The organism is Stappia indica (assembly GCF_020177335.1).
GTDB lineage: Bacteria > Pseudomonadota > Alphaproteobacteria > Rhizobiales > Stappiaceae > Stappia > Stappia indica_B.
The window spans coordinates 57672-113432 of the sequence record NZ_JAIVMG010000011.1; the positions used below are offsets into that span (position 1 = coordinate 57672).

Consider the following 55761-nt stretch of genomic DNA (forward strand, 5'->3'; position numbering starts at 1 on the left):
CCCGATGTCCGGAGGGCGCAGAGGTGGCTTTTGCGCAACGCGCCAAAGGGCGGTGGCAACAGTCACCGCCTTTTCGCGTTGGCACTGATTGCCGATATTTGAACAGGAACAGGCACTGCCGCGCTTTGGCGCCGGACAGCCTCCGGGATGGTCCCGAACCTGAGCCATAAACCGATCCGGCCCGCTTCGGCCATTGATGAAGACGACGAAGACCATGAGCATGCGCGACAGTGACACACAGACGGCCCCCGCTCCCGGGTCCGCCCGCCCGTCCGAGGCCCCTGTGGCGGCAGAAAAGCCGTCGCTGATCGGCCTGGACCGGGAGGAGCTTGCCGAAGCACTTGTCGCCATCGGCGTGCCCGACCGGCAGATCCGGATGCGGGTGGCCCAGCTCTGGCACTGGTTCTACGTGCGCGGCGTGTCCGATTTCGCCGATATGACCAATGTGTCGAAGGATCTTCGGGCGCTGCTTGCCGAGCATTACACCATTGCCCGGCCGGAAATCGTCTCTGAACAGATCTCCAACGACGGCACCCGCAAGTGGCTGTTCCGCTTTCCCCCGCGCGGTGCCGGCCGGCCGGTGGAAATCGAAACCGTCTACATTCCGGAGGAAGGACGCGGCACCCTCTGCGTCTCCTCCCAGGTCGGCTGCACCCTCACCTGTACCTTCTGCCACACCGGCACCCAGCGCCTGGTGCGCAACCTGACGGCGGAGGAAATCCTCTCCCAGGTGCTGATCGCCCGGGATCGGCTCGGCGATTTTCCGAAGGGCGAGACGCCGGCCAATGCCGCCGTGCCGTCCGAGGGCCGGCTCGTCACCAATATCGTGATGATGGGCATGGGCGAGCCGCTCTACAATTTCGACAATGTGAAGAAGGCGCTGTTGATCGCCTCCGATGGCGACGGGCTGTCCCTGTCGAAGCGGCGGATCACCCTGTCGACCTCCGGCGTGGTGCCGATGATCGAGCGCACCGGCGCTGAAATCGGCTGCATGCTGGCGATCTCGCTGCATGCGGTGCGTGACGAGCTGCGCGATGAACTGGTGCCGATCAACAAGAAGTGGAACATCGCGGAACTGCTCGAGGCCTGCCGCAACTATCCGGGGCTGAACAACGCCCGCCGCATCACCTTCGAATACGTGATGCTGAAGGGGGTGAACGACAGCCTCGCCGATGCGCGCGAGTTGGTGCGCCTGTTGAAGGGCATCCCGGCGAAGATCAACCTGATCCCGTTCAACCCCTGGCCCGGCTCGGCCTATGAATGCTCCGACTGGGAGCAGATCGAAACCTTCGCCGATGTGGTCAATCGGGCGGGCTATGCCTCGCCGATCCGCACCCCGCGCGGCCGCGACATCTTCGCCGCCTGCGGTCAGCTCAAGTCGGAATCCGAACGCATGCGCGCCAAGGAACGGGCCGCGCTCGAAGCTGTGACGCCGGCCGCTTCATGATTGATGGCGGCGGCTTCGTCCTTCAGGTGATCCGCATCGTCGTCGGCTTCATCTGTGCCATGCTGGCGGCCGGCCTGTTCCTGGCCTTCGGCTTCGTGCAGGCGGTGGATCTTGAGGGCGATCCGGTGGCCGCTGGCGCGGCGTTCGGCTCCGGTCTCATCGGTGCCAGCGTCATTGGCGGCTTTGCCTTCCTGCCCGCATGTCTCGCCATCTTGCTGTCGGAGGCGCTGCGGCTGCGCGGCGTGATCTTCCATCTGGCCGCCGGCGGGGCGATCGGCTTCGGTCTGTGGATGCTGGGGGATGCAGCGCCGGCGGATCCGGCACGGGCTGCCATGGGCGGCTTGCCGCCCGGCTCGACGGTGGCCGCTTCCGCGGGGTTCCTTGCCGGCTTCGTGTACTGGCTGATCGCCGGGCGCTGTGCCGGCCGCTGGCGGCTGGTGGGCAATCTGTCCCGCGAACCTGGTTCAGATGGCGATCCCGGCCAGAGCTGACCCGGTTTTCCGATTTTTTCAGATTACGGTGCGGCGCTGTCCGTCTCCGGATGCAGCGCCTTGCGGGCGGCGGCGAGATGTTCGTCGCGCACATGGGCGCGCACCAGCGCCAGCACGCCGAGCAGGATGCTGGCATCGTCGCCGAAGCCGATGCCGACCAGCATGTCGGGCACCGCATCAAACGGCATGACGAAATAGGCAAGAGCGGCGAAGATCGCCCCGCGCACCCGTGACGGGGTGGCCGGATCGAGGGCGCAGTAATAGGCCGCCAGCACGTCTTCCATGAACGGGATCTGCCGCATGGCCTTGCGGGCAACGGTGAAGATCCGCTCGGAAACGCGGGCCTTCTGCTCTTCCTCGGGGCCGAGGAATTCGGCATCGAAGCCGAGATCGTCGAAGCGGGATGTCATGCGGAAGCCTCCTCCCCCCTTTGCGTAAGCCTGCTCTGGCGCCCAAATCTGGCGCCGGCTGCTGCCCTTCATGTGGGGCGGTGCCGTGCCGATTTCAAAGCTTTCAGGGGAAGAGAGCCCTCCCGGCGCCAGCCGAAGCTCGCGCCGGAAGGTGTTTCGGGGTTGATCGCGATCAGTGCCGGAAGTGGCGCATGCCGGTGAAGACCATGGCAAGGCCGGCCTCGTCGGCGGCCTTGATCACCTCATCGTCACGCATGGAGCCGCCCGGCTGGATCACCGCCGTGGCGCCCGCCTCGACGGCGGCCATCAGGCCATCGGCGAAGGGGAAGAAGGCATCGGAGGCAACCACCGAGCCGCGGGTGAGCGGTGTGGTCGCGCCGGCCGCCTCAGCGGCATCCTCGGCCTTGCGCGCGGCGATGCGGGCGCTGTCGACCCGGCTCATCTGGCCGGCGCCGACGCCCACCGTGGTGCCGTCCTTGACGTAGACGATGGCGTTCGACTTGACGTGCTTGGCAACGCGGAAGGCAAATTTCAGATCGGCCAGTTCCTGCGCGCTCGGCGCTCGCTTGGTCACCACCTTCAGATCCAGATCGTCGACGACACCGGAATCGCGTCCCTGCACCAGGAGGCCGCCGGCCACGGTCTTGACCGCCAGGCCCGGCGCGCGCGGATCGGCGAGACCGCCGGTCAGCAGCAGCCGCAGGTTCTTCTTGCGGGCGACGATGTCGATCGCGTCCTGGCTGGCGTCGGGAGCGATGATCACCTCGGTGAAGATCTTGACGATCTCTTCCGCCGCTTCCGCGTCCAGCGGAGCGTTGAGGGCGACGATGCCACCGAAGGCGGACACCGGATCGCAGGCCAGCGCCTTTTCATAGGCGGCCTTCAACGTCTCCCCTTCGGCAACGCCGCACGGGTTGGCGTGCTTGATGATCGCCACCGCGCGGGTGCGGGCGGGATCGAACTCGCTGACCAGCTCGAAGGCGGCATCGGTGTCGTTGATGTTGTTGTAGGACAGCGCCTTGCCCTGGATCTGCCGGGCGGTGGCGACGCCGAAGCGGTGCTCGCCGGTCTTGTAGAAGGCCGCCTGCTGGTGCGGGTTCTCGCCGTAGCGCATCACCTCGGCCAGGGTGCCGCCGATGGCCCGGTGCGCCGGTGCGGTCTCGCCGATTTCGCCGGCAAACCAGTTGGACACGGCGGCGTCATAGGCGGCGGTGCGGGCAAAGGCCTTCTGTGCCAGCTGCTTGCGCAGGGACAGCGGCACCTGGCCGTCATTTTCGCCAAGCGCGGCAATCACCGCATCATAGTCGGCCGGATCGCTGACCATGGTCACATAGGCGTGGTTCTTGGCGGCGGCGCGGGTCATCGCCGGCCCGCCGATGTCGATGTTCTCGATGCCGGTGGCATAGTCGGCGCCGCCGGCCACGGTTTCCTCGAACGGGTAGAGATTGACGCAGACGAGGTCGATGCCCTCGATGCCATGGGTCTCCATGGCCGCGCGGTGGTCCGCATCGTCGCGGATCGCCAGAAGCCCGCCATGCACATTGGGGTGCAGCGTCTTGACCCGGCCATCCATGATTTCGGGAAAGCCGGTCACGTCAGAAATGTCGGTGACCTCAAGGCCCGCCTCGGCCAGCGCCGCCCGGGTTCCTCCGGTCGAGATCAGCGCCACGCCACGGGCGGCCAGCGCGGCGGCGAAGGCGACAAGGCCGGTCTTGTCGGAAACCGACAGGAGCGCGCGCTTGACGGGGACAAGATCGGGAACGGGAATGCGTTTTGACGCCACGGCCATCGCAATATCCTTCGAGCTGGTGAGGAACGGGAGTTCGCCCGCGCCCTAGCACGAATGGCGGCGTACCGGAAGGCGGCAGCGGCGGAAATCGGCGCTGGCGGCTGCGGACCGCGCCCCGTGACGAGGCTTGCGGGCCGCATGTGATGGCCTCACGCCGTCAGGCGTCGTCAGAGATCGAGTTCCTCCGCGTTCGGGCTGCTGACCCGTTTGCGGCTGGTCTTGGCGTTGACGGTGCGGCGGAGCTGCCAGCTCACCTCGTCGCGCAGCGAAACCCGGCCATGCAGCACGATCTGGGCAGTGCGGCGATGGCCGTAGGTGTCGGACAGATAGATCGATTCCTCGACCGTCATTTCACAGCCCGGGGCCACGAACTCCCAGGCCTCGCCGTCGGCGGCGACCAGGAGAACGGCGGTGCCGGCGCGGATCGAGCTGGCCTTGACCGATGGGTGCAGGTGAAAGCGGATGGCGTAGCGGTCGCGGGGGCCGAGCTTGCCGGTCTTGCGGAACCGGTCGATGCCGTCGAGCACGGTCCCGTCGGAGGCCAGCGTCAGGTCGCGTTCGTGAATGATGCGGTGGCTGTCCTGATAGCCGTTGTGGCTGGCGACGACCCGGGTGCCGGCGGTGTCCTCTTCCCGCTCGACCGGCACCTGGGTCGGTCCGGCGACGATCGGCGCGCCGAGCCAGCCGCGATAGCGCTCCTCGGCGATGAAATGGGCCGAGGAGGTGTCGTCGATGACGGCGGTCGAATGGGCGGCGGTGGAGCGGGAGACCGCGCGCCAGACGCCGCGGTCGCTGTGGGTGACGCCGCAGTTGACGATGATGCGGTTGCGCCGGGACGACAGCTCGAACGACAGACAGCCGGCATGGGCGTTCTGGCTGAGGGCCGCCGGCGGCGGCGGGCCGACGTCGATCAGCACCACCGTGTCGTTGTGGGCGAGCCGCTGGTAGCCGGAATGGGGCGCATTGCCCGGCGGGGCGCCGCGGGCATCGTCATAGGCGAGGATGGTGGCGACCAGATCGGCCGGCGTCGAGCCCATGCCGTTGAAATGGGCGAAGGTGCCGTCGCCATGGCGGAAGAACCGCACCATCGGCATCATCCGGTCGATGGCCTGCATCACCGCTTGCGAGGACGGCATGCCCTGCATGGTCAGCGCCTGGCGGATCGGCAGGAGGTCGACAAGAATATCGAGCAGCGCCGCCGGGTTGCGGGTGATGTGGCCGCCATCCGCCAGGATCTGCCGCGCCAGCTCCTGGTCGAGCCGGCGCAGGCTCTGGCGCACGTAGCGCCCCTGCCCGGACAGGGACACGGTGGCGGCGGCCACCGCGATCGCCGCGCTGAGACGGGGCAGCCCGTCCGGAACCTCGTTCAGCGTGCGGCGCAGATAGCGCACCTGCCGGGCGAGCGAGCGCAGGAAGCGGCGGTAGAAATCGTGGTCGCAGCCTTCCAGGATCAGCGGCGATTGCGACAGCCAGGCCATCACCCGGCGCGACACCACCTGCTCTTCCCAGCCGGTTTCATGCCAGTAGCCGCAATAGCGGATCCAGTCCTCGACCAGTGCGCGGGCGTTCTGGCGGGCGACGATGGTGTCGGCGGCCTTGAGGTGGCGCAGCCAGCCGAAGCCGTGCAGCGCCCGTTCCCAGTCGGCGGACGGCGGGATCACCTCGAAGGGCGACTGGCCGTTGGCCTCGACGAGCTGTCCGGCGAACAGGAAGCGTCCGGCATAGATATCGGCGGCATTGGTGCCATCGGCGGTGCGCAGGTCCTGCGGGGCGATGAGCAGGCGCGCGGGCGCGCCCGTGAAGGGGCTCCAGCGAAACAGCGGCCCCCCATGGACCCATCGCAGTACCGATTGCCAGGCTGTATGCGCAAGAAGATGCCATACCCGAGCCCGCTCGGTCACCGAGCCAAGCGTCATCGCCGCCAATTACCCTCCGATAGCTTGAATCCGTGCCGGCACCCCACCGCGATCCGCGTTGTGTCCTGGGTCGACTTTCGGGGATTAACGTTAGCGTTTCGTTACGATTGGCGGGCGGATCTGCCCGGAGATGCCTGTCCGTCCACCGAAAACGCCGGTTACAGGCGCTTCAGACGGGCGGCGAAGAAGCCGTCGAGGCCCCCAAGCCGCTCAGGTTCGCCCGGAATTGAGCATGGCAGCAGGCAGGGCAGCGTGCGCAGGTCCCCGGCCTCGGTGATGGCGCCGGGAATGCCGATCTCGTCTTCGGTGACCGGCAGGCGGGCAAAGCCGGGATTGGCGGCAAGAAACGCGGCGATCTGCGCCTCCCCTTCTTCCGGCTGCACGGAGCAGGTGCAATAGACGAGGGTGCCGCCCGGCACCAGCCAGCCGCTCACCCGCTGGAGCAGCTCCGCCTGGATCTGCACCAGGACGGCAATATCCTCCGGGCGCTTGCTCCAGGCGACATCCGGATGGCGGCGAATGGTGCCGGTGGCCGAACAGGGCGCGTCGAGCAGGATCGCGTCGAACGGGGTCTCCGGCTCGAAGTTGCGCAGATCGCCGACCCGGACTTCGGCGACAAGGGACAGCCGGTCGAGATTGGCGCGCAGCCGCGCGAGCCGGCGGGAGGAGATATCGACGGCGGTGACAGTGGCCCCGGCGGCGGCGAGCTGGGCGGTCTTGCCGCCGGGGGCCGCACACAGGTCGGCAACCCGCTTGCCGGCGACCTCGCCCAGCAGCCGGGCGGGCAGCGCGGCGGCGGCGTCCTGCACCCACCAGGCCCCCTCCTCGAACCCGTCAAGCCGGTCGACCCGGCCCGCATGATCGGCAAGGCGGATGCTGTTGCCGGCAATCCGCCGGCCGCCGAGCCGTGTCGCCCAGCCGTCCGGGTCGCTCTTCACGGTCAGGTCGAGATTGGGGGTGTGGAGATGCATGGCGGCGGTCTGCAGCGCCCGCTCTGCGCCATAGGCCTTCTGCCAGGCGGCAAAGAGCCAGACCGGTGTGTTGCGCCAGGGCTCGTTGAAGCGTGTGCGCAGGTCCTCGGCGTCGCGCGCCATCCGGCGCAGCACCGCATTCACGAGCCCCTTGTAGGTCCGCGCCTTGCGGTCTTGATCCGCCAGCGTCACGGCGAGGGAGACGGCGGCGTGATCGGCCACCTCCATGAACAGGATCTGCGCGGCGGCGATATGCAGGATATCCATCGCCGCGCCGCTCTTGTCCGGGATCGGCCGGTCGAGCAGATGGTCGAGGATGGCGCCGATCTGGCCGCGATGGCGCAAGGCGGTGCCGAGCAGCGCGCGCAGCAGGCTTCGATCCTGGGCGTCGAGATCGCGCACCCCCGGATGGCCGTGCTCGGCATCCAGCTCCTCGTCGAGCGGGCGCTGGGCGCGCAGCACCCGGCCGAGAATGTCGACGGCAGCCTTGCGCGCGGCCAGCCCTGCGAGCGGCTCGACCCTGGCCCGCGGACGGTCCGGGCGCGCGTCTTTCTTCGGGGGGCGTTTCGGCGGATGGGGCGAGCGGGCCACGGTCGTTATATCCTTGTTCTGCGACGGTGCGAGGGACCGGATATGCCCCTCAGCGTCCTGCAGGACAAGCGAAAATGCCATCGCCCTTGCGTTGGCGGGCTATCCTTCTCCGGCGTTCTTAGCCCCATGGTCCACGTTTGGAGGGGCCGCGCGATGGCGGATGACGGTCGGAGCGCTCGCGCCGGCCCCAGGGGCCGGGCGGGTCGGTGCGCGGCGCCCGGTCCTCATGCAGGCCCGTACCGGCGAACCCGCCAGCGGTAGCCGGCGCCATGGAGCCGGCCAGCTCGCGCAGGGCAGCGATGCGGTTTTCGGTGTTCGGGTGGGTGGAGAACAGGTTGTCCATGCGCTGGCCCGACAGCGGGTTGATGATGAACATATGCGCGGTCGCCGGGTTGCGCTCGGCATCCTCGTTGGGGATTTGCGCCGCGCCGCCGGCGATCTTGGCGAGCGCGGAGGCGAGCCACATGGGATTGCCGCAGATTTCCGCGCCCATGCGGTCGGCGGCGTACTCCCGGGTGCGGCTGATCGCCATTTGCACCAGCATGGCGGCGAGCGGCGCGACGATCATCGCCAGCAGCACGCCGATGAAGCCGAGCGGATTGTTGTTGTCGCGGTTGCCGCCGAAGAAGAAGGCGAAATTGGCCAGCATGGAGATCGCACCGGCGAGGGTCGCGGTGATCGTCATGATCAGGGTGTCGTGGTTCTTTACATGGGCCAGCTCATGGGCCATCACGGCGGCCACCTCCTCGGCGCTGAGGGTGTCGAGCAGGCCGGTGGTCGCCGCGACGGCGGCGTTTTGCGGATTGCGGCCCGTGGCAAACGCATTCGGTTGCGGATTGTCGATCAGATAGACCTTGGGCATCGGCAGGCCGGCATTGGCGGCGAGCTGGCGCACCATGTGGAACAGCTCCGGCGCCTGATGCTCGTGCGCCTCGATGGCATGGTGCATGCGCAGCACCATCTTGTCGGAGTTCCAGTAGCTGAAGACATTCATCGCGGCGGCGATCAGGAAGGCGATCACCATGCCGCTCTGGCCGCCGATCAGGAAGCCGATCCCCATGAAGAGTGCGGTCATGGCCGCGAGAAGCAACGCGGTGCGGAAATAGCTCATGTCGGTCGCGATCCTGTCCGGTTCGATCCTGGTATGGCGCGGCGCGCGCAAGCGCCGCCCCCACACGTTTGCCCCGCGGCATTTGGTCCCCGGCATCCGGTCAGGGGGCTTCGCCAGCGCGGGCGTTGGTCTTATATGTTGGCGGGATGTGCCCGCTATGCAAGATGGAAGCGGTGCGACGCGCGGCAAATGGAGAGCGGCAGTGACGAGCGACACGGACATTTCCCCTCTGAGCGAGGATCAGGCAACCCCCACGGTACGCCGGCTGGAGGATCTGCCGCCGGCGGCGCAGCGGGCGCTGGCGGAGGCCGAGGCCCGGCGGGCGGAGATCGATGCAAGGCAACAGGCGATGGCCCGGGAAATCGACGGGCGCGGCGGGCTCGATCCGGCCCGCTACGATGACTGGGAAATCAAGGGCATCGCCTGCGATTTCTAGGAGGGACTGCGGTGGGCGACGGGGGCGACACCGGTCGCGATCCTGGCAAATGTCCGATGGTTAATGAGGGATTTACCAACCGGCGATAGGCTTGCGACAGATATTCTGGACGATCCGGGCCAAGGCCTTCGGATCTAGGGAGAATTTTGGTTCGCATGTCCGATACCGCCACCATCGCCCCGCGTTCCCCTGCCTCCGCTCTGCCCTCGGACAACCCGTTCCAGCGGCTGGCTGCAGTGCTGGAGGGCATCGCCCCCGGCGCCGATCCGATCGTGATGACGATCGGCGAGCCGCGCCATCCGATCCCCGGCTTCACCGGTGAGGTGCTGCAGGCGCATCTGGCCGAATTCAGCCGCTATCCGGCGATCACCGGAACCGAGGATTTCCGGGCCGCGGCCGGCGCCTGGCTCGATGCCCGCTACCGGCTCGGCGGCGCGCTGCCCGCGTCAATGGGGGTGGTGGCGCTCAACGGCTCGCGCGAGGGGCTGACCTTCGCCGCGCTGGGCGCGCGCGACTATTTCGCCAAGACCGACGAACGGCAGGCGGTGCTGATGCCGAACCCGTTCTACCAGACCTATGCGGCGGCGGCGCATGTGGCCGGCGCGGAGGCGGTCTATCTGGATGCGGGCCCGCAGACCGGCTTCCTGCCCGATCTCGACCAGCTCGATCCGGCTCTGCTGGACCGCACCGTTGCGTTCTTCCTCGCCTCCCCCGCCAACCCGCAAGGGGCGGCGGTGGATCTTGAGATGTGGTGCAAGCTGATCGAGCTGGCCCGCAGGCACCGGTTCCTGCTGATCGCCGATGAATGCTACTCGGAGATCTACCGCGACACGCCGCCGCCCGGTGTGCTGGAAGCGGCCCTTGCCCTGGGCGAGGGCTTTGCCAATGTGCTGTCCATCAATTCGCTGTCGAAGCGCTCGAACCTTGCCGGGCTGCGCTGTGGCATCGCCGCCGGCGATCCGGCGTTCCTGGCCGCCTGGACCCGGTTCCGGGGTCTGTGCGCGCCGCAGGTGTCGATGCCGTTGCAGGCGGTGGCCGCCGCCGCCTATCGGGATGAGGCGCATGTTGAGGAAAACCGCCGGCTCTACAACGAGAAATTTGCCATTGCCGAGCGCGAGCTGGCGCCGCTGTTCGGCCCGGTGACCCCGGCCGGCGGGTTCTTCCTGTGGCTCGATGTGTCCCGCTGGGGCGGCGGCGTCGCGGTCAGCCGGCGCCTGTGGGCCGAGGCCGGGGTGAAGGTGCTGCCCGGCGCCTTCCTGTCGATGGACCGGCCCGGCGGCAATCCGGGTGAGGCCTATATCCGGCTGGCGCTGGTCGATGACGCGGCGACGGTCGAGGCGGGCCTTGCCTGTGTTCTCGCGGTGTTGGGAGACTAAGCCATGCGACGCGCCACCACCATGCGCAGCGGACGGGCCGCGGCCCTGGGGCTCGATGATACGGAAGCGCCGTTCAAGCGGTTCCTGAAGCGCAATCTGATCGGCGCCAGCGGGCTGGGCCTGATCGCCCTGTGCGCGGCGCTGGCGGCGGCGCTGGCCACCTGGTCGGCGACCGACCCGAGCTTCAGCCATGCCACCTCGGCGCCGGTGCGCAACGCGCTGGGCCTGCCGGGGGCGGTGGTCGCCGATATCCTGATGCAGGCGATCGGCCTGTCGGTCGCGGTGTTCCTGGTGCCGGTGGTGCTGTGGGGCTGGCGGCTCCTGTCGGCCAAGGCGACGCGGATCGCGCTGCGCCGGCTGGTGGCCTGGATCGCCGGGACGCTGCTTGGCGCCGGGGCGCTGGCCGCCCTGCCGGTGCCCTCCTCCTGGCCGTTGCCGACCGGCCTTGGTGGCTTTCTCGGCGATTTCGTCTACAAGCTGCCGGAAATGGTCACCGGTGAGCTGACCGAAGGCATGGCGATGATCGTTGGCGGGCTCGGGTTGGGCGTGCCGGCGGTGATCCTGCTTTTGCGTGCCGCCGGCTGGCTTGGGGCCGATCCGGAGCCGGTGTTCGAACCCCTGCCCGAACCCTCGCGCCATGCCCGTTCCGTCGGTGCGGTGCCTGACTATGGTGATGACGAGGACGAGGACGAGCGCGACAGCCGCTGGGCCGCCGCCGCCGGGGCCTTGGCCCATTGGGGCTTGCTGGCGCGGGCGACCCTGCGCCGGCGTCTGCGCCGGCCGGCCCGCGCGGCGGAGCCGGTTTATGAGGACGACGATTATCCGGACACTTCGGATCCGGCGGAAGACTACGACCCGCGCATGGAGCGGGAGTTCGCCGAGGATGACTATCCGGGGGGCGCCGAGGAAGACCATGACGCGCCGGAGGAAGAGCATCGGAGCGGCGGCCGGGTCCGGTTCGGCACCTTGCGGCGACGGCTAGCCGAACGGCTGATGCCGAAGGAGGATGATGGTCTCGATGACTATTATCCCGACGACGAGCGGGATGAGCCCGGGGAGCGGCGTGGGCCGCGTGTGGTCACCTCGGGCGGAACCATCGATGATCTGCCCGATCTTGACGATGAGGGGCCGCTGGCCGACTTCGGCACATCGCTGCCCAGAAGCATTGCCGGGCCTGCGAGCCGGGCGGAGACGCCGAACCGGGTGGTGCCGCCGGCGGCCCGGCCCAAGCCGGGCAAGCGGGTGGCGGTCGAGGCGCAGCCCTCGTTCCTGCGGCCGGCGGAAAGCTATGAACTGCCGCCGCTGCGGCTTCTGGCGGAGCCCAAGGGCGGTGGCCGGCAGACCGCGATCAACACCGATGCGCTGGAACAGAACGCCCGGATCCTGGAAGGGGTGCTGGAGGATTTCGGCGTGCGCGGTGAAATCATCGAGGTGCGGCCCGGTCCGGTCGTCACCCTTTACGAGCTGGAACCTGCGCCGGGCATCAAGTCGAGCCGGGTGATTGGTCTGGCCGATGACATCGCCCGCTCCATGAGCGCGATTTCCGCCCGTGTGGCGGTGATCCCGGGCAAGAACGCCATCGGCATCGAGCTGCCGAACCAGCGGCGCGAGACGGTGTACTTGCGCGAATTGCTGGCGGCGAGCGACTACGAGAAGTCGAAGGCCAAGCTGGCGCTGACCCTCGGCAAGACCATCGGCGGTGAGCCGGTGATCGCCGATCTGGCCCGGATGCCGCATCTGCTCGTTGCCGGCACCACCGGTTCGGGCAAGTCGGTGGCGATCAACACCATGATCATGTCGCTGCTCTACCGGCTGGAGCCGGAACAGTGCAAGCTGATCATGATCGACCCGAAGATGCTGGAACTGTCGATTTACGATGGCATTCCCCACCTGCTGACACCGGTCGTCACCGACCCGAAAAAGGCGGTGGTGGCGCTCAAATGGACCGTCCGCGAGATGGAAGAGCGCTACAAGAAGATGTCGAAGATGGGCGTTCGCAACATCGACGGCTACAACACCCGGGTCACCCAGGCGTTGGAAAAGGGCGAGGTGTTCACCCGCACGGTGCAGACCGGTTTCGACCGGGAGACCGGCGAGCCGATCTTCGAGGATGAGGAACTGCCACTGGAAAAGATGCCCTATATCGTCGTTATCGTCGACGAGATGGCCGACCTGATGATGGTCGCCGGCAAGGACATCGAAGGGGCGATCCAGCGGCTGGCGCAGATGGCCCGCGCCGCCGGCATCCACATCATCATGGCGACCCAGCGCCCGTCCGTCGATGTCATCACCGGCACGATCAAGGCGAACTTCCCGACCCGGATTTCCTTCCAGGTGACCTCGAAGATCGACAGCCGCACGATCCTCGGCGAACAGGGCGCGGAGCAGCTGCTGGGCCAGGGCGACATGCTCTATATGGCCGGCGGTGGCCGGATCCAGCGCGTGCACGGCCCGTTCGTCTCCGACGACGAGGTCGAGCAGATCGTCACCCATCTGAAGCGGCAGGGCACGCCGCAGTATCTGGAGGCGGTGACCGAGGAGGACGAGGTCTCCGACAGCCCCTATGACCAGTCCGGCGGCGGTGGCGGCGATGACGGCAACGACCTCTACGACAAGGCGGTGGCGATCGTCCTGCGCGACAAGAAGGCCTCGACCTCCTATGTCCAGCGCCGGCTGTCGATCGGCTATAACCGCGCCGCCTCGATCATCGAGCGGATGGAGCAGGAAGGGCTCGTGAGTGCGGCCAATCACGCCGGCAAGCGGGAAATCCTGGTCAAGAACGGGGTCGAGGACGACTTTTGATGTCAGCCTGGCCGCAACTTCGCCACAGGCTCTTGCTAGAGGTCCGTAGCCTGAAGCTGGTGCGGGGCATGGAGCCGCGGCCCTCCCCGCCCGCCCGCCGGATCACCGGTCAGCCGGTTCGGCACTGACAGGACGGGCTTTCGCCGCAGTCCCGTGCCATCTCTCCGCCGGTTTCCCGGATCAGGCTTGCAACTGGCGCGCCGTTTCCGAAACTGGCATTCTCATTGGGCCGCGCCCTATCGACGGAGTTTTCCGCATGACACTCGCCCGCCGTTCGTTTCTTCGCAAGGCCGCCGTTCTGGCGGCAGGTGCCGCACTCCTGGCGGTTGCTGGTCTGGCTCCGGCCATGGCCGCGTCGCTGTCGTCGGAGCAGAAGCGCTCGCTTGCCGAGGTCAACGCCTATTTCAACTCGCTGAAGACCATGCATGGCGACTTCATCCAGTTCGGCCCGAATGGCGAACGGGCGGAAGGCAAGTTCTACATGGCCCGGCCGGGGCGGATCCGCTTCTATTACAATCCGCCGTCGAAGGTGGATATCGTCGCCGATGGCAAGTCGGTGTCGGTGAAGGACCGGAAGATGGCGACCCAGGATATCTGGCCGCTGTCGGAAACCCCCTTGCGCTTCCTCCTGGCGGACAAGATCAACCTGGAGAAGGACGCGCAGGTCTCCGGCGTCTCGGTGGAACCGGATCTGGTCACCGTGGTGCTGGCCGATGACAGCACCTTCGGCTCGGGCAAGCTGACGCTGATCTTCGATGCGGAGACCATCGCCCTGAAGCAATGGACGGTGACCGACGCGCAAGGCTATGACACCTCGGTGGCGATCTACAACACCAAGGTCAACGGCCCGACCAATCCGAAGCTGTTCAAGATCGACTATAACGCCAACCTGATGCAGCGGCGCGGCAAATAACGACGCGAACGCGACAGAAATGCGTGAAATTGTCGTCGATTCCGCCGAAATTGTCAGCGACCTGACCGCGCCGGCGCCCTCCCCCCGGGGCTTGCGCCCGCCGCTTTGGGTGGCCATTCTGGAGCGGCTGTGCACGGCCCATGGCGCGGTGCTGACCGTCGAGCCGGACTATGGCTATGCCGGCTCTATCACCGGCGCCGATGGCCGGCGGCGCATGTTCAAGGGCACCAGTTTCGACATCAACGGCGCCGGCGCGGCCGCTCTTGCCAAGGACAAGGATTATGCCGCCCGCTTTCTGGCGGCGGCTGGTCTTGCCGTGCCGCGCGGGCTCTTGGTTCATGCCCCGCGCCGGGCCGCCGCGCTTCGTCTGAAGAACCCGCAGGTGGCGGCGAGGCTGGCCGGCGTGCCGCAGGCTTGCGCCTTCGCGGCGGCCAGCGGTTATCCGCTGTTCGTCAAGCCGAACGAAGGCTCGGAAGGCGACGGGGTGGTGAAGGTCGGCGAGGAGCGTGCGCTTTGTGCCGCGCTCGACGATCTCTTCCAGATCCATGACCGGGTGCTGGTGCAAAAGGCGGTGGCGGGCGAGGATTTCCGCCTTGTGGTGCTCGATGGTGAGGTTCTGGCCGCGTTCCATCGCACCCCCTTCACCGTCACAGGCGATGGCATCCGCTCGCTGCGGGCGCTGGCGGGCGCGGCGGTGACAGGCTTTGCCGAGGGCGGTCATGGGGCGCGGATTGCACCCGAGGATCCCCGGATTTCCGCCCATCTTGCAGCAAACAACCTTCAACTCGACATGGTGCCGGGCGCCGGAGAGCGGATCGCGCTTCTGCCCAATGCCAATCTGTCCACCGGCGGCGGCGCGGTGGAGGTGACGGAAGCGCTGGCGCCGGGGATTGCCGAGACGGCGGTGCGGGCAGCCGCGGCACTGGGCCTGCGCTTTGCCGGCGTCGATCTCCTGGTGGAGGGATCGTCAGCGGTGGTGCTGGAGGTGAATGCGGCGCCGGGCCTCTCCTATGCGCATCGGCTTGGCGGCGCGGCGGCGGAAACCGTGGAGCGGATCTATGCCCGGCTGCTGCAGGCGATCCTCGCCGGGTGAGCGCGACGTGAGCTCTTGGCCGAACGGCCGGGATTTTTCTCAATGATTTCAATGAAAAAGGCCGGCGGAGTGATCCGCCGGCCTTTTCCTGTTTCGATGGGCGCCGGCGGGAGGAGATCCCGCCGGGTCCGGATCAGTTGGAGACGAGGTTGCGCAGCACGTAGTGCAGGATGCCGCCGGAGCGGACGTATTCCAGCTCGTCCTCGGTGTCGATGCGGCACAGCACCTCGATCACCTTGGTGGTGCCATCGGCATAGGTCACTTCCACATCGACCATCTGGCGCGGCTTCAACTCGGTGACACCCTTGATGGTCACCTTCTCGGTGCCGGTGATGCCGTGGCTCTGCCAGCTCTCGCCGTCCTTGAAGGTGAACGGCAGAACGCCCATGCCGACCAGGTTGGAGCGGTGGATACGCTCGAAGGACTGGGCGATCACGGCGCGTACGCCGAGAAGCCGGGTGCCCTTCGCCGCCCAGTCGCGGGACGAGCCGGTGCCGTATTCCTTGCCGGCGAAGATGACGAGCGGGGTGCCGTCGGCCTTGTAGTCCATGGCCGCGTCGTAGATCCACTTCTGCTCGCCGTCCTTGAGGGTCACGCCGCCCTCGACGCCCGGAACCATCTGGTTCTTGATGCGGATGTTGGCGAAGGTGCCGCGCATCATGACTTCATGGTTGCCGCGGCGCGAACCGTAGGAGTTGAAGTCCTTCTTCGCGACCTGATGCTCCTGCAGGTAGGTGCCTGCCGGGGCGTCGGCCTTGATCGAGCCGGCGGGCGAGATGTGGTCGGTGGTGATGCTGTCGAGGAACAGCCCCAGCACCGCCGCGCTCTCGATATCCTCGAGCGGCTTCGGCTCCATGGTCATGCCCTCGAAGTAGGGCGGGTTCTGGACGTAGGTCGAGCCGGCCGGCCAGCCGTAGGTCATGCCGCCTTCGACCTTGATCGCCTGCCAGTGCTTGTCGCCCTTGAAGACGTCGGAATAGCGCTCGCGGAACATTTCCTCGGTGATCGACGAACGGATGAGATCGGTGATCTCCTCGTTGGTCGGCCAGATGTCCTTGAGATAGACCGGGTTGCCGTCCTGGTCCTCACCGAGCGGGTCGGTGGCGACGTTGACGTGCATGGAGCCGGCGATGGCGTAGGCGACGACCAGCGGCGGCGAGGCGAGGTAGTTCGCCCGCACGTCCGGATTGACGCGGCCTTCGAAGTTGCGGTTGCCCGAAAGCACCGAACAGGCGACCAGATCGTTGTCGTTGATCGTCTTGGAAATCTCCGGATCGAGCGGACCGGAGTTGCCGATACAGGTGGTGCAGCCATAGCCGGTCAGGTTGAAGCCGAGCGCGTCGAGATCGGCCTGAACGCCAGCCTTTTCCAGATAGTCGGTGACCACCTGCGAGCCCGGCGCGAGCGAGGTCTTCACCCACGGCTTGACCTTGAGGCCCTTCTTCAGTGCGTTGCGGGCGACGAGGCCGGCGCCGATCAGCACGCTCGGGTTCGAGGTGTTGGTGCAGGAGGTGATGGCCGCGATCACCACGTCGCCATCGGCCAGACCATGCTCCTTGCCATTGACGTCATAGCGCTGATGCGGTGCGTCGAGGACGCCGGTCGCGCCTTCGTTGATGTAGCGGGATTCGCCATTGGAGGTGGGAAGTGCGGAGGTGTCCTTGGCGCCGCCCTTGATCTCGGTCAGGGCGTCGGCGAATTTCGCCGCTGCTTCGGTCAGGGCAACGCGGTCCTGCGGGCGCTTCGGGCCGGCGATCGAGGGAACGACGGTGGAGATGTCGAGTTCCAGCGTGTCGGTGAAGACCGGCTCTTCGGTCCCTTCGCGGTACATGCCCTGTGCCTTGGCATAGGCTTCGACCAGCGCGATGCGGTCGCTGTCGCGGCCGGTGGAGCGCAGGTACTGCATGGTGTCGCCATCGACCGGGAAGAAGCCGCAGGTCGCGCCGTATTCCGGTGCCATGTTGGCGATCGTCGCGGCGTCTTCGAGCGACAGGTTGTCGAGGCCCGGGCCGTAGAATTCGACGAACTTGCCGACCACGCCCTTCTGGCGCAGCATCTCGACGACGCGCAGCACCAGGTCGGTGGCGGTGATACCCTCGTTGAGCTTGCCGGTCAGCTTGAAGCCGACGACCTCGGGGATCAGCATGGAGATCGGCTGGCCGAGCATGGCCGCTTCCGCCTCGATGCCGCCGACGCCCCAGCCGAGAACGGCCATGCCGTTGACCATGGTGGTGTGGCTGTCCGTGCCGACCAGCGTGTCCGGATAGGCCACCGTCTCGCCGTCCTCGTCCTTGGTCCAGACGGTCTGGGCGAGATACTCCAGGTTGACCTGGTGACAGATGCCGGTGCCCGGGGGAACCGCGCGGAAGTTGTCAAAGGCGGACTGGCCCCAGCGCAGGAACTCGTAACGCTCGCCGTTGCGCTCGTATTCCAGCTCCACGTTCTGCTTGAAGGCATCGCCGGTGCCGAAATAGTCGACCATCACCGAGTGGTCGATCACCAGATCGACGGGCACCTGCGGGTTCACCTTCTTCGGGTCGCCGCCAAGCTTGACCGCGGCATCGCGCATGGCCGCAAGATCGACCACGGCCGGAACGCCGGTGAAGTCCTGCATCAGCACGCGGGCCGGACGGTAGGAAATCTCGTGGCTGGACTTGCGCGTCTTCAGCCATTCGGCGCAGGCGAGGATGTCCTGCTTGGTGACCGTGCGTCCGTCCTCGAACCGCAGCAGGTTCTCCAGAACCACCTTCAGCGAGAACGGCAACTTGGAAACACCTTCAAGTCCGTTCTTCTCCGCCTCGGGAATGGAGAAGTAGGTGTAGGTCTTGTCGCCGACCTTGAGGGTCTGCTTGGCGTTGAAACTGTCGAGAGATTTGGTCACGACTGGCGATCCCCTTCCTGAACTCGGTGCGGCCCGGCCGGCGGCCGGGCGTACCCTCGATGCGCGATCCGGTCACCGCCCCTGTCGACTTCTGGCGAAGTCCGGCGGCGTGCCGGCGGCGTGCGATTATGCCGCGCTGCCGCACCGGAGTGCGATCAGCACGCGAGTTGGCGCCCGTATAGCGAATTTTGTCGCGCGGTGCCAGCGGATACGCGCCTGTGTGGTGTCGGCAAATAGGATAGGCCGCCCCGCTGGCGGGCGCCCCTGCGGCAGCCCGGCGGAGGACGGGTGCGATGGATTGCCTCTTGATCGAAGTCCGCCGGGCATGCGATGCGGAGAAGGCCCGCGTTGCGGGTCGCCTTGTTCGTTTCCCGAAACCGTTCCGGATCGCCATGCGCCTCGTTGCCGACACCCTAGCCTGCGATCGTGGCGGCCGCCGCGTGTTCTCCGATCTGTCGCTAAGCCTCGCTTCCGGCCGTGCCCTGGTGGTGCGTGGGCCGAACGGGGTCGGCAAGTCCAGCCTGTTGCGGGTGATTGCCGGGTTGGTGCAGCCCGCGGCCGGCCAGCTTGCGGTCGAGGACGGGTTGCCGGAGCACAGTGTCGGGGAACACTGCCACTATTTCGGCCATCAGGATGCGTTGAAGCCGGCCATGTCGGTGTTGGAAAATCTCACCTTCTGGACCCGCTTCGTGCAGCCGGCGCCGCTGCCGGGGGATCGGGGTCCGGTCGCGCCGGAGGCGGCGCTGGAGCATCTGGGCATCCTGCATACCGCTCACCTTCCTGCCGCCTATCTGTCCGCCGGCCAGCGCCGCCGCTTGTCGCTGGCGCGGTTGATGGTGACCTTGCGGCCGATCTGGCTGCTGGACGAGCCGACCTCGGCGCTCGACAGCGCTTCGGAGGAAACCTTGACCGGCTTGATGCGCGACCATCTTGCCGCCGGCGGCATGATCCTTGCCGCGACCCACCAGGATCTGGACCTGCCGGATGTGGCGAGCCTGCGGCTGGAGCGGGCGGCATGAGCGGCTGGGTCTGGGCTCTTTTCCTGCGAGAGTTGCGCTTGTCGGTCAGGGTCGGCGGCGGTGCGCTGATCGGCGTTCTGTTCTTCCTGGCCGTGATCACCGTCATTCCCTTCGGCGTTGGCCCGGATCTCAATCTTCTGGCGCTGATCGGCCCGGCGGTCCTGTGGATCGGCGCGCTGCTGGCCACCCTGCTCGGGCTCGACCGCCTGTTCCAGGCCGACCGCGACGACGGGTCGCTCGATCTGATGCTGATGGCCGGCCGGCCGCTGGAGCTGCTGGTGCTGGTCAAATGCGCCGCCCATTGGCTCGGCACCGGCCTGCCGCTGGTGATTGCCGCGCCGGTGCTGTCGATCTTCCTCAATCTTGAGCCGCTGGCGGTGGGTGCGGTGACGCTGACCCTTCTGGCCGGCACGCCGGCGCTGACGCTGATCGGGGCGATCGGCGCGGCGTTGACCGTGTCGCTGCGGCGCGGCGGGCTGCTGCTGGCCGTGCTGGTCATTCCGTTCAGCATTCCGGTGCTGATCTTCGGCGTCAGTGCCGCCGGGGCGGTGACGCGGGAGCCGGCGCCGTTCCTGACCCCCTTCCTGTTTCTGTGCGCGCTCAGCCTGATCGCATTGGTGGTCGGGCCGGTCGCCTCGGCGCTGGCGCTGCGGTTTTCCAGCGATTGACGCTCGTCAAGGCATTATGCCGCCCATCGGTGCATTGAAAGCGCGGGCATCCAACACTAGAACGGTGACATGGCTATCCTTGACCTCGCCAACCCGACCCGGTTCCTGAGCCTGGCGCAGCGACTGCTGCCCTGGGTTTCGGTCGCTTGCGTGGCCGCCTTCGTGGCGGGGCTCTATCTCACCTTCTTCGTCGCGCCGGACGACTACCAGCAGGGCGCGACGGTGAAGATCATGTATCTGCATGTGCCGGCGGCCTGGCTGTCGATGCTGTGCTATTCGACCATGGCGCTGTCGGCGCTGGGCACCTTGATCTGGAAGCACCCGCTGGCCGATGTCTCGGCCAAGGCGGCGGCGCCGATCGGGGCGGCCTTCACCTTCGTCTCGCTGATCACCGGATCGCTCTGGGGCAAGCCGATGTGGGGCACCTACTGGGTGTGGGACGCGCGGCTGACCTCGGTGCTGGTGCTGTTCATCATGTATCTGGGGCTGATCGCCCTGTGGCGGACGATCGAGGATCCGATCCGCGCCGGCAAGGCCGCCGCCGTGCTCACCCTGGTCGGCGCGATCAACCTGCCGATCATCAAGTTTTCCGTCGACTGGTGGAACACGCTGCATCAGCCGGCCAGCGTGATCCGCATGGACGGTCCGACCATCCATGCCTCGATCCTGTGGCCGCTGTCGGTGATGGCCTTGGCCTTCACCCTCCTGTTCCTCGTCATGCACCTGATGGCGATGCGCAACGAGATCCTGCGCCGCCGGGTGCGAACCCTGCAACTGCACGCCGCCAGTGCCCGGCACGGCGTCGCCACACCACAGGCCGCGGAATGACCCAGTTGCTCGATCTCGGCCCGCATGCGGGGTTCATCCTCGCCAGCTTCGGCATCACCACCGTCGTCATCGCCGCGCTGTTCGGCTGGATCCTGGCCGATCATGCGGCGCTGAAGGGCAAGCTGGCGGAGCTGGAACGGCAAGGGGTGCGCCGCCGCTCCGGCGCCCGGCCTTCGGGAACGCCGTCATGAGCGCGGGCATGGACGGGGCGAGCGGCGGCCCGGCCCCGAAGCGGCGCCGGATCCCGCTGGTGGCGCTGTTGCCGCTGATCGTCTTCGGACTGCTGGCGGTGCTGTTCCTGATGCAGATCCTCAGCGGGCGCGATACCTCGCAGGTGCCATCGGCGTTGATCAACAAGCCGGCACCGGAGTTTTCCCTGCCGCCGGTGGAAGGACTGGTCGATGACGGCGTACCGCTGCCCGGTGTGTCCCGCGCCGATCTTCTGGGCAAGGTGAGTGTCGTCAACGTCTTCGCCTCCTGGTGCGTGCCCTGCCGGCAGGAGCATCCGCTGCTGGAGAAGCTCGCCCGGGACGGGCGGGCGCAGATGATCGGCCTCAACTACAAGGACAAGCCGGAGAACGCCCGGCGGTTCCTCGGCACGCTCGGCAACCCCTATGACCGGGTCGGCGCCGACGACAACGGCCGTGCCGGCATCCTCTGGGGGGTGTATGGCGTGCCGGAGACCTTCATCGTCGATGCGAGCGGGACGATCCGCTACAAGTTCATCGGCCCGCTCTCGGAAGAAAGCTACAGCGCCGTGTTCCTGCCGGAGTTGGAAAAGGTGCTGGCCGACCCGCGCCCCTGATCTCTGACTGGGATCTGGGCCCCTGATCCCGGGGCGGCCTCAAGCGCTCGTGACTCGCCATTGAACGGTGGGCTGCGTATGGTCGGGGCGAAGAAAGCCGGACCGGATCCGGCCTTCCCGCCCGCGAACCGATGATCCGTCTCATGCGACAGGCTCTTGTCTTCACCCTTTGCGCTGCGCTTGCCGCGTTTGCCGCCACAGTGCCGGCGGCGGCTACCGAGCGGCCGCGGGCGGTGGTGGAGTTGTTCACCAGCCAGGGGTGCTCCTCCTGCCCGCCGGCGGATCGGCTGTTCTCCGAACTTGTCGGCCGCACGGATCTGGTGGCGCTGTCCTATTCGGTCGACTACTGGGACTATCTCGGCTGGAAGGATACGCTCGCCACGCCGGCCAACAGCGCCCGCCAGCGGGGCTATGCGGAGGCGCGCGGCGACCGGGCGGTCTATACGCCGCAAATGGTGGTCAACGGTGCCCGGCATCTGGTCGGCAGTGACCGGCGGGCGCTGACGCGCGGGCTGGCCGAGGCAGATGCGCTGCCGGCGCGAGTGGAGCTGAAGCGCCAGGGCGATCTGATCGAGATCCATGTGACCGGCGAGTTGCCTCCGGCGGTGCGGATGGCGACGGTGTATTTTCTCGGTATCGGCAGGCGGGTCGAGGTGGCAATCGGCCGGGGCGAAAATACCGGGCGCAGGATCGCCTATTCCAATGTGGTGCGCGATATCCGCGCGGTCGGCATGTGGGAGGGCGGCCGCGCGGTCTTTCGCCTGCCGGTGAGCGAGGTGCGCAAGAGCGGCGCGTCCAACTGCGCGGCGCTGGTACAGGTGGAGATCCGGGGGCGGCCGGGTCCGATCCTCGGCGCCGGGTTCCTCTGAGACGGGCGGTTGTGCCCGTTTTCCCCCGTCGCTTTCGTTTTTTCCGCCGGCGGCTTTGTGTTCGCCGGTGAAGATGCTAGGCCTTTGCCGCTGGCGGAACACCGGACGCGGGATGTGCGGTTCGAACGTTCCGGTCCCGGGCATCCGTGGCGAACGAGGGCCGCTTTCCATGACTTTCAGACTGCGCATCGCCCTTGGGAGCATCGCCATCGGGCTCCTTGTGCTCGGCTTGAAATTCGTCGCCTACTGGTGGACCGGATCGGTGGCGCTTTATTCCGATGCGCTGGAGTCGGTCGTCAACGTGGCTTCGGCGGTGGCGGCCTTCGTCGCTGTCTGGTTTGCCTCCAAGCCGGCGGACAGCAATCACCCTTACGGGCATGACAAGGCGGAGTATTTCGCCGCCGTTCTGGTCGGCGTGATGATCGTGCTCGCTGCCCTGTCGATCGTGCGCGAGGCCTGGCTTGCCTATGTGGCGCCGCAGCCGGTGATCTTCTCCGCCGAGGGCTTGCTGATCAACGGTGCGGCAAGCCTGATCAACGGCGCCTGGGCCTTCGTGCTGATCCGGGTCGGCCGGGCGCATCGCTCGCTGGCGCTGGTGGCCGATGGCAAGCATCTGGTCACCGATGTGGTGTCCTCGGTCGGGGTGCTGTTCGGTGTGGTGCTGGTACTCCTGACCGGCATTCAGGCGCTGGATTCCCTGCTGGCGGGCATCGTCGCCCTCAACATTCTCTGGTCCGGCTGGGGTTTGATGAAGGAATCCGTCGGCGGGCTGATGGATGAGGCGGTGGCGCCGGCGCTGCAGGAGCGGATCCGCGAGATGATCTCCACGGCGGGCGAAGGCGCGCTGGAAGCCCATGACCTCAGGACCCGCTCGGCTGGCCACGTGGTGTTCGTCGACTTCCATCTGGTGGTGCCGGGCACCATGACCGTGGAAACCGCCCATGACATCTGCGACCGGATCGAGGAGGCGATCTCGCGGGATGTGCCCGGAGCGCGGACGACGATCCATGTGGAGCCGGAACACAAGGCCAAGCACGCGGGCATCGTCGTCGTCTGAGCCCACGCGCCGCGCATGGCCGCGCCGCGGTCAGCCGGCCAGCGCCTCCGCCGGCCTGGCCGGGGAAAAGCGGCGCAGCAGCTCCAGCACCTGGCGGGGGGCGACCGGCTTGGCAAGCACCGCGTCGAATCCGGCCGCTTCCAGTTCCTCGCAGGCAGGATCGGCGGTGACGGCGACCACCGGCAGGTTCGGCTGTGCCGAGCGGCTGCGGATCCGGGACAGGGTGGCGTAGCCGTCCATCTCCGGCATGTGAATATCCATCAGGACGAGATCGAAGGTGCCGGCGGCGAGCCGGTCCAATGCCTCACGGCCGCTTGCCGCCAGCATCGCGTCGCCGCCAAAGGACCGCAGCACGGTGGCGATCACCTCGCGACCGGCGGAATTGTCATCCACCACCAGATAGCGCCGTCCGGTCAGCGGGGCCGCGTCGGTTTCCATCCTGGCCTGAGGTTCAGCAATGTCTCCGGTGTTCTCCTCCGGCGGCGCCTTGGTGACGCTGGCCAGCGGCAGGGTCAGGCGAAAGCGGCTACCGGCGGCGGTGCTTTCCACCAGATCGAGCCGTCCGCCGGCCAGCGCCGCGGCCCGGGCCGCGCTCCACAGGCCCAGACCGGTCCCGGGCGCGGTGCCGTCGGCATTGCCCGCGCGGGCGCGCGGTTCGAAGATCCAGGCGGTTTCCTGAGGCGGAATACCGATGCCGGTATCGGCGATCTCCACGATCAACCGGTCGTCCTGCCGCCGGGCGTCGAGCCTGAGCCCGCCTTCGGGGGTGTATTTCACCGCATTGTCGATGAGGGCGGAGAGGATTTGCCGCAGAGCCAGCGGCTCCGGGATCCGATCCGCCTGAAGGGCCGGGGCGATGTCCACGCCCAGGGTGAGCCCCCGGGCGCGGGCATGGCCGGCGAAAAGCTCCGCCACGCCGGCGATCAGCGGGCCGGCGGCCTGCGGTCCGGGCGGCGGCGCGCCGATCAGATCGCCGGTCATCTGCAGCATGGCGTCGATGGCGGCAATCAGGGTTTCCAGTGCGGCGGATTGGCGGCGGGTGGTCGGTTCGCAGCCGATCATCTCGGCCGCCGTGCGCATGGCGGCAAGCGGGGTGCGCAGGTCATGAACCAGCGCCGCCTCGCGCTCGGTGACGCTGCCCGGGCCGCTACCCGCCGACATCGGGCCTTTGTCCTGCTTGTTCATTCCGCTTTCATCCGGTCTCTGGCCCCTTGCAACGGGGCATCCGCACAGGGCTGTGCCCCAGGGGGACTTTTGCCGCTGCGGGCAGCGGAATCAAGACATTCCATCGCTCATCCGGCCCTCAGTGGTTCGGCCCTTGCGTCCTGCGCGGCCAGGTTTGAAGGCGCCGGCACCGGAGGGCGCGCTCGGCGCGCGGCTGCTTGCCGTCCGCCCCGCCCCATGCGAAAGAGCGGGGATGGTTCAGCAAATCCTTGCCATCGTGCTGCCGGTCTTCGCCCTGATCGGCCTTGGTTATCTTGCCGCCCGCAGTCGGCTGCTCGATCCGTCGATTGGCGACGCGCTCGGTCAGTTCGTGTTCGTCATCGCCATTCCGGTGCTGATCTTCCGCACGCTGGCCACCAGCTCGCTCGATGGGGCGTCGCCCTGGGGGCTGTGGATCTCCTATTTCACCGGTGTCGCGGTGATCTGGACGGCGGGCACGCTGCTCGTCCGGCTGGCGTTCGGCCGCGACGCCCGCGCCGGGGTGATTGCCGGCATCTCCGCCGGCTTCGCCAACACGGTTCTGGTGGGCATTCCGCTGATCACCGCCATTCACGGCGAAGAGGGGCTGGTGCCGCTGTTTCTCCTGATCTCGGTGCATCTGCCGGTGATGACCATTGCCTGTGCGGTGCTGATGGAGCGGGCGGCGGTGCTCGATGGCACCCAGGCGCCGAAGCCGCTGGGCGGCGTGCTGCGCGAGATCGGCGCCAGCCTGGCGACCAACCCGATCGTGATCGGCATCCTCGCCGGCGGCGCCTGGCGGATCCTCGGCTGGCCGGTCGAGGGCATTCTTGCCGATGTGCTTGGCCGCATCGCCGGGGCGGCGGTGCCGGTGGCGCTGTTCTCACTGGGCATGAGCATGGTGGCCTATGGGGTGCGCGGCAACATCGGGCCGGCGGTGCTGCTGAGCGCCCTGAAGCTGGTGGCGATGCCGGCGGTGGTTTACGTGATGGCCGCCCATGTGGTCGGCATGTCGCCGCTCTGGGTGTCGGTGGCAACCCTGATTGCCGCCTGCCCGACCGGGGTCAACGCCTTCCTGTTCGCCGCCCGCTACGGCACCGGCCATGCCATGTCGGCCAATTCGATCACCTTCACCACCGCTGCCGCCGTGGTGGTCACCGGCGGCTGGATGGCCTTCCTCGGCCTATAGGCCGACCCTCCGGCGAATGTCATCGGGGCTGGCCCCGCTTTCGCGCAAGGCGCCGAGGGCGGTGTCGCCGCGCGATTTCGACAGTTTCCGTCCCGTCTCGTCCAGCACCAGACGGTGGTGATGATAGACCGGCTGCGGCAGGTCCAGAAGCTGTTGCAACAGCCGGTGGACGGCGGTGGCCTGGAAGAGGTCCTGGCCGCGCATCACATGGGTCACCCCTTGCGCGGCATCGTCGATCACCACGGAAAGGTGATAGCTGGTGGGCGTATCCTTGCGCGCCAGCACCACATCGCCCCAGCGGGCCGGATCGGCGGCAATGCGCCCGCGCTCCCCGTCCGGACCGGCGCCGGTCTCCTCCCAGAAGAGCGGCCCGCCCGCCAGCCGCAGCGCTTTTTTCATGTCGAGCCGAAGGGCGTGACCGGTGCCGGCCGCGATCCGCTGGTGCAGCGCCTCGGGGCCAAGCACGGCGGCATCGCCGGGATAAAGCGGCGCGCCATCGGGATCGCGCGGCCAGAGCCTGCCCGCTGCCTCTGCCTGGGCAACCGCACCGGCGATTTCCGCCCGGGTGAGATAGGCCGGGTAGACCAGCCCAAGGGTGGTCAGCCTGTCGAGCGCGGTGCGATAGTCGGAGAAATGGTCGCTCTGGCGGCGGACGGGGGTTTCCCAGTGAAGGCCAAGCCAGGCAAGGTCGGTGAAGATGCCCGCTTCCAGCTCCGGCGTGCAGCGGGTCCGGTCGATATCCTCGATGCGCAAGAGGAAGCGGCCGCCAGTTGCCCGCGCCGCCTCGAAATTGAGGATCGCCGACAGGGCATGGCCGAGATGCAACTGGCCGTTGGGGGAGGGGGCGAAGCGAAAGACGGGCGTGGTCATGGTCATGGTCTTTCCGGTAAAACGATGAGCGGGTCAATGGCCGCGACGCCTTGCGGTGGGCGGCACGGCTTGGCGGGGACATGGGAAAGGATCGGCGATGCAGGTGATCGCCACGCAAGCGGATCTGGTGGAGGGGCTTGAGCGGCTGCTGGCGCTCGATCCGCGCCTTCACCCGGTCGCGCGGGTTGCCGGTCCGCTGCCCTTGCGCCGGCAACCCGCGGATCTTGCCGGGCTGGTGCAGATCGTCACCGCGCAGCAGGTCTCAGTCGCAAGTGCGGCGGCGATCTTTCAGCGTCTGACGCTGCTGATCGATCCGTTCGAGCGGGACACGCTGGCGCGCCTTGAGGATGCGGAGCTGGGCGCCGCCGGCCTGTCGCGGCCAAAGATCCGGACCTTGCGCGCGGTGGTCGCGGCACTGGACGAAGGGCTCGATCTTGCCGGGCTCGCCGGCTGTCCGGCGCAAGACGCGCATCGCCGGCTATGCGAGATCCGGGGCATCGGCCCCTGGACGGCGGATATCTTCCTGTTGTTCTGCGCCGGGCATCCGGACATCTTTCCCTCCGGCGATCTGGCCTTGCGCGAGGCGGTGCGGCAGGCCTTCGAGATGCCCGAACGCCCGGTGCCAAAGGTGGTCGACGGGCTGGCGGAGCGCTGGGCGCCGGTGCGCGGCATCGCCGCCCGGCTGTTCTGGTCCTACTATCGGGCGGTCTCCGGACGGTCCGGGTTGCCGGTTGCGGCGGCGGGGGCGGAATGAGCGGGGGCGGCCCGGTGCGCGGCGTGGCCGGCTCTGGTGTGGGGCAGCGCCTGTTCGCCGACTGGGCCGGGCAGGTCCACGTGGTCGAGGATCGCGGCTTCCGACTGGCCGAGCCGCTCTTTGCGGAGGAGGAGGCGGCGATCGTGCGGGCGGTTCCGCTGCGCCGGCGCGAGTTCATCGCCGGCCGAACGGCGGCGCGCCGGGCGCTGGCCGGGCTCGACATTGCCCCCTGTCCGATCCCGGTGGCCGCCGACCGGGCCCCCTGCTGGCCGGGGGGCGTGGTGGGCAGCATTTCGCACAGTCCGGCGCTGGTGCTGGCCGCCGTGGCGCGGGAGCGGGAGATTTCGGCGCTCGGGGTCGATGCGGAGGTGGTGGCCCGGCTGGAGCCGGAGATCATCGCCGCCGTGTGCACCGAGGAGGACCGCCGCTTCCTCGCTGGCGGAAGAGGCCGGCTGGCCGGGATCGGGCCGCTTCTGGTGTTCTCCGCCAAGGAGGCGTTCTACAAGGCGTTCTATCCGCTCCATCGCCGGTTTCTCGACCATGATGCGGTGGCGATCCGCTTCTTTGCCGCGCCCGGAGGCGAGACGGGCAGCTTCCGGGTGATCGCGCGGGAGCCGGGTTTGCGGGCGAGCGGCTTTGCCGACAGGGTTGCCGGGCGCTGGGCGCTTGCCGGCGATCACGTCTATGCGGCGGCGGTGGTGCCGGGTCCCGGGTAGGAGCTTGAGTTTCATCAGGAAAATGACGCAGGAACGCGAGCGTGGTCTGGCATCCTCTTGCGCTTGATCTTTTATTTATCGTTTGATAAATAAAGGCGAAACTTGGGAGGATGCGATGAAGCTCGACGGGACCTATGAAGTAGATGCGCCGGCCGCGGTTGTCTGGGAGGCGCTGACGCGTGCGGACAGCCTGTCGCGGATCCTGCCGGGCTGCGATCATCTGGAAGAGACCGGCGAGAACCGGTTCGCCGCCGTGGTTTCGGTCAAGGTTGGGCCGATCCGCGCCCGGTTCCGGGGCAAGGTGGCGCTGACCGATCTGGTCCAGCCTGTGTCCTTCCAGTTGGCGGGCGAGGGCGATGGCGGCGCCTCCGGCCATGCCAAGGGCACGGCGCGGATCGTCCTGCATCCGCTCGATGACGGGGCGCGCACCCGCATCGCCTATGAGGCCGAAACCAATATCGGCGGCAAGCTCGCCGCGCTTGGTGGGCGCCTGGTGGAAGCGGTTTCGGCGCGCAATATCGAGCTGATGATGCAGGGGCTGGCCCGGGAAGTCGCCACCGCCTGCGACGGCGCGTCGGAGGCTCCCGGCGCGGCTCCGGCGGTCTCTCGTGCCATCACTGCCCGTGCGCCTGTCTCAGCGGCAAGCGAACCCATGCTGGCGGCGCTGCTGCGCCAGGGGCGTCTCCAGACCGGATTGCTGGCGCTGATCGCCGCGCTGCTGCTGGGGCCGGCGCTCGGTCTCTGGTCGTCGGGGTTCTGAGCCCGAACCGATACGGTTGATCCATCCGAATGGACGTCGATGCCCCGCGCCTCGGCGCCATCCTGGCCCCCGAGCCGGGATCGGCGAGCCGAAAGATGCAGGTTTTTAAGGGATTGGAGCCGATACGCCGTGCCTCTCCGGTCCCGGATCTCCGCTGGCGCTGCGTCCGGGAGGACGCGGCGCGTGAGGCGATGTCATCGCATTCAGGCGGGGGGGCGCACGGGGCTCGCGCGGTTCAGTCGAGCCGGTCGGCGAGGATCGCTGACAGCGCCGCCGGTGCGCCCTCCAGGAAGGCGGTCACGGCGGTCTCGACGATGGTGTCGCTGTCCTCCATCACCGGGATGCCATAGACCCACTTGCGGATGCCGCGATAGATGAAGGTGCCGTGGAAGGACCAGACCAGGTCGCGCTCCGCCTCGTCGAGGGGCAAGGTGTCGGGATCGGGCAGGCCGGCCTCGAAGCGCATTTCCCGGCACAGCGGTTCGATGATCTTCTCGCGGACCTGGTCGAGGTAGCGGCGGTTGAGGCTTTCTCCCTTCATGCCGGCGAGGATCAGGATGCGCACCCATTCCCGGTTGTCGATCACCTCGGCATATTCGCCGTAAAGGCGCAGCAGCCGCTGCCGGATCGGCTGCGACCGGTCGGTGATCAGGCTTTGCCAGTTTTCCTTCCAGCGGCCGACGAACACATCCTGATAGACCCGCTCGATCAGCGCTTCCTTGCTGGAGAAATAGCGATAAAGCAGCGGCTGGGTGATCCCCAGCCGTTTCGCAAGCTCGCGGGTCTGGCCGCCGAAACCCTGTTCGGCGAAAAACCGAATGGCCTCGTCGACGATCTGCCGTTCCCGCTCCTGCGGGGACAGCCGCTTCTTTTCGCTCATCGCCTGATCACGTCCCATCTGCGTCTTCCCCGTTCCTATCGGCTGGCCTTCCCGGCAGCAAGCGCGGCGAAAAACCGGATTGACATTCCGTCGCGGCGGTGATGGTATTTATCAAACGATAAACAAATAAACCGCGGGGAGGAAGCGATGAAGGCTGCGCCATTCGATTATGTGCGCGTCTCCAGCCTCGATGAACTGGGCGAGCTTGCCGCTGCCTATGGCGACGACGCCCAGGTGATCGCCGGCGGGCAGAGCCTCGTTCCGGCGATGGCCATGCGCATGGCGCGTCCGAAACTGCTTCTCGACCTGTGCGATCTGCCCGGCCTCGCCGATATCCGCCTGACCCCGGACGGCCTCGAAATCGGAGCGATGGTTCGCTATTTCGAACTGGCCGGCTCGCCGCTGGTGGCTACCCACGCGCCGCTCGTCAGCACCGCCGTGCCGCTGATCGCCCATGAGGCAATCCGCTCGCGCGGCACCCTTGGCGGCAATCTCGCCCATGCGGATCCGGCCTCGGAAATGCCGGCGGTGATGCTGGCGCTTGGCGCGGTGATCACCGTCGCCGGCAGTACTGGCGCGCGGCGGATCCCGGCGGCGGAGTTCTTCATCGGCACCTATGAGACCGCCTTGCGGGCGGGCGAGATCATCACCGCCATCACCCTGCCGGTCGCGCTCGCCGGCCGCCGGGTCGCCATCGACGAGGTGGTGCGCCGTTCCGGCGACTACGCCGCCGTCGGCGCGGCCTTTGCCATCGATCTGGAGGGGGAGACGGTCACGGGCGCCCGGTTGGCGTTCTTTGCCGTTTGCGACCGGGCGGTGCTGGCGCACAAGGCCGCCGCCGCCCTGTGCGGCCAGCGGCTCGGGGAAATCGATCCGGCGCCGGTGCTGGCGGCGCTGGCGCAGGAGATTGCCCCGGTCGCCGATCTGCACAACCGGGCCGAGACCAAGCGCCACCTGATGAAGGTGCTGGCCGGCCGCCTTTTGCAGCGCCTGCTGAGCGGGGAGAAAAGCACGCATGGATAGTCTGTTTCCGGTCACGCTGACCCTGAACGGCGTCATCGCGACCCATGAGGTTTCCCAGCGCACCACGCTGGCCGATTTCCTGCGCCAGACGGTCGGGCTGACCGCCACCCATGTCGGCTGTGAACACGGGGTGTGCGGCGCCTGCACCGTGTTCGTCGACGGGCGGATCGCCCGGGCCTGCCTGATGTTCGCCATCCAGGCGGAGGGGAGGGACATTCGCACGCTGGAAGGCTTTGCCGGCGACCGGCGGATGGAGGTGCTGCAACGGCATTTCCACGAGCGCAACGCGCTGCAATGCGGCTTCTGCACCAGCGGCATGCTGGCCACCGCCCATCAGCTTCTGGAGGGCTCGCCCGATCCCAGCCGCGAGGAGGTGCGCGAGAGCCTTTCGGGCAATTTCTGCCGCTGCACCGGCTATCACGCGATTGTCGATGCGACCCTCGATGCGGCGGCGGAGCTGAACGCCGCCACTGTGGCACCGGAGGCCGAGCCCGCATGCTGAAGCCCGATCCTGCCAAGCAGCGCGATGGTGCCTATGTCGGCCAGCCGGTGCCGCGCGAGAACGCCCGCCGCCTGTCGCAAGGGCGGGGCCGCTATGTCGATGACATCGCCTTTCGCAATCTCGCCCATGTCGCCTTTGTCCGCAGCCCCCATGCCCATGCGCGGATCCTGTCGATCGATACCTCGGCGGCGCAGGCGCTGCCGGGCGTGGTCGATGTGGTCACGGGAGAGGAGATGAAGGGACTCTGCACCCCCTGGGTCGGGGTGCTGGCGCATTTTCCGGGGCTGAAATCGGCCGAGCAATATCCGCTCGCCGTCGATGTGGCCCGCTGGCATGGTGAGCCGGTGGTGGCGGTCGTCGGCGAAAGTCGGGCGCTGGCCGAGGATGGCGCCGATCTCATCGAGGTGGAGTGGGAAGAGCTGCCGGCGGTGGTCGACGCCGAGGCCGCGCTTGCCGGCGACGTGCCGGCGATCCATCCGGAGCTGGGCGACAACCGGGCGTTCCGGCTGGAGGTCGGGCAGGGCGATACCGCCAGCGCCTTCGCCGAGGCGGCGGTAATCGCCGAGGAGGAATTCCGCTTCGGCCGGCACACCGGCCTGACGCTGGAGCCCCGGTCCATCGTTGCCGATTTCGATCCCTCGCTGCGCCAGATGACGGTGCATCACTCGACCCAGACGCCGTTCCAGATGCAGGATGTGCTGGCCCGGCATTTCGGCCTTGAGGAGGGCAATGTGCGGGTGATCGCCCCGGATGTCGGCGGTTCCTTCGGGCTGAAGCTGCATGTCTATGGCGAGGAAATGGCGGCCTGCGCCCTGTCGATCCGCCTCGGCCGTCCGGTGAAGTTCATCGCCGATCGGCTGGAGGCGTTCCAGACCGACATTCATGCTCGCGACCACCTTGTGAAGGCGCGCATGGCGCTGTCGCGGGACGGCGAGATTCTGGCCATGGAGGTCGATGACCTGACCGGGATCGGCCCCTATTCGGTCTATCCGCGCACCAGCGCGGTGGAGGGCAACCAGGCCATTCGCCTGATGGGCGGCCCCTACCGGATGCCGAACTATCGCGGCGAGCTGAACATCGTCTTCCAGAACAAGACGCCGATGTGCCAGTACCGGGCGGTCGGGCATCCGATTGCCTGCGCGGTGACCGAGGGGCTTCTGGACAAGGGCGCGCGGGCGTTGAAGCTCGACCCGCTGGCGGTGCGCCAGCGCAATGTGGTCACCGCCGACATGTATCCGCACACCTCGCCCACGGGCTATGTGTTCGAGCGCTTGTCCCACGAGGAATGCATTGCCAGTCTCGCCAGCCTGATGGACTACGAGCGGCTGCGGCGGGAGCAGGCCGAGGCGCGGCAGCGCGGTGTCTATCGCGGCATCGGCCTTGCCACCTTCATCGAGATCACCAACCCCGGCCCGGCGTTCTACGGCGTCGGCGGGGCGCGGATTTCCGCGCAGGATGGCTGCGTGATGAAGATGGAGCCCTCCGGCGACATCCGGGTGATGGTCAGCGTCACCGAGCAGGGGCAGGGCACCGAAACGATCATGGCGCAGGTCGCGGCCACCCATCTCGGCGTGCCGCTGGAGCGGGTGTCGGTCTATACCGGCGATACCCAGACCTCCCCCTATGGCGGGGCCACCTGGGCCTCGCGCGGCGCCGGCATCGGCGGTCCGGCGGTGATGAAGACGGCGCTGGCGCTGAAGGCCAATCTCCTGGAAACGGCGGCGGTGATCCTGCAGGCGGAGGCCGGCGATCTCGACATTCGCGGCGGTGCGGTGGTCAATCGCAAGGATGGCACCCAGCGGATGGAGCTCGCCGAACTGGGGCGGATCGCCTATTTCCGGCCGGACACGTTGCCCGCCGATTTCCATCCCGAGATGACCGCCGCGCGCCACTACGTGCCGCAGGGCTATCCCTTCGCCTTCACCAACGGCATCCAGGCCTCGCATCTGGAAGTGGATGTGGAGACCGGGCTCGTCCGGCTGCTCGATCACTGGGTGGTGGAGGATTGCGGAAAGGTGATCAACCCGCTGCTGGTGGAAGAGCAAATCCGCGGCGGCGTGGTGCAGGGGCTTGGCGGGGCGCTGTTCGAGGAATGTCTCTACAGCCCGGAAGGCCAGCTCCTGTGCGGCACCATGGCCGATTACCTGACGCCGATGGCCGGGGAAATGCCGGACATCCACATGGCGCATGTGGAAACGCCGACGCTGACCTCACCGCTCGGGGCGAAGGGGGTTGGCGAGGCCGGAACCGCCGCCGCGCCGGCGGCGGTGATGAACGCGATCAACGATGCGCTGTCGCCGTTTTCGGCGGAGGTCACGCAGATGCCCTTCACCCCGGAACGGATCCTGACGGCGCTGGGCAAGGTGTAACGAGGGACCCGCAACACGGCGGTCTTGCAGATAAGACGGGGCGCCAAAGACCCCGAACATGAAACGGACGCGAACGGAGGAAATGCCATGAACGGAAGAAGCCTGATTGTCGCGGCGGCCGCCTGGCTGGCGCTGCCGGTGGCCGGGGCCTCGGCGACGGAAACCATCAACCTGACCATTGCCTCGAGTCATCCGCAGACGATCCACTGGGTCGGGGTGATGGACCGGGTGTTCAAGCCGGCGGTGAACCGGCTTCTGGAGGAAAAGGGCTCGGATTATCGCGTCGCCTGGACCGAGGCCTATGGCGGGTCGCTCTACAAGTACCGAGAGACCCTGAGCGCGGTTGCCAACAACATCACCGACATCGGCTGGATCGGCACCTTGTGGGAAAGCTCGGCCCTGCCGCTGCAGAACGTCACCTATTTCGCGCCCTTCGCCACCGACGATCTCGGCACGGTGCTGTCGGTGGTCGACAGCATCCAGGAGGAGTTCCCGGAGATCAAGGCGACCTGGGAAAACAATGACGTTGTGTTCCTCGGCGGTGCGGGTACGGACAGCTACGACCTTCTGACCACGTTCCCGGTCAATTCCGTTGCCGATCTTGAGGGGCGCAAGATCTCCGCGCCGGGCGTGTCGGCAACCTGGCTGGAAGGCACCGGGGCGATCCCGGTCGATGGCGGCCTGACCACCTACTACACCGACATCCAGACCGGCGTTTCGGAAGGCACCCTGTCGTTTGCCACCGGCATCCTGCCGACCAAGGTGCATGAGGTCGCCCCCTACATTACCCGGGTCAACATCGGCGCGATGTATCTCGGCGCGGTCGGCATGAACAAGGACCGGTTCGACAGCATGCCCGCCGAGGTGCAGGAGGCGATCCTTGCCGCCGGCAAGCTCTACCGCGATGCGCTGGCCAAGGAGATCACCGAGAACAGCGCGGCGGCCATGGCGCAGATGGAAAAGGAAGGCGCGAAGATCAGCACCCTTCCCGAGGCCGAGCGCCGCAAGTGGGTCGAGGGCCTGCCGGACATCGCCGCCAAATGGGTGGAGACCAACGAGGCCGCCGGGCTTCCGGCCGGTCTGGTGATGAAGGAATACATGACGCGCCTGCGCGCCGCCGGTCAGGAGCCGGCCCGCGACTGGTCGGCGGGTCTGTCCAACTGATCGTCTGCGGTCCTTCGCCGGGTGGGGGCGTTCCCCTCGTGGCGGAGGACCGAAGCGCCTTTGAAGCGAAGGGAGGGTCGGATGACCGTTGAGGCCGGGGAAGTCGGGGCACGGGAAGTTGGGGCACGGGAAACGGGACGCGCCCGCCCGCTGGCGGGGCCGGGCCTGCCCTATCGGCTCCTGGAACTGGCCCTGACCGGGCTCGCCTGGCTCGGCGGGCTCTGGCTTGTCGGGCTGATGCTGCTCATCTGCTGCGATGTGATCGGCCGATCCTTCTTCAATGCGCCGATCACCGGCGTTGCTGAGATCGCCGCCTTTTCGGTGATCGGCATCGTCAGCCTGCAGCTTCCCGAAACAGTGCTGCACAACCGGCTGACGCGCACCGATCTCCTGATCGAACCGTTCGGCAAGTGGCTGCCCCGGGGCGCCGAGCTGCTGGAGGGGCTGTTCGCCCTTGCCGGGCTTCTGGTGTTTGCCGTGATCTTCTACGGCAGCCTCGGCTTCCTGCAGAAGAGCCTTGCCTCCTCCGAGTTCTACGGCGTGCAAGGGGTGTTCACCTTCCCGACCTGGCCGGTGCGGCTGATCCTGGTGATCGGCACCGGAGCGTCGATCGTCGCCTTTCTGGTGCGCGTTCTCGTTCATCTTCGTGCCTGCCGCACGGGCGTGCGCGCCTGATCGCGCCGCGCCAGCCTGACTGATAAGGAGACCTTCGCGGTGAGCGCACTGGAAATCGGCCTCGTCCTGATCGGATTGCTTCTGCCGCTGATCCTGATCGGCCTGCATATCGGCATCGCCCTGATGCTGTTGTCCTTCGTCGGCGTCTGGATGATGCGCGGCAATTTCGAGCTGGCGACCAAGCTGGTGTCGCTGACCGTCTATGGCGGCATTTCCGACTACATCTTCGCCACCATTCCCATGTTCGTGCTGATGGGGCTCCTGATCAGCATTTCCAATGTGGGCAAGGACACCTTCGATGTCGCCGAATGGGCGCTGCGCAAGATCAAGGGCGGGCTCGGCGTGGCGACGGTGCTGTCGAACACCGTGTTCGCCGCCGTGACCGGCATTTCCATCGCCTCGGCGGCGGTGTTCACCCGGGTCGCCGTGCCGGAGATGATCCGCCATGGCTACCAGCCGAAATTCGCCGTCGGCACGGTGGCCGGCAGCTCGATCCTCGGAATGCTGATCCCGCCCAGCCTGCTGCTGATCATCTACGGGGTGCTGGCGGAGGAATCCATTGGCCGCATGTTCGTCGCCGGCGTCATTCCCGGCCTGCTGATGGCCGCCGCCTTCATGGCGATGATCCTGATCGCCGCCCGTGTGGCGCCGGACACGGTGATCGTGCCCGGACACCAGGTACGGGTCGACCATCACGAGACGCTGGGCTCGGCGACGGTCAAGCTCATGCCGCTGGTGGCGCTGGTGGTTCTGGTGCTGGGTGGGCTTTACAGCGGCTATTTCACCCCGACGGAAGCCGGGGCGGTGGGCGCGGCCGGTGCGCTGGTGGTGACCGTGCTGCGCCGCCGGCTCACCGGCGAGAACAGCCGCCAGGTGATGCGCGAGACCGGCTATATCTCGGTCGGCATCCTGTTCCTGCTGATCGCCGCCGGCATGTATTCGCGGATGCTGACCATGGCCGGCATTCCGATGGAGGTGGGCAATCTGATCGCCCATCTGGGGCTTGGCGTCTACGGCTTCCTGGCGGTCTATATCTTGTTGGTGCTGCTGCTCGGCATGATCCTCGACAGCACTTCGATCCTCCTGATTGTCGTGCCGATCGCCGCGCCGATCGCCAAGTCCATGGGGCTCGATCTGATCCATTTCGGCGTAATTTCGGTGATCGCGGTGGAGATCGGCCTGCTGACGCCGCCGTTCGGCATCTCCGCCTTCACGGTGAAATCCTCGCTCGATGATGACAGCATCAAGGTCGAGACCATCTTCCTCGGCGCCTTGCCCTATGTGGCGATCATGCTGCTGGTGCTGGCCTTCATCGTCGTGGTGCCCGGTTCGACCACCTGGCTGGCCCGTAGTTTTTAGGACAACGCGGGCCGGCGAGAAGGCGAGCGATCAGAGCCGGTAGACCTCGCGGGCGGTGTCGCCCCAGACCCGGGCGCGGTCTTCCGGCGACAGCGGCGCCAGCAAGGTGTCGACCATCGCCGTCCAGCCCGCATAGTCGCCGGCCAGGTTCAGAACCGGCCAGTCGCTGCCGAACATCACCCGGTCCGGTCCAAAGGTGTACAGCACATGCTCCGCCGCCGGCTGGACGGTGGCCAGCTCCGGGCGGTCGCCGGCCTCGGTCAGCAGGCCGGAGAGCTTGCAAGAGCACCGGGTCTCGCGCGCCAGCCGGGTCATGTCCGCGCGCCACTGGGAAAGATCGCCGCTGGCAAGTGCCGGTTTCGCCGCATGGTCGATGACGCAGGCAAGCTGCGGATGCCGGGAGAGACGGGCCAAGAGCTGCGGCAGGTGCCGGGGCAGCACCAGCGCATCGAAACTCAGGCCAAGATCGATCAGCGCGTCGAACACCGGGTCGAGCGCGGCACGCAGGATCCAGTCGTCGTCGGCAAGGTCCTGGATCATCGGCCGGATGCCCTTGAAGAGGGGCCGGGCGGCAAGGCGGGTCAGGGTTGCCACCGCATCGGGCGCTTCCATGTCGACCCAGCCGACGACACCGGCGATCCAGTCGGTCGCCTTGGCGAGGTCGAGCAGGTATTCGGTCTCCGCCACCGTGTCGGCGGCCTGGACGACCACGGTCCGCTCAATGCCGGCGGTCGTGAGATGCGGCGCCAGATCGGCGGGGGCGAAGTCGCGGTAGATCGGGCCGAGCGCCGGGCTCATCCAGCCATAGTCGCCACGGGCAAGGGACCAGAGATGGTGGTGACTGTCGATCTTCATGACACGCTCTCTTCCTCTGGGACCGGTGCATCGGCGCGCAGCACCTTTGCGGCCTTCAGATCGCGCCAGAGCGCCGGCGGAACGGGGGTGTGCCACCAGGTGAGGATATCGGCGAGCTCGCTGGGGCTGCGCGGGCCGGGAATGGTGCTGCGCACCAGCGGATGGGCGCGGCAGAATTGCAGCGCCGCGGCGGGCAGCGGCACATCATGCGCCCGGCAGACCTCCGTCATCGTGCGGACCTTCGCGGCGATCTCCTGCGGCACGGCGCCATAGTCGAAGGTGTCGCCGCCGACCAGCACGCCGGAATTGAACGGGCCGCCGACGACGATCTCGGTGCCGGCGGCGGCGCAGGCGGGAAACAGATCGTCGAGCGGGGCCTGTTCCAGAAGGGTGTAGCGGCCGGCCAGCAGGAACAGGTCCCAGTCGCCATGATCGAGCGCGGCGCGGCAGACCTCGCACTCGTTGACCCCGAGGCCGATGGCGCGGATCGCGCCGCTGCGGCGCAGCTCGTCGAGCGCCCGGTAGCCGCCCTCCATGGCGGTGCGGAACAGCACCGGGCCGGCCTCCGGTCCATGGGTCAGGTTGCCGATGTCATGCATGTAGAGGATGTCGATGCGGTCGAGCCCGAGCCGCTGCAAGGACGCCTCGAAGCTGCGCATTACCCCATCGTAGGAATAGTCATAGACCGGGGTGAAGGGCAGCGCCGTCACCCAGGCGCCCGGATCGGCGGCCGCGCCCGGACGCAGCAGGCGACCGACCTTGGTCGACAAGACATAGTCCGGATCGCCGCGCAGGGCATCGCCGACGAGCCGTTCCGACAGCCCGTGACCGTAGAAGGGGGCGGTGTCCACATAGGCGATGCCGGCATCGCGGGCGGCCTTGAGGGTGGCCCGGGCATCGGTCTCCGGAACGGGGGAGAAGATGCCGGCGAGGGACGCGGCGCCCAGGCCAAGCTCGGTGAGCTCCAGGCCGGTGCGGCCGACCGGGGTCTTCGCGATCATTCGGGCGCCTCCGGCAAGGTTCCGTTGAGCTGCTGGCTGATGCGCGCGGCGGTCTCGCCCATGATCCCGGTCACCGTTTCCAGCGGCGGGGCGGCATAGGCGTCGATGCGCTCCAGATAGGGGCAGGTGAGCGCGGCGACCGCATGGCCGAACGGGTCGAGGATCGGGAAGGAGATGTTGACGACGCCGACCGTGTGACGGCTCGGCTCGCAGGCATGGCCCTGCTCCCGGGTCTCCTGCAGGATCTTGAGGAACGCTGGCTCCGGCATCAACTCCTCGCCGCCGACAAGGGTGTGCTCGCGCAGCATCCGCGCGCGCATGTTCTCGTCCTGGAAGGCGGCGAGCACCAGTCCCGAGCCGGTGTTGTAAAGGCCGATCTGCGATCCGGGGCGCAGCGACAGCCGCCAGTTGCCCGGCGCGGAGAAGGACGAGGCGATGACGATATCGCCATCCTCCCACAGGGCGAGATGGACCGACTGTTCCGCCTCCTGGGCCGCATGGCGCATGGGCGGATCGGCAATGTCGAGCAGTCGCCGGCGCGGCGGGTGCATGTTGGCCAGCACCAGAAGGCGCAGGCTGAGCATGTACTTGTCATCCTCCGCACGCACCACGTAGCTGCGCCGCACCAGCGTATCGAGCATCCGGTAGATCTCGTTCGCGCCGCGTCCAAGCCCCTTGGCGATGTCCGCCTGGGTCAGGCCGACCGGCGACGCGGCCAGGAGTTCCAATATGTCCAGCCCCTTGTCGAGTGCCGGTGCCCGGTATTTGTCCGCGCTGCCTTCTGCCATCGCGTCGCCCCTGTTGTTTCGACCGACACGGTTACACAGCATATCGGTTGACACAATCAAATTATTCGTCAATGAATGGATCATTCATATAAGAATGAATATGCGCTTTGGGAGGAGCCGATGAGACAGTTGAAGATTGCTCTGTTCGCCGCCGTGGCGAGCTGCGCCCTGACGCTTCCGGCTGCGGCAGCGGATGGGGAGAGGTTCGACGGCTACACATTGCGGGTGAAGCTGATCGGCGGCGCCCAGTACGAGCCGCTCTACACGCTCATCCCGCAGTGGGAGAAGGCGATGGGGGCGAAGGTCGAGGTGATCTCGCGCAAGAGCCATTTCGAGCTCGACCGGGAGATGAAGCAGGACATCGCCTCGGGCAACATCGACTATTGCGCCTTCTCCAGTCACACCAATTTCGCGCCGCAATACGCGGTGATGAACCAGCCGCTCGACGATCTGATCGCCGCGGACACCATCGCCGAATTCGCGCCGCTGGTGATTTCCCACGCCACCGTCAATGGCGAACTGATGTCGCTGCCGCGCCATTCGGACGTGTCCAACCTGTTCTATGTCAAGTCGCTCTACGAGGACGCGGACAACAAGGCGCGCTTCAAGGCCGAATACGGCTATGACCTGGCGCCGCCGGAAACCTGGGCCCAGGCGAGCGATCAGGCGGTGTTCTTCACCGCCCCGCCGAACCGCTACGGCACCCATTTCGCCGGCAAGGACGAGGGCATCGCCGGCCGGTTCTACGAGATGCTGGTCGCCGAGGGCGGGGCGCTGTTCGACGACGACTGGAACCCGACCTTCAACAGCGAGGCCGGGGTCCGGGCGCTCAACTGGTTCGTCGATCTCTACAGCAAGAAGGCCGTTCCCGCCGGCACCACCAACTATGTCTGGGACGATCTCGGCCTCGGCTTCGCCACCGGCAATGTCGCCTTCGACCTCGACTGGGCCGGTTGGGCCGCGTTCTTCAACGGGGCGGATTCCAAGATCGGCGGCAATGTCGGCGTGGCGCTGGCGCCGAAGGGATCGAGCGGCAAGCGCACCGGCTGGTCCGGCTCGCACAGCTTCTCCATCACCAAGCAATGCGACAACAAACCGGCCGCCGCCAGCTTCATCACCTTCCTGACCGGCCATGACGCACAGATGCTGGAGGCCCGCACCGGCCTGCTGCCGACCCGGGTCAAGGTCTGGGACGATGCGCGGGCGGAATTCACGGCCAAGGGCGACAGCTTCATGGTCGAGGTGTTCGACGTCTGGGGCCAGTCCATGGCCGAGCACGCCTTCACCCCGCCGCTCATTCCCGAATGGGGCGAGATCGCCAATGCGCTGTGGCCGAAGCTGCAGGCGGCGATCCTCGGCGACATGAGTTCGCAGGCCGCGCTCGATGAGGCTGCCGACGAGGTGCGCGAAGTCATGGAAGACGCGGGCTACCTCTGACCGCCGACCGGTCTTCCTCCCGCCGCTGTGTTCGGCGGGAGGCTCCTCTTTGCCTCACCTCACCCTGCCTTTGCTCTCGCCAGACCGGGCCGAACCGATGCCACCCGTCAGGAGCTTGCCGCGCCGATGACCAGACTTCGCCGATATGCCAGGGATCATGCGGTACCGCTGGCGCTGCTGTCGCCGGCCGTGCTGGTGATCCTGCTGGTGGTGCTGCTGCCGCTGCTGTTTTCCTTCTACACCAGCTTTTCCAACTACCGGCTGATCCGGCCGGATTCGCTCTGGGACTGGGTCGGCTTTCGCAATTATCTCAGGGTGCTGGGCGATGGCGATTTCTGGTCCGCCTTCGGCCGCACCGTGCTGTTCCTGACGGTGGCGCTCAATCTGGAAATGCTGCTGGGGCTCGGGCTGGCGCTGATGGTCAACCGCATCACCTGGGGCCAGCGCACCATGCGCACCATCATGATGTTCCCGATGATGTTCTCGCCGATCCTGGTCGGCTTCCAGTTCAAGTACCTGTTCAACGACACCATCGGCCTGGTCAACAACGCGCTGCAGTCGCTCGGGCTGGCCAGCGAGCCGATCCCGTTTCTGGTCGACCGCTGGCTGGCCTTCGCCGCCATCGCTTTCGCCGAAATCTGGATGAGCACCTCGATCTTCGCCATCCTGATCCTGGCCGGCCTGTTTGCCATGCCGAAGGATCCGATCGAGGCGGCGCGGGTCGATGGCTGTTCCAACTGGCAGGTGTTCCGTCACATCACCCTGCCGTTCCTGATGCCCTTCATCTACATCGCCATGACCATCCGCTCGCTCGATGTGGCTCGTGCCTATGACATCGTCGACGTGATGACTGGCGGCGGACCGGCAGGGCGAACCGAGCTTCTGTGGACCCTGATCGCGCGCACCGCCTATGACGATGCGCGCATGGGGCGGGCAAACGCCATGGCCTATTTCTCGATCCTGCTGTCGATCTTCTTCACCTGGTTCTTCTTCCGCAAGCTGATGGCCGCCCGGCGCCATCTGGGGGCGTTCTGATGTCGCGGGCGATGAAGGACCGGCTGATCTGGGCGGTGACCTTTCTGGTCATGCTGATCATCTGCCTGCCGGGGCTGTGGGTGGTGCTGTCGGCCTTCCGCACCAATGGCGAAATCCTGACCAAGCCGGCGGTGTGGATCCCGCAGAACCTGACCCTTGACAACTTTCGCGCCATCTTCGGGCTTGGCGAGAACGTGCTGGCGATCCCGGTCGGTTCCTATTTCCTCAACTCGCTGGTGATCTCGGTCACCTCCACGGTGCTGGCGGTGATGATCGGCATGTCGGGCGGCTACGCCTTCGCCCGCCATCGCTTTCCCGGCAAGAGCGGCGCCTTTCTCTGGCTGATGCTGTCGCGCACGGTGCCGGGCATCGCCCTGTCGCTGCCGCTGTTCATCCTGTGGAGCTGGATCGGCCTGATCGACACCAAGCTGGGCGTGATCGTCGTCTATACCGCGATCAACGTGCCCTTCACCGTCTGGCTGACCGAAGGCTTCTTCCGCCAGGTGCCGCGCGATCTGAGCGAGGCGGCGCAGATCGACGGCTGCACCCCGTGGCAGGCGTTCTGGAAGGTGGAGTTCCCGCTGGCGCGCTCCGGCATCGCCTCCGCCGGTATCTTCGCCTTCCTCACCTCATGGAACGAATACGCGCTGGCCAGCCAGCTCACCCGGTCGACCGACAGCAAGACCCTGCCGGTCGGGCTGATGGATTTCACCGCGCAGTTCACCATCGACTGGGCCGGCATGTGCGCCATGGCCGTCATCATCATCATTCCCGCGCTGATCCTCACCTTCCTGGTGCAGAAGCACCTGATCGCCGGGCTGACATTTGGGGGCGTGAAGGGATAGGACATGGCCGAGGTCACCCTCAGGAAAATCGTCAAGAACTACGGCGCGCTGGAGGTGGTGCATGGCATCGACCTCGACATCGCCCACAATGAATTCGTCGTCCTGGTCGGCCCGTCCGGCTGCGGCAAGTCCACCACCTTGCGGATGATCGCCGGGCTGGAGGAGGTCTCCGGCGGCGAGATCGCCATCGGCGGACGGGTGGTCAACACCCTGCCGCCGCGCGCCCGCAACATCTCCATGGTGTTCCAGAACTACGCGCTCTACCCGCATATGACGGTGCGCGAGAATCTTGGTTTCAGCCTGAAGATCGCCGGCCGGCCGCCGGCGGAGATCGAAAAAGCCACCGACGAGGCGGCGGCGATCCTCGGGCTTGCCGACTACATGGACCGCACGCCGGGCGAGTTGTCCGGCGGTCAGCGCCAGCGGGTGGCGATGGGCCGGGCCATCGTCCGCCATCCGGATGTGTTCCTGTTCGACGAACCGCTGTCGAACCTTGATGCCAAGCTGCGCACGCAGATGCGGGTCGAGATCAAGAAGCTGCATCAGAAGGTGAAGACCACCATCGTCTACGTCACCCACGATCAGGTGGAGGCGATGACCCTGGCCGACCGGATCGTCATCATGAAGGACGGCCATATCGTCCAGACCGGCACGCCGCTGGAGGTGTTCGAACGGCCGGCCAACACCTTCGTCGCCACCTTCATCGGCTCGCCGCCGATGAACCTGGTCGATGGGGTGGTCGCGGGCGGGGAGGTGCGCTTTGCCGGCGATGCCAGCCTGCCGGTGCCGCCCGCCTTTCGCGGCCGGGTGCAGGAGGGCCAGCGGGTCACCTACGGCTTTCGCGCCGACAACCTGATGCCGGCCGGCCATGCCATGACCGGGATCGGCGAGACGGCGGACATCGACCTGACCATCGCCCTGGCCGAACCGCTCGGCGCGGAAACCATCCTCCTGTCGGAGCTCGCCGGGGTGGAGATCCAGGGCAAGATGTACAACCCCCGTGCCGTCGCCGCCGGCGAGCGGCTTTCCTGCCTGCTCGCCCTTGACCACGCCCATCTGTTCGACGCCGAGACCGGCGCCAGCCTCAGGACCTAGACCATGGCCCGCATTGAAAAGGTCGAGATCTTCATGGTCGACCTGAAGCCGAAGGTACGGCGCACCGACGCGATCCAGAGCTTCGAAAGCCAGGAGACGCCGATTGTTCGCATCACCGACGCGGATGGCGCCACCGGCACCGGCTACAGCTACACCATCGGCACCGGCGGTCCGTCGGTGATCGCGCTGCTGGAGCGGACGCTGGTGCCGCTGCTGATCGGCCGCGATGCGGACCGCATTCAGGAAATCTGGCATGCGATGCTGTTTCGCACCCATGCCACCGCTGTCGGCGCGATCACCTCGCTGGCGATGGCGGCGGTGGACACCGCCCTGTGGGATCTGCGTTGCCGCCGGGCGACGCTGCCTCTGTGGAAGATGGCCGGCGGGGCGCGTCGCTCCGTGCCGCTCTACACCACCGAGGGCGGCTGGCTGCATATCGAGACGGCAGAGCTGGTGGAAGACGCGCTGGCGGCGCAGGCAAATGGCTTTCGCGGCTCCAAGGTGAAGATCGGCAAGCCGCATCTGGCCGAGGACCGGGCGCGGCTGCTGGCGATGCGCGAGGCGCTTGGACCCGGCTACGAGATCATGACCGACGCCAATCAGGCCTTCACCCTCGCCGAGGCGCGGCGTCGGGCACAGGTGCTGGAGGAGGCGGGCGTGGCCTGGTTCGAGGAGCCGCTGCCGGCCGATGATGTCGATGCCCATCGGCATCTTGCCGCCGGCACGTCCGTGCCCGTCGCCGTTGGCGAGAGCCTTTATTCCCTGAGCCAGTTCAAGGAGTACCTGCAGGCCGGCGCCTGCTCGGTGGTTCAGGCCGATGTCGCCCGGGTCGGCGGCATCACCCCCTGGCTGAAGATCGCCCATCTGGCGGAGGCCCATAACGTGGCGATCTGCCCGCATTTCCTGATGGAGCTGCATGTCAGCCTCGTCTGCGCGGTCGAGAACGCTCCCTGGCTGGAATACATCCCGCAGCTCGATCTGATCGCCCCGGAAGGAATGCGGATCGAGAACGGGCAGGCTTTGCCGTCCGACGCGCCGGGGCTGGGCATTGCCTGGGACTGGGACGAGATCCTGGCGCGCGGTGTGATGACGCCGATCGCGCTTGCCGCTTGAGCGATGGGGGAGAAGGCGATGCAGCGCATGGGCATGGTGATCGGCCTGAAGGCTGAGAAGCTGGCGGAGTACAAGCGGCTGCACGCGGCCGTCTGGCCCGAGGTGCTGGAGCGGATCAGCCGCAGCAACATCCGCAATTACACGATTTTCCTGAAGGAGCCGGAGAACCTGTTGTTCGGCTACTGGGAGTACCACGGCGCGGATTTTTCCGCCGATGCCGCCGCCATTGCCGCCGACCCGGTCACCCGGGACTGGTGGGCCCTGACCGACCCGTGCCAGCAGCCGCTGGAAACCCGGGCAAAGGGCGAATGGTGGGCGATGATGGAGGAGGTTTTTCACCATGACTGACACGACCCCGGGGCTGGACCCGATCACCGAACGCCTGTCCACCTGCTACAGCGGCGTGGTGCATGACGTGATGCGCGCCATGGGGCTGGCGAATTTCATCCTGCCGCGCGAGATCACGCCGCTGATGCCGGAAAAGACCCTGTGCGGCCCGGTCTTCACCATCGAGGGATGCAGCGACGAGACCGCCGATCCGCACCAGACCCTCCTGGACTGGACCGGCTTGCTGTCCAAGGCAAAACCGGGGCACATCTGGGTGAGCCAGCCGCATGACGACACCATCGCCCAGATGGGCGAGCTTTCCGCCGAAACTCTGCAGCGCAAGGGGGTGCTCGGCTGCGTGCTCGATGGCGGCGCGCGCGACACTCATTTCCTGATGGATCTGGGCTTCCAGACCTGGCGGCGGTTCCACACCCCGCGCGATGTGGTCGGTCGTTGGCGGCCGACCGGTTTCGACGTGCCGGTCCACATTGGCGATGTGCTGATCCAGCCGGGCGATTATCTGCTCGGCGACCGGGACGGCATGGTGCGGGTGCCGCGTGCGCTCGCCGCCGAGGTGACGGAAAAATCCGTCGAGGCGATGCAGACGGAAAACAAGGTGCGCACGGCGATCCTTGCCGGCACAGACCCGCAGCAGGCCTACCTGCAGTATGGCAAGTTCTGAGGTCGCCGATGTCCGACACCAGCGAAGCGCCGCAGCTTTTGCGGCTTGCGGCCAGCGACAATGTTCTGGTTGCCCTCGGCGCCGTTCCGGCGGGGCTGGCCCGGATCACCGGCGGCGGCACGCTTACGGTCGGCCGGCCGGTGACGCTCGGCCACAAGGTGGCTGCCCGCGACATCGCGGCGGGAGAGAAGATCGTCAAATACGGCGTGCCGATCGGCTCGGCGACGGCGGCGATCGCCAGCGGCTGCCATGTGCATACTCACAACATGAAGAGCGATTACACGCCGACCTATGTGCTGGACGAGACATCGAAGGGAGGCGCCGGTGATTGAAGGGTTCCCGAGACAGGACGGGCGCAAGGGCATCCGCAACCATGTGGCGGTTGCCTATCTGGTGGAATGCGCCCGGCATGTGGCCAGCGAGATCGTGCTGCCCTACCGCGAGGCGGGGGCGCAGGTGATCGGCTTTCCGGGCTGCTTTCCCAACGACTACGCCCAGAAGATGATGGAGCGGCTGTGCACCCACCCGAATGTCGGGGCGGTGCTTCTGGTCTCGCTCGGTTGCGAGAGCTTCAACCGGTTCCAGCTTGCCGAGGCGATTGCCAAAAGCGGCCGGCCGGTGGAGACCATCGTCATTCAGAAGACCGGCGGCACCCGCGCCTCGGTGGCCGAGGGCCGGGCCTGGGTCGCGGCGCGGATCGAGGAGCTGGCCCGGGCCAAACGGGTGCCGATGGCCCTGAGCGAGTTGGTGGTCGGCACGGTCTGCGGCGGCTCCGACGGCACCAGCGGCATCACCGGCAATCCGGCGGTGGGGCTTGCCTTCGACCGGCTGGTTGGTGAGGGCGCCACCTGCATTTTCGAGGAAACCGGCGAACTGATCGGTTGCGAGGAGGTGATGGCCGCCCGGGCGGCGACGCCCGAGCTCGGCCGCGAGCTGACCCGCTCGGTGGAAAAGGCGGCCCGCTACTATGCCACCCTCGGCTATGGCAGCTTTGCCGCCGGCAACGCCGAAGGCGGGCTCTCCACCATCGAGGAAAAGTCGATGGGGGCCTATGCCAAATCCGGGTCCGCGCGGATCGACGGTCTGATCAAGCCCGGCGACCTGCCGCCGAAGGGCGGGCTCTACCTGATGGATGTGGTGCCCGATGGCGAGGTGCGGTTCGGCTTTCCCAACATCAGCGACAACGCCGAAATCGCCGAGATGATGGCCTCGGGCGCGCATCTGACCCTGTTCGTCACCGCGCGCGGCTCCGTGGTCGGCTCGGCCATCGCACCGGTGATCAAGATCTGCGCCAATCCGGAAACCTTCGCGCGGCTCAGCGAGGACATGGATGTGAATGCCGGGCGGATCCTGTCCGGCACCAGCCTTGTCGAGGTGGGCGACGAGATCTTCGACCTGACGCTGGCCGTCGCCGGTGGCCGCCAGACCGCATCCGAACAGCTCGGCCATGCCGAATTCATCCTGACCTACAAGAGCTTCGAGCCCATCGGGCCGGCCTGCCTGCCCAGCTGAGGAGAACACCATGGGACGATTGAGCGGAAAGACCTGTCTGATCACGGCCGCCGGCCAGGGGATCGGCCGGGCGACGGCGGAGGCTTTCATCGCCGCCGGCGCGACGGTCTGGGCGACGGATATCAACGGCGCGGCGGTGGCCTCGATTGATGGGGCGCAGGGGCGGGCGCTCGATGTCACCAGCGCCGAGGCGATTTCAGCGCTTCTGGCCGAGACCGGCCCCGTGGATGTCCTGTTCAACTGCGCCGGCGTCGTCCACGCCGGGGCGTTGCTCGACTGCCCGGAAGAGGACTGGGATTTCGCCTTTGAGCTGAACGCCAAGGCGATGTACCGGATGATCCGCGCCTATCTGCCGGGGATGCTGGAAAAGGGCGGCGGCTCGATCATCAACATGTCCTCGGTTGCCTCCTCGGTGAAGGGCGTGCCGAACCGTTTTGCCTATTGCGCCTCCAAGGCGGCGGTGGTCGGGCTGACCAAATCGGTTGCCGCCGATTATGTGACCCGGGGCATTCGCTGCAATGCCATCTGTCCGGGCACGGTGGAAAGTCCCTCGCTGCACGAGCGGCTGCGCGCCACCGGTGACTATGAGCAGGCGATGCGCGACTTCATCGCCCGCCAGCCGATGGGGCGCATCGGCCGACCGGAGGAAATCGCCGCGCTGGCGCTTTATCTCGCCTCGGATGAGGCCGCCTTCACAACCGGGCAAACTCATGTGATCGATGGCGGCTGGGCCGTCTAGACCCAGGCCGACAAGAAAAGGGAAGACATTCATGAAATTCGTACGTTTTGGGCCGCGCGGGGCGGAAAAGCCGGGCGTTCTCGATGCCGAGGGCGGCATTCGCGATCTGTCCGGGCTGATCGGCGATCTCGCCGGTGCGGTGCTGGAAAACCTCGATGCGCTGACCGGCATGAATGTCGCGGCGCTGCCGAAGGTCGCTGGCACCCCGCGCCTCGGGCCGCCGGTCGCCGGCACGGGCAAGTTCATCTGCATCGGTCTCAACTACGCCGATCACGCGGCCGAATCCGGCCTCGCGGTGCCGTCCGAGCCGGTGATCTTCATGAAGGCGACCTCGGCGATTTGCGGTCCGAACGATCCGATCGTCATCCCGCGCGGATCGGAGAAGACGGACTGGGAGGTGGAGCTGGCGGTGATCATCGGCAAGCCGGCGAAATACGTCTCGGAAGCCGAGGCGCTGTCGCATGTGGCCGGCTACGCCATCACCAATGACGTGTCCGAGCGGGCCTTCCAGATCGAGCGCGAAGGCCAGTGGACCAAGGGCAAGTCCTGCGACAACTACGGCCAGATCGGCCCGTGGCTGGTGACCCCGGACGAGGCAGGCGATCCGCAGGACCTGAAAATGTGGCTCAAGGTCAATGGCGAGACCAAGCAGGACGGATCATCCGCCACCATGGTCTACGGCGTTGCCCATCTCATCAGCTACCTCAGCCAGTTCATGACCCTGCAGCCGGGAGACGTGATCTCCACCGGCACGCCGCCGGGCGTCGGCATGGGCCAGACGCCGCCGCAGTATCTCAAGGCTGGCGACGTGGTCGAACTGGGCATCGAGGGGCTTGGCAGCCAGCGCCAGGAGGTGGTGGCGGACGCCTGACCCGCTCGACCGACAAGGCGGCGCGACCGGGAGGAGTTCGGCCGCGCCGCTGCCGCCGGCAAGGCACAGGTCGGTGGGCACAACAAGAAACCGGAGGAAATCCCATGAGCATCAAGACAAGCTGCAAGTCCGTTCTTCTCGCCGGTGCCGCGCTGGCGCTGATGGCAACCGGCGCCGCGGCCGTGGAATGGCGGCTTGGCCATATCCTGCCGCCTGATCATCCGGGCAACCGGGCGCTGGAACGGGCGGCGGAGGAGATCGCCGAGCGCACCGATAACCGGATCGAGATCAAGGTGTTTCCCGCCGGGCAGATCGGAGGTGCCAAGGAAATCCTGACCGGCATGACCATCGGCACCCATCAGATGGCCTTCGACGGGGCGGGGATCCTGAGCCAGTGGTCGAGCGAGCTGGGGGTGCTGGAAGCGCCGTATCTTGCCAAGGATTTCCGCCATCTGGAACGGCTGATCGACAGCAAGAAGGGGCATGAGCTGGTCGAGACCTTGCGCACCGAACACGGTTTGCGCCTGCTCGATGTCTGGTACTACGGCACCCGCCACATGACCAACAACGCCCGGCCGATCGAGACACCGGCGGATGTGGAGGGGCTGAAGCTGCGGGTGCCGGAGGTGGCGCTCAGCCTGGAATTCGTCAAGGCGCTGGGCGGCCGGCCGACGCCGATGGCCTTTCCCGAGCTTTATCTTGGGCTGCAGACCGGGGTGGTCGATGGGCAGGAGAACCCGTTGCCGACCATCAACGCGGCAAAATTCTACGAGGTGCAGAAGAATCTGGCGCTGACCGGGCATTTGGTGCAGTTCGTTGCGCCGCTGGTGGCCGAGGATGCCTGGAACGCGGCCTCGGAAGGCGACCGCGCGGTGGTGATGGAGGTGCTGCAGACCGTTGGCGACGATTACAACGCCAGCGTGATCGAGCTGGAGAAGGAGCTCGTCGCGGCCCTTGAGGAAAAGGGCATGGCGGTGACCCGGCCGGACCGGGAGGCCTTTGCCAAGGCGGTACAACCGATCTTCGGCCAGTTCGCCGAACTCTGGGGCCCCGACACCTACGCGGCGCTCGCGGAAATCGACTGATCCGCTTCGGGATGGGCGCGCCTGCCGCGCCCGTCCCCCCGCACACCGCCACAACAGGCAGGACGCCATCGGGGGACTTCAACCATGAAATGGCTGCACCGGGCCGAGGACGCGTTTCTCCTCGGGCTCTTCCTGGCCGCGCTGGGGGCGCTCACCGCCCAGTTGGCCAGCCGCTACTTCCTGCCCTACCAGTTTCCCTGGACCGAGGAGCTGGCGCGGTTCCTGTTTCTCTGGCTGGTGTTCTTCGGCGCGGCCAATGCCATGCGGCGCGGAGGGCTGGTCGCGGTGACCATGCTGGCCGATCTGTTGCCGGACCGGCTGCGCGACGCGGTCGCCATCCTCATGCATCTTTTCGGCGCGCTGTTTCTCGCCGTCGTTGCCTGGACGGGCCTGTTCCTGGCGATCAAGGTCGCCAAGCTGCCGACCATCGCCATGGGGATCTCCTCCAGTTTTGAATATGCGGCGGTTCCCGCCGCCTGCGCCCTGATGTGCGTGCGCTCGCTGTGGGCGGCCTGGCAGGTCTATCGCCATGGCCTGCCGCGCGACGGCGCCGCGACCTTGATGTAGGAGCGCCTCCCCATGGGTTTGATGTTTGGTCTCTGGATGCTGCTGCTGCTCCTGGGCATGAGCGTGGCGCTGACGCTCGGTGTCGCCTCGATGGTGCAGCTTTGGGCCGATGGCACGCCGATGGTGGTGATGGCCCAGCGGATGACGAAGTCGATTTCCGATTCCTTCCCGCTGCTGGCGGTGCCCTTCTTCATCTTCGCCGGCAACCTGATGAACAGTGGCGGGGTGACCGAGCGGATCTTCACCTTCGCCCGGGTGCTGGTCGGGCATTTTCGCGGCGGTCTCGGCCACGTCAATGTGCTCGCCTCGGTGATCTTTTCCGGCATGTCCGGCTCGGCGCTGGCCGATGCGGGCGGCCTCGGCAACATGGAAATCAAGGCGATGCGCTCGGCCGGCTATGACGCGGGCTTTTCCGGCGCGGTCACCGTCGCCTCCTGTGTGATCGGACCGATGATCCCACCCTCGATCCCGATGGTGCTCTACGGGGTGCTCGCCGATGTGTCGATCGGCCGGCTGTTTCTCGGCGGTGTGGTGCCGGGTCTGCTGACGGCAGGCGCGCTGATGGCGATGATCGCCTTCATCTCGAAGAAGCGCGACTATCCGCGCGATCCGGTGCCGACGCTCGGGGAGGTCGGGCGGGCCTTCAAGCGGGCGCTGTTGCCGATCATCACCCCGGGGATCATCATCGCCGGTATCGCCTTCGGCTTCTTCTCGCCGACCGAGGCGGCGGTGGTCGCCTCGCTCTACGCGCTGGTGCTGTCGATGGGCGTTTATCGGGAAATGACCTGGCGGGACCTGCAACGGGTGGTGCTGGAGACGGTGCGGATGACGGCGATGGTCTGTCTGATCGTTGCCACCGCCAGCGTGTTTGCCTGGATCCTCGCCGCCAATCAGGCGCCGATGCGGCTTGCCGGCTGGCTGCTGACCCTGTCGAAGGATCCGCTGGTGCTGCTGCTTGTCATCAACGCCGCGATCCTGATCGCCGGCTTTTTCATCGAGGGGCTGGCGATCATGATCCTGGTGGTGCCGGCGCTGGCGCCGACCCTGTTGGCGGCGGGCATCGACCCGGTGCATTTCGGTGTCGTCTTCATCTTCAACCTGATGATCGGGCTGATGACGCCGCCGATGGGGGTGGGGCTGTTCGTGGTCTCCGGCGTGTCGGGCATCCGGCTGGAAACGCTTGCCCGCGCCTCGGTTCCCTTCCTGCTGCCGCTGGCGGCGGTGCTGCTGTTGCTGATGTTCGTGCCGCAGCTCGTCACCTGGCTGCCGGACATGGTCCTCGGTCCGCAATAGACCGCAGCCCATCGGGTCCCGCGTCCCGCAATCGGGGCGTGGGGCGCGGGTGTGCGAATCGCGCGCAGAAATTACAGCAGGCAAGCGCGGCGCATGAGCGTCGCCCAAGGCGCTGCCCAATCGTCGTTTGCATCGGCGATAGCCGATGGCATCCCGAAACGGCGCACGAGGTGGCCCCATTCGGGGAAACTTTCCTGATTTTCGGAGAGGTCAGTCAGAAGCACTTCGGTTCGTTCATCGCCGTCTGATCGGCTGGACTTCGAAGTGATTGGAGCGGGCGATGAGATTCGAACTCACGACCCCAACCTTGGCAAGGTTGTGCTCTACCCCTGAGCTACGCCCGCATCCATGTTGGCCGCCGGTCGAGGCCGGCGCCTGAGGTGATGTGTATATGAACCAAGCCGATTGGGATTGCAACAGTGTTTTTTCATCTGATGACACTGAGCCGCAAACTGTGGATGAGCAGTGGATTACGAGGTTGGAAGTGGCCGGAATTCAAGGATTTTCGACGTCCTTCCGGGTGCCGGCTTGTGCCGGGTGGGTGGCATCGGATACACCGGCAAATGGCGGATTTTTCCCATTTTGAAGCGCCGGTCGAAGCGCCGGAGCACCTGTCGCGGCCGGCAGGGAAATGGGTGCGAAAGCGCAAGGGGAGAGCTTTCAGATGGCAGCGACGCGGGCGGATCTTTTCACCTTCCTCAAGGATCTGGGGATCGAGGTGACCACCGAGGACCATCCGGCGGTCTTCACCGTTTCGGAGTCGGTCGGAGTGCACGATCGGATCCCCGGGGGGCATACGAAAAACCTGTTCCTGAAGGACAAGAAGGGACGTCTGTTCCTGGTCGTGGCGCTGCATGACGCGGTGATCGACCTGAAGACGATCCACCAGAAGATCGGCGCCCAGGGGCGCGTGTCCTTCGGCAAGGGCGATCTTCTCGAAGAGGTGCTTGGCGTTCAGCCCGGATCGGTGACACCCTTCGCCCTGATCAACGACCGGGAAGCGCAACGGGTGACGCCGATCCTCGATGCGGCGATGATGCAGGTCGATCCGCTGAATTTTCATCCTCTGGAAAACACCGCGACCACCACCGTCGGGCGGGACGACCTGCTGCGTTTCGTGCAAGGGTGCGGTCATGAGCCGAAGGTGATCGCGGTCAGCGAGGAGAACGCACGGCAAGAGGCCTGAGCCGCAGGGCGACAGGTGGTTTGATATTTGCCGGCGAGGTGCCCATGTTAGGGCCAATTGGAATTGGATCGCGCCAGTGGCCGAGGCCTGCGCGCGTTACTTGGGGATGGTGCGATGAGCAATGACGGGTTTTCGGTCGGTGGCAGCTTTGGCGGCGCGTTCGGCGGCGGCATGGGCGCCCCGGCCAATGGTGGGGCGATGGGGGGCAACAGCGCGACACCCCCGACGGCGCTGATCAGCGATGTCACCACCCAGACCTTCATGGCGGAGGTGATTGAAGCTTCGCGCAGCCAGCCGGTGCTGGTGGACTTCTGGGCGCCGTGGTGCGGTCCGTGCAAGCAGTTGACGCCGATCATTGAAAAGGCGGTGAACGACGCCCGTGGCGCCGTGCGGCTGGCCAAGATGAACATCGACGACCATCCCGAGGTGGCCGGCCAGCTCGGCATCCAGTCGATCCCGGCGGTGATTGCCTTCAAGGACGGTCAGCCGGTCGATGGCTTCATGGGTGCGCAGCCGGAAAGCCAGATCAAGGCGTTCATCGAGCGGGTCGCCGGTCCGGTCGGGCCGAGCGATCTGGAGCAGATCCTCACCGAGGCCGATGCCGCGCGCGAGGCCGGCGATCTCGCCCGTGCCGCCCAGCTTTATGGCGGCGCTCTGTCGCTGGAGCCGGAAAACGCGCAGGCGCTCAGCGGATTGGCTCAGTGCCATGTGGCGCTGGAGGATCTGGAGAAGGCCCGCGCCGTTCTCGACATGGTGCCGGAAGCTGCGGCCGGGGACCCGGCGGTGGCGGCGGCCCGCGCGGCGCTTGACCTGGCCGAACAGGCCGGCGCGCTGGGCGATCTTGCCGAGCTTCAGGCGCGGATCGATGTGGATCCGGCGGACCATCAGGCCCGCTTCGACCTGGCGGTGGCGCTGGGATCGGGCGCGGACAAGGTCGCTGCCGTCGATCATCTGATCGAGATCGTTCGTCGTGACCGGGAATGGAACGAGGATGGCGCGCGCAAGCAGCTGCTGCAGTTCTTCGAGGCCTGGGGCGCGAAGGACGCGGCGACCAAGCACGGCCGGCGCCGGTTGTCGTCCGTTCTGTTCTCGTGAGCGTATGATCTTCCAGGACGGGGTCTCCGGGCTGCCTTGAGCAGCCCGGAAGGCCGATCCGGAACACGCAACGCATCAGGGGACACCGGAATGCACGCGGGAAATGCCATCTACTCCGAGCCGGCCGATCTGCCACGGTCCGTGCCGCTGTTCCCGTTATCCGGGGCCTTGCTGCTGCCGCAGACGCAGATGCCGCTGAACATTTTCGAGCCGCGCTATGTGGCGATGATCGATGCGGCGCTGCAGGGCGACCGGCTGATCGGCATCATCCAGCCCGACCACACGGTGCCGGGCGCCGAACAGGCGGAGGTGCCGCCCTTGATGCGGGTCGGCTGCGTCGGTCGGATCATCGCCTATCAGGAAACCGGCGACGGGCGCTATCTCGTCACCCTCAACGGCATTGCCCGCTTCACCCTCGTGGAGGAGCTGGACAGCGTGACGCCGTTCCGCATCGGTGTGATCTCGGCGGAGGATTTCGCCGATGATTTTCGCGCCGGTTTCGGCGAGGAAACCGTCGACCGTGAGGGCTTGATCAAGACCCTGAAGGACTATCTGGAGGCCAACAGCCTGGAGGCCGACTGGGACAGCATCGAGCGGGCCTCGACCGAGGTGCTGGTCAACGCGCTGGCGATGATGAGCCCATACGGTCCGGCGGAAAAGCAGGCACTGCTGGAGGCGCCGGATCTGCGCACCCGCGCCGACACGCTGGTGGCGCTGACCGAGGTGGAACTTGCCCGGCAGGGCGGCGGCGACGATGGTGTGACCCTGCAATGAGGCCGGCCTGCCCTTGCTGATGGGACGGCGCTTCGGCGCCGCCTCAAGGATCGTGCGACAATCGGAGATACATCATGGCCGCTGACGCCAGGCATGAGCTGGACCGCAAGCTTCTGGAGCTTCTGGTCTGTCCCGTGACCAAGACCACGCTGGAATATGACGCCGACGCGCAGGAGCTGATCTCCCGTGCGGCGAAGCTCGCCTATCCGATCCGCGACGGCATTCCGATCATGCTGCCGGACGAGGCGCGGGTGCTGGACGAGGATGGGCCGCCGGCCACCTGAAGCGGGGCCGGCGGCGGTTTTTCTCGGGCTTAAGGCCGGTATCAGGCGCTGAGCGCGTTCAGCTCGGCGATGATCGCATCGCCCATCTGGGCGGTGGAGATCGTCGCGTCGCCGGCTTCGGCGATGTCGGCGGTGCGCAGGCCCTTGTCGAGGGTGGCCGCAATCGCCTTCTCCAGCAGATCGGCCTCCGTGATCAGGTCGCAGGAATAGCGCAGCGCCATGGCGAAGCTGGCGATCATGGCGATCGGGTTGGCCTTGCCC

56 protein-coding genes and 1 tRNA gene (1 of these 57 cut by a window edge) are annotated in these 55761 nt (G+C 67.0%); 43 read left to right on the top strand and 14 right to left on the bottom strand.

The window, feature by feature from the left end:
- Positions 1-220 precede the first annotated feature (220 nt).
- Positions 221-1447, top strand: a complete 1227-nt coding sequence (gene rlmN / locus LC062_RS15230; RefSeq protein WP_404829735.1) for a 23S rRNA (adenine(2503)-C(2))-methyltransferase RlmN — start codon at positions 221-223, stop codon at positions 1445-1447.
- The gene (locus LC062_RS15235) at positions 1444-1938 is read left to right on the top strand and encodes a translation initiation factor IF-3 (RefSeq protein WP_224911891.1); all 495 of its coding nucleotides are present in this window, start codon (positions 1444-1446) and stop codon (positions 1936-1938) included. The genes rlmN and LC062_RS15235 overlap by 4 nt, the downstream gene beginning before the upstream one ends.
- Positions 1939-1961: 23 nt before the next feature.
- Here the strand turns inward: LC062_RS15235 and LC062_RS15240 are convergent, their stop codons facing one another.
- The 5 genes from LC062_RS15240 to htpX all read right to left on the bottom strand — a co-directional run bounded on the left by LC062_RS15240 (position 1962) and on the right by htpX (position 8726).
- A complete protein-coding gene (locus LC062_RS15240; RefSeq protein ID WP_224911892.1) occupies positions 1962-2348 on the bottom strand; it encodes a YkvA family protein in 387 nt (128 codons plus the stop codon).
- A gap of 172 nt (positions 2349-2520) precedes the next feature.
- Positions 2521-4137, bottom strand: coding sequence for a bifunctional phosphoribosylaminoimidazolecarboxamide formyltransferase/IMP cyclohydrolase (gene purH, locus LC062_RS15245; protein ID WP_224911893.1), 1617 nt, complete (start codon positions 4135-4137; stop codon positions 2521-2523).
- Positions 4138-4304: 167 nt separating this feature from the next.
- Positions 4305-6053 (bottom strand): heparinase II/III family protein, encoded by a 1749-nt coding sequence (locus LC062_RS15250; protein ID WP_224911894.1) that lies wholly within the window; start codon positions 6051-6053, stop codon positions 4305-4307.
- Positions 6054-6211: 158 nt separating this feature from the next.
- Complete coding sequence (locus tag LC062_RS15255; protein WP_404829736.1) at positions 6212-7615, bottom strand: RsmB/NOP family class I SAM-dependent RNA methyltransferase; 1404 nt, start codon at positions 7613-7615, stop codon at positions 6212-6214.
- Between the two features lie 118 nt (positions 7616-7733).
- The gene (htpX, locus tag LC062_RS15260; RefSeq protein WP_224911895.1) at positions 7734-8726 is read right to left on the bottom strand and encodes a zinc metalloprotease HtpX; all 993 of its coding nucleotides are present in this window, start codon (positions 8724-8726) and stop codon (positions 7734-7736) included.
- 220 nt (positions 8727-8946) lie between these two features.
- Between htpX and LC062_RS15265 the strand changes: the two genes are divergently transcribed.
- From LC062_RS15265 to LC062_RS15285, 5 genes are all read left to right on the top strand, one after another.
- Entirely contained in the window at positions 8947-9162 is a 216-nt protein-coding gene (locus LC062_RS15265) for a DUF1674 domain-containing protein (protein ID WP_224911989.1), read from the top strand.
- 155 nt (positions 9163-9317) lie between these two features.
- Positions 9318-10538 carry an aminotransferase class I/II-fold pyridoxal phosphate-dependent enzyme gene (locus LC062_RS15270; RefSeq protein ID WP_224911896.1) on the top strand — a complete coding sequence of 407 codons (1221 nt, stop codon included), beginning with the start codon at positions 9318-9320 and terminating at the stop codon, positions 10536-10538.
- Positions 10539-10541: 3 nt separating this feature from the next.
- Positions 10542-13340, top strand: coding sequence for an FtsK/SpoIIIE family DNA translocase (locus LC062_RS15275; RefSeq protein WP_224911897.1), 2799 nt, complete (start codon positions 10542-10544; stop codon positions 13338-13340).
- 256 nt (positions 13341-13596) lie between these two features.
- The gene (locus LC062_RS15280; RefSeq protein ID WP_224911898.1) at positions 13597-14253 is read left to right on the top strand and encodes an outer-membrane lipoprotein carrier protein LolA; all 657 of its coding nucleotides are present in this window, start codon (positions 13597-13599) and stop codon (positions 14251-14253) included.
- A gap of 19 nt (positions 14254-14272) precedes the next feature.
- Positions 14273-15346 (top strand): ATP-dependent carboxylate-amine ligase, encoded by a 1074-nt coding sequence (locus tag LC062_RS15285; RefSeq protein WP_224911899.1) that lies wholly within the window; start codon positions 14273-14275, stop codon positions 15344-15346.
- 133 nt (positions 15347-15479) lie between these two features.
- On the opposite strand, the gene acnA is transcribed toward LC062_RS15285, so the two are convergent.
- Positions 15480-18227: an aconitate hydratase AcnA gene (gene acnA, locus LC062_RS15290; protein ID WP_224911900.1), complete on the bottom strand. Its 2748-nt coding sequence runs from the start codon at positions 18225-18227 to the stop codon at positions 15480-15482.
- A gap of 392 nt (positions 18228-18619) precedes the next feature.
- Here acnA and ccmA point away from each other — a divergent pair, with 392 nt between their 5' ends.
- The 7 genes from ccmA to LC062_RS15325 all read left to right on the top strand — a co-directional run bounded on the left by ccmA (position 18620) and on the right by LC062_RS15325 (position 23473).
- Complete coding sequence (ccmA, locus tag LC062_RS15295) at positions 18620-19246, top strand: heme ABC exporter ATP-binding protein CcmA (RefSeq protein ID WP_224911990.1); 627 nt, start codon at positions 18620-18622, stop codon at positions 19244-19246.
- The gene (gene ccmB, locus LC062_RS15300) at positions 19243-19914 is read left to right on the top strand and encodes a heme exporter protein CcmB (RefSeq protein WP_224911901.1); all 672 of its coding nucleotides are present in this window, start codon (positions 19243-19245) and stop codon (positions 19912-19914) included. Before ccmA ends, ccmB begins: the two co-directional genes overlap by 4 nt.
- A gap of 69 nt (positions 19915-19983) precedes the next feature.
- Positions 19984-20742 carry a heme ABC transporter permease gene (locus LC062_RS15305; RefSeq protein ID WP_181761127.1) on the top strand — a complete coding sequence of 253 codons (759 nt, stop codon included), beginning with the start codon at positions 19984-19986 and terminating at the stop codon, positions 20740-20742.
- Positions 20739-20933, top strand: a complete 195-nt coding sequence (gene ccmD / locus LC062_RS15310) for a heme exporter protein CcmD (RefSeq protein WP_181761126.1) — start codon at positions 20739-20741, stop codon at positions 20931-20933. Before LC062_RS15305 ends, ccmD begins: the two co-directional genes overlap by 4 nt.
- Complete coding sequence (locus tag LC062_RS15315) at positions 20930-21547, top strand: DsbE family thiol:disulfide interchange protein (RefSeq protein ID WP_224911902.1); 618 nt, start codon at positions 20930-20932, stop codon at positions 21545-21547. The genes ccmD and LC062_RS15315 overlap by 4 nt, the downstream gene beginning before the upstream one ends.
- 143 nt (positions 21548-21690) lie before the next feature.
- On the top strand, positions 21691-22416 hold the full coding sequence (locus LC062_RS15320; RefSeq protein WP_224911903.1) for a DUF1223 domain-containing protein: 726 nt from the start codon (positions 21691-21693) through the stop codon (positions 22414-22416).
- Positions 22417-22585: 169 nt separating this feature from the next.
- Positions 22586-23473: a cation diffusion facilitator family transporter gene (locus LC062_RS15325; protein ID WP_224911904.1), complete on the top strand. Its 888-nt coding sequence runs from the start codon at positions 22586-22588 to the stop codon at positions 23471-23473.
- 30 nt (positions 23474-23503) lie between these two features.
- On the opposite strand, the gene LC062_RS15330 is transcribed toward LC062_RS15325, so the two are convergent.
- Entirely contained in the window at positions 23504-24658 is a 1155-nt protein-coding gene (locus tag LC062_RS15330) for an ATP-binding protein (RefSeq protein WP_224911905.1), read from the bottom strand.
- 232 nt (positions 24659-24890) lie between these two features.
- On the opposite strand from LC062_RS15330, the gene LC062_RS15335 reads away from it, so the two are divergent.
- Positions 24891-25844, top strand: coding sequence for an AEC family transporter (locus LC062_RS15335; RefSeq protein ID WP_224911906.1), 954 nt, complete (start codon positions 24891-24893; stop codon positions 25842-25844).
- On the opposite strand, the gene gluQRS is transcribed toward LC062_RS15335, so the two are convergent.
- A complete protein-coding gene (gene gluQRS, locus LC062_RS15340) occupies positions 25839-26714 on the bottom strand; it encodes a tRNA glutamyl-Q(34) synthetase GluQRS (RefSeq protein WP_224911991.1) in 876 nt (291 codons plus the stop codon). The genes LC062_RS15335 and gluQRS overlap by 6 nt on opposite strands.
- A 97-nt stretch (positions 26715-26811) precedes the next feature.
- Here gluQRS and LC062_RS15345 point away from each other — a divergent pair, with 97 nt between their 5' ends.
- The 3 genes from LC062_RS15345 (at position 26812) to LC062_RS15355 (ending at position 28944) form a co-directional block, all read left to right on the top strand.
- Positions 26812-27468, top strand: coding sequence for a DNA-3-methyladenine glycosylase family protein (locus LC062_RS15345; protein ID WP_224911907.1), 657 nt, complete (start codon positions 26812-26814; stop codon positions 27466-27468).
- Positions 27465-28184: a 4'-phosphopantetheinyl transferase family protein gene (locus tag LC062_RS15350; protein ID WP_224911908.1), complete on the top strand. Its 720-nt coding sequence runs from the start codon at positions 27465-27467 to the stop codon at positions 28182-28184. Before LC062_RS15345 ends, LC062_RS15350 begins: the two co-directional genes overlap by 4 nt.
- Before the next feature lie 115 nt (positions 28185-28299).
- On the top strand, positions 28300-28944 hold the full coding sequence (locus LC062_RS15355; RefSeq protein WP_224911909.1) for a CoxG family protein: 645 nt from the start codon (positions 28300-28302) through the stop codon (positions 28942-28944).
- A 235-nt stretch (positions 28945-29179) separates the two neighbouring features.
- Here the strand turns inward: LC062_RS15355 and LC062_RS15360 are convergent, their stop codons facing one another.
- Complete coding sequence (locus LC062_RS15360; RefSeq protein ID WP_224911910.1) at positions 29180-29842, bottom strand: TetR/AcrR family transcriptional regulator; 663 nt, start codon at positions 29840-29842, stop codon at positions 29180-29182.
- A gap of 129 nt (positions 29843-29971) precedes the next feature.
- On the opposite strand from LC062_RS15360, the gene LC062_RS15365 reads away from it, so the two are divergent.
- The 6 genes from LC062_RS15365 (at position 29972) to LC062_RS15390 (ending at position 36916) form a co-directional block, all read left to right on the top strand.
- A complete protein-coding gene (locus LC062_RS15365) occupies positions 29972-30847 on the top strand; it encodes an FAD binding domain-containing protein (RefSeq protein WP_224911911.1) in 876 nt (291 codons plus the stop codon).
- On the top strand, positions 30840-31349 hold the full coding sequence (locus LC062_RS15370; protein ID WP_224911912.1) for a (2Fe-2S)-binding protein: 510 nt from the start codon (positions 30840-30842) through the stop codon (positions 31347-31349). The genes LC062_RS15365 and LC062_RS15370 overlap by 8 nt, the downstream gene beginning before the upstream one ends.
- Complete coding sequence (locus LC062_RS15375; RefSeq protein WP_224911913.1) at positions 31343-33718, top strand: xanthine dehydrogenase family protein molybdopterin-binding subunit; 2376 nt, start codon at positions 31343-31345, stop codon at positions 33716-33718. Before LC062_RS15370 ends, LC062_RS15375 begins: the two co-directional genes overlap by 7 nt.
- Before the next feature lie 87 nt (positions 33719-33805).
- Complete coding sequence (locus LC062_RS15380) at positions 33806-34882, top strand: C4-dicarboxylate TRAP transporter substrate-binding protein (RefSeq protein ID WP_224911914.1); 1077 nt, start codon at positions 33806-33808, stop codon at positions 34880-34882.
- A gap of 81 nt (positions 34883-34963) precedes the next feature.
- Complete coding sequence (locus tag LC062_RS15385) at positions 34964-35557, top strand: TRAP transporter small permease subunit (protein ID WP_224911915.1); 594 nt, start codon at positions 34964-34966, stop codon at positions 35555-35557.
- Between the two features lie 39 nt (positions 35558-35596).
- Complete coding sequence (locus tag LC062_RS15390; protein ID WP_224911916.1) at positions 35597-36916, top strand: TRAP transporter large permease; 1320 nt, start codon at positions 35597-35599, stop codon at positions 36914-36916.
- Between the two features lie 30 nt (positions 36917-36946).
- Here LC062_RS15390 and LC062_RS15395 read toward each other — a convergent pair whose 3' ends face one another.
- The 3 genes from LC062_RS15395 to LC062_RS15405 are packed head-to-tail and all read right to left on the bottom strand — an operon-like array spanning position 36947 to position 39560.
- Positions 36947-37771: an amidohydrolase family protein gene (locus LC062_RS15395; protein WP_224911917.1), complete on the bottom strand. Its 825-nt coding sequence runs from the start codon at positions 37769-37771 to the stop codon at positions 36947-36949.
- On the bottom strand, positions 37768-38772 hold the full coding sequence (locus LC062_RS15400; RefSeq protein ID WP_224911918.1) for an aldo/keto reductase: 1005 nt from the start codon (positions 38770-38772) through the stop codon (positions 37768-37770). The genes LC062_RS15395 and LC062_RS15400 overlap by 4 nt, the downstream gene beginning before the upstream one ends.
- The gene (locus LC062_RS15405) at positions 38769-39560 is read right to left on the bottom strand and encodes an IclR family transcriptional regulator (protein ID WP_224911919.1); all 792 of its coding nucleotides are present in this window, start codon (positions 39558-39560) and stop codon (positions 38769-38771) included. Before LC062_RS15405 ends, LC062_RS15400 begins: the two co-directional genes overlap by 4 nt.
- 120 nt (positions 39561-39680) lie before the next feature.
- Between LC062_RS15405 and LC062_RS15410 the strand changes: the two genes are divergently transcribed.
- The 14 genes from LC062_RS15410 to LC062_RS15475 all read left to right on the top strand — a co-directional run bounded on the left by LC062_RS15410 (position 39681) and on the right by LC062_RS15475 (position 52161).
- Positions 39681-40997: an ABC transporter substrate-binding protein gene (locus LC062_RS15410; protein WP_224911920.1), complete on the top strand. Its 1317-nt coding sequence runs from the start codon at positions 39681-39683 to the stop codon at positions 40995-40997.
- 126 nt (positions 40998-41123) lie between these two features.
- Entirely contained in the window at positions 41124-42032 is a 909-nt protein-coding gene (locus LC062_RS15415; RefSeq protein ID WP_224911921.1) for a carbohydrate ABC transporter permease, read from the top strand.
- Complete coding sequence (locus tag LC062_RS15420; protein ID WP_224911922.1) at positions 42032-42877, top strand: carbohydrate ABC transporter permease; 846 nt, start codon at positions 42032-42034, stop codon at positions 42875-42877. Before LC062_RS15415 ends, LC062_RS15420 begins: the two co-directional genes overlap by 1 nt.
- Positions 42878-42880: 3 nt before the next feature.
- Positions 42881-43972: an ABC transporter ATP-binding protein gene (locus tag LC062_RS15425; RefSeq protein ID WP_224911923.1), complete on the top strand. Its 1092-nt coding sequence runs from the start codon at positions 42881-42883 to the stop codon at positions 43970-43972.
- Positions 43973-43975: 3 nt separating this feature from the next.
- Positions 43976-45085 (top strand): mandelate racemase/muconate lactonizing enzyme family protein, encoded by a 1110-nt coding sequence (locus LC062_RS15430; RefSeq protein ID WP_224911924.1) that lies wholly within the window; start codon positions 43976-43978, stop codon positions 45083-45085.
- An 18-nt stretch (positions 45086-45103) separates the two neighbouring features.
- On the top strand, positions 45104-45433 hold the full coding sequence (locus tag LC062_RS15435; protein ID WP_224911925.1) for an L-rhamnose mutarotase: 330 nt from the start codon (positions 45104-45106) through the stop codon (positions 45431-45433).
- A complete protein-coding gene (locus LC062_RS15440; RefSeq protein ID WP_224911926.1) occupies positions 45426-46094 on the top strand; it encodes an RraA family protein in 669 nt (222 codons plus the stop codon). The genes LC062_RS15435 and LC062_RS15440 overlap by 8 nt, the downstream gene beginning before the upstream one ends.
- A gap of 8 nt (positions 46095-46102) precedes the next feature.
- The gene (locus tag LC062_RS15445; protein WP_224911927.1) at positions 46103-46426 is read left to right on the top strand and encodes a UxaA family hydrolase; all 324 of its coding nucleotides are present in this window, start codon (positions 46103-46105) and stop codon (positions 46424-46426) included.
- Positions 46419-47606, top strand: a complete 1188-nt coding sequence (locus LC062_RS15450) for a UxaA family hydrolase (RefSeq protein ID WP_224911928.1) — start codon at positions 46419-46421, stop codon at positions 47604-47606. The genes LC062_RS15445 and LC062_RS15450 overlap by 8 nt, the downstream gene beginning before the upstream one ends.
- Before the next feature lie 10 nt (positions 47607-47616).
- On the top strand, positions 47617-48345 hold the full coding sequence (locus LC062_RS15455; protein ID WP_224911929.1) for an SDR family oxidoreductase: 729 nt from the start codon (positions 47617-47619) through the stop codon (positions 48343-48345).
- Between the two features lie 31 nt (positions 48346-48376).
- Complete coding sequence (locus tag LC062_RS15460; RefSeq protein ID WP_224911930.1) at positions 48377-49216, top strand: fumarylacetoacetate hydrolase family protein; 840 nt, start codon at positions 48377-48379, stop codon at positions 49214-49216.
- Between the two features lie 104 nt (positions 49217-49320).
- Positions 49321-50301, top strand: a complete 981-nt coding sequence (locus LC062_RS15465) for a sialic acid TRAP transporter substrate-binding protein SiaP (protein WP_224911931.1) — start codon at positions 49321-49323, stop codon at positions 50299-50301.
- Between the two features lie 84 nt (positions 50302-50385).
- The gene (locus LC062_RS15470; protein ID WP_224911932.1) at positions 50386-50868 is read left to right on the top strand and encodes a TRAP transporter small permease; all 483 of its coding nucleotides are present in this window, start codon (positions 50386-50388) and stop codon (positions 50866-50868) included.
- Between the two features lie 12 nt (positions 50869-50880).
- Positions 50881-52161: a TRAP transporter large permease gene (locus LC062_RS15475; RefSeq protein ID WP_224911933.1), complete on the top strand. Its 1281-nt coding sequence runs from the start codon at positions 50881-50883 to the stop codon at positions 52159-52161.
- Between the two features lie 269 nt (positions 52162-52430).
- Here the strand turns inward: LC062_RS15475 and LC062_RS15480 are convergent.
- Positions 52431-52505, bottom strand: a tRNA-Gly gene (locus tag LC062_RS15480).
- 47 nt (positions 52506-52552) lie between these two features.
- Here LC062_RS15480 and LC062_RS15485 point away from each other — a divergent pair.
- From LC062_RS15485 to LC062_RS15505, 5 genes are all read left to right on the top strand, one after another.
- Positions 52553-52747, top strand: a complete 195-nt coding sequence (locus tag LC062_RS15485; protein ID WP_224911934.1) for a hypothetical protein — start codon at positions 52553-52555, stop codon at positions 52745-52747.
- Positions 52748-52825: 78 nt separating this feature from the next.
- The gene (locus tag LC062_RS15490) at positions 52826-53347 is read left to right on the top strand and encodes a prolyl-tRNA synthetase associated domain-containing protein (protein WP_224911935.1); all 522 of its coding nucleotides are present in this window, start codon (positions 52826-52828) and stop codon (positions 53345-53347) included.
- A 114-nt stretch (positions 53348-53461) separates the two neighbouring features.
- Complete coding sequence (gene trxA / locus LC062_RS15495; protein ID WP_224911936.1) at positions 53462-54442, top strand: thioredoxin; 981 nt, start codon at positions 53462-53464, stop codon at positions 54440-54442.
- 90 nt (positions 54443-54532) lie between these two features.
- A complete protein-coding gene (locus tag LC062_RS15500; protein ID WP_181761092.1) occupies positions 54533-55216 on the top strand; it encodes an LON peptidase substrate-binding domain-containing protein in 684 nt (227 codons plus the stop codon).
- A gap of 74 nt (positions 55217-55290) precedes the next feature.
- The gene (locus tag LC062_RS15505) at positions 55291-55500 is read left to right on the top strand and encodes a Trm112 family protein (protein ID WP_224911937.1); all 210 of its coding nucleotides are present in this window, start codon (positions 55291-55293) and stop codon (positions 55498-55500) included.
- 41 nt (positions 55501-55541) lie between these two features.
- Here the strand turns inward: LC062_RS15505 and leuB are convergent, their stop codons facing one another.
- Positions 55542-55761, bottom strand: the 3' end of a protein-coding gene (gene leuB, locus LC062_RS15510; RefSeq protein WP_224911938.1) for a 3-isopropylmalate dehydrogenase. Its footprint extends 890 nt past the window's final position; only the last 220 of its 1110 coding nucleotides appear in the window; the start codon falls outside the window, past its right edge; its stop codon occupies positions 55542-55544.

Bases quoted from the DNA above. Each gene is read 5' to 3' on its own strand.
- LC062_RS15240 (WP_224911892.1), bottom strand. From the start codon at position 2,348: ATGACATCCCGCTTCGACGATCTCGGCTTCGATGCCGAATTCCTCGGC.
- purH (WP_224911893.1), bottom strand. From the start codon at position 4,137: ATGGCCGTGGCGTCAAAACGCATTCCCGTTCCCGATCTTGTCCCCGTC.
- LC062_RS15330 (WP_224911905.1), bottom strand. From the start codon at position 24,658: ATGAACAAGCAGGACAAAGGCCCGATGTCGGCGGGTAGCGGCCCGGGC.
- LC062_RS15250 (WP_224911894.1), bottom strand. From the start codon at position 6,053: ATGACGCTTGGCTCGGTGACCGAGCGGGCTCGGGTATGGCATCTTCTT.
- gluQRS (WP_224911991.1), bottom strand. From the start codon at position 26,714: ATGACCACGCCCGTCTTTCGCTTCGCCCCCTCCCCCAACGGCCAGTTG.
- LC062_RS15365 (WP_224911911.1), top strand. From the start codon at position 29,972: ATGAAGGCTGCGCCATTCGATTATGTGCGCGTCTCCAGCCTCGATGAA.
- LC062_RS15350 (WP_224911908.1), top strand. From the start codon at position 27,465: ATGAGCGGGGGCGGCCCGGTGCGCGGCGTGGCCGGCTCTGGTGTGGGG.
- LC062_RS15405 (WP_224911919.1), bottom strand. From the start codon at position 39,560: ATGGCAGAAGGCAGCGCGGACAAATACCGGGCACCGGCACTCGACAAG.
- LC062_RS15415 (WP_224911921.1), top strand. From the start codon at position 41,124: ATGACCAGACTTCGCCGATATGCCAGGGATCATGCGGTACCGCTGGCG.
- LC062_RS15280 (WP_224911898.1), top strand. From the start codon at position 13,597: ATGACACTCGCCCGCCGTTCGTTTCTTCGCAAGGCCGCCGTTCTGGCG.
- LC062_RS15460 (WP_224911930.1), top strand. From the start codon at position 48,377: ATGAAATTCGTACGTTTTGGGCCGCGCGGGGCGGAAAAGCCGGGCGTT.
- LC062_RS15235 (WP_224911891.1), top strand. From the start codon at position 1,444: ATGATTGATGGCGGCGGCTTCGTCCTTCAGGTGATCCGCATCGTCGTC.
- LC062_RS15370 (WP_224911912.1), top strand. From the start codon at position 30,840: ATGGATAGTCTGTTTCCGGTCACGCTGACCCTGAACGGCGTCATCGCG.
- LC062_RS15505 (WP_224911937.1), top strand. From the start codon at position 55,291: ATGGCCGCTGACGCCAGGCATGAGCTGGACCGCAAGCTTCTGGAGCTT.
- LC062_RS15470 (WP_224911932.1), top strand. From the start codon at position 50,386: ATGAAATGGCTGCACCGGGCCGAGGACGCGTTTCTCCTCGGGCTCTTC.
- LC062_RS15400 (WP_224911918.1), bottom strand. From the start codon at position 38,772: ATGATCGCGAAGACCCCGGTCGGCCGCACCGGCCTGGAGCTCACCGAG.
- ccmA (WP_224911990.1), top strand. From the start codon at position 18,620: ATGCGCCTCGTTGCCGACACCCTAGCCTGCGATCGTGGCGGCCGCCGC.
- LC062_RS15420 (WP_224911922.1), top strand. From the start codon at position 42,032: ATGTCGCGGGCGATGAAGGACCGGCTGATCTGGGCGGTGACCTTTCTG.
- LC062_RS15345 (WP_224911907.1), top strand. From the start codon at position 26,812: ATGCAGGTGATCGCCACGCAAGCGGATCTGGTGGAGGGGCTTGAGCGG.
- LC062_RS15395 (WP_224911917.1), bottom strand. From the start codon at position 37,771: ATGAAGATCGACAGTCACCACCATCTCTGGTCCCTTGCCCGTGGCGAC.
- LC062_RS15285 (WP_224911899.1), top strand. From the start codon at position 14,273: ATGCGTGAAATTGTCGTCGATTCCGCCGAAATTGTCAGCGACCTGACC.
- ccmB (WP_224911901.1), top strand. From the start codon at position 19,243: ATGAGCGGCTGGGTCTGGGCTCTTTTCCTGCGAGAGTTGCGCTTGTCG.
- LC062_RS15445 (WP_224911927.1), top strand. From the start codon at position 46,103: ATGTCCGACACCAGCGAAGCGCCGCAGCTTTTGCGGCTTGCGGCCAGC.
- LC062_RS15475 (WP_224911933.1), top strand. From the start codon at position 50,881: ATGGGTTTGATGTTTGGTCTCTGGATGCTGCTGCTGCTCCTGGGCATG.
- LC062_RS15325 (WP_224911904.1), top strand. From the start codon at position 22,586: ATGACTTTCAGACTGCGCATCGCCCTTGGGAGCATCGCCATCGGGCTC.
- LC062_RS15335 (WP_224911906.1), top strand. From the start codon at position 24,891: ATGGTTCAGCAAATCCTTGCCATCGTGCTGCCGGTCTTCGCCCTGATC.
- LC062_RS15380 (WP_224911914.1), top strand. From the start codon at position 33,806: ATGAACGGAAGAAGCCTGATTGTCGCGGCGGCCGCCTGGCTGGCGCTG.
- ccmD (WP_181761126.1), top strand. From the start codon at position 20,739: ATGACCCAGTTGCTCGATCTCGGCCCGCATGCGGGGTTCATCCTCGCC.
- LC062_RS15315 (WP_224911902.1), top strand. From the start codon at position 20,930: ATGAGCGCGGGCATGGACGGGGCGAGCGGCGGCCCGGCCCCGAAGCGG.
- LC062_RS15305 (WP_181761127.1), top strand. From the start codon at position 19,984: ATGGCTATCCTTGACCTCGCCAACCCGACCCGGTTCCTGAGCCTGGCG.
- trxA (WP_224911936.1), top strand. From the start codon at position 53,462: ATGAGCAATGACGGGTTTTCGGTCGGTGGCAGCTTTGGCGGCGCGTTC.
- LC062_RS15360 (WP_224911910.1), bottom strand. From the start codon at position 29,842: ATGGGACGTGATCAGGCGATGAGCGAAAAGAAGCGGCTGTCCCCGCAG.
- LC062_RS15430 (WP_224911924.1), top strand. From the start codon at position 43,976: ATGGCCCGCATTGAAAAGGTCGAGATCTTCATGGTCGACCTGAAGCCG.
- LC062_RS15410 (WP_224911920.1), top strand. From the start codon at position 39,681: ATGAGACAGTTGAAGATTGCTCTGTTCGCCGCCGTGGCGAGCTGCGCC.
- LC062_RS15275 (WP_224911897.1), top strand. From the start codon at position 10,542: ATGCGACGCGCCACCACCATGCGCAGCGGACGGGCCGCGGCCCTGGGG.
- LC062_RS15490 (WP_224911935.1), top strand. From the start codon at position 52,826: ATGGCAGCGACGCGGGCGGATCTTTTCACCTTCCTCAAGGATCTGGGG.
- rlmN (WP_404829735.1), top strand. From the start codon at position 221: ATGCGCGACAGTGACACACAGACGGCCCCCGCTCCCGGGTCCGCCCGC.
- LC062_RS15440 (WP_224911926.1), top strand. From the start codon at position 45,426: ATGACTGACACGACCCCGGGGCTGGACCCGATCACCGAACGCCTGTCC.
- LC062_RS15455 (WP_224911929.1), top strand. From the start codon at position 47,617: ATGGGACGATTGAGCGGAAAGACCTGTCTGATCACGGCCGCCGGCCAG.
- LC062_RS15425 (WP_224911923.1), top strand. From the start codon at position 42,881: ATGGCCGAGGTCACCCTCAGGAAAATCGTCAAGAACTACGGCGCGCTG.
- LC062_RS15465 (WP_224911931.1), top strand. From the start codon at position 49,321: ATGAGCATCAAGACAAGCTGCAAGTCCGTTCTTCTCGCCGGTGCCGCG.
- LC062_RS15355 (WP_224911909.1), top strand. From the start codon at position 28,300: ATGAAGCTCGACGGGACCTATGAAGTAGATGCGCCGGCCGCGGTTGTC.
- LC062_RS15270 (WP_224911896.1), top strand. From the start codon at position 9,318: ATGTCCGATACCGCCACCATCGCCCCGCGTTCCCCTGCCTCCGCTCTG.
- htpX (WP_224911895.1), bottom strand. From the start codon at position 8,726: ATGAGCTATTTCCGCACCGCGTTGCTTCTCGCGGCCATGACCGCACTC.
- LC062_RS15485 (WP_224911934.1), top strand. From the start codon at position 52,553: ATGAACCAAGCCGATTGGGATTGCAACAGTGTTTTTTCATCTGATGAC.
- LC062_RS15385 (WP_224911915.1), top strand. From the start codon at position 34,964: ATGACCGTTGAGGCCGGGGAAGTCGGGGCACGGGAAGTTGGGGCACGG.
- LC062_RS15375 (WP_224911913.1), top strand. From the start codon at position 31,343: ATGCTGAAGCCCGATCCTGCCAAGCAGCGCGATGGTGCCTATGTCGGC.
- LC062_RS15320 (WP_224911903.1), top strand. From the start codon at position 21,691: ATGCGACAGGCTCTTGTCTTCACCCTTTGCGCTGCGCTTGCCGCGTTT.
- LC062_RS15500 (WP_181761092.1), top strand. From the start codon at position 54,533: ATGCACGCGGGAAATGCCATCTACTCCGAGCCGGCCGATCTGCCACGG.
- LC062_RS15435 (WP_224911925.1), top strand. From the start codon at position 45,104: ATGCAGCGCATGGGCATGGTGATCGGCCTGAAGGCTGAGAAGCTGGCG.